The organism is Aliivibrio finisterrensis, assembly GCF_008933155.1.
Lineage (GTDB): Bacteria > Pseudomonadota > Gammaproteobacteria > Enterobacterales > Vibrionaceae > Aliivibrio > Aliivibrio finisterrensis.
In genome coordinates this window covers 173,015-230,685 of the sequence record NZ_WBVP01000004.1, presented here as the reverse complement: position 1 = coordinate 230,685, position 57,671 = coordinate 173,015, and the positions used below count along the sequence as shown (strand labels likewise).

Sequence of the window (57,671 nt, the reverse complement as noted above, 5' to 3'; positions counted from 1 at the left end):
CTGATCTAGCAGTTGGTACAGCTGCAGGTCAAATCAAAACTGGTTCTATGAGCCGTTCTGACCGTGTTGCTAAGTACAACCAACTAATCCGTATCGAAGAAGCTCTAGGTGAACTAGCGCCATTCAACGGTCTTAAAGAAGTTAAAGGTCAATAATCTCAATTTTTGAGAGTATGACTTGATTCTTTAATCGTTCGATTAGAATTTAGATATAAAAACCGTCTCATTTGAGGCGGTTTTTTTTATTTCAGTAAGACAGCTAGTGAAGTTCTAATGATGGATTGATATAGTTAGCTTTCTTTTATCATTTCTTATTTTCGGAGCCATTATGCGTACATTTGCCATTTTCTTATTGATTGCTTTAGGGTGGTTGCAATACACCTTATGGTTTGGAAAAAATGGAATGTCCGATTATTCGCAAGTATCAAGTGATGTCGCTTTACAAGAAGAAGTGAATCAAGGGCTTAGAAATCGTAATCAACAGATGTTTGCTGAGATTGACGATTTGAAAAAAGGCTCAGAAGCGATTGAAGAAAGAGCCCGTCATGAATTGGGAATGATAAAAAAAGGCGAAACTTTTTACCGAATCATAGATGAAAATAGTGAGGGTTAATTGATGACATCAACCAAACCGTCTTCTATTGTTGCAATAGTTCCAGCAGCAGGTGTTGGTAGCCGCATGAAAGCGGAGCGCCCAAAGCAATATTTAGTTTTAAATGGAAAAACCGTCTTAGAGCATACCATCGAACAGCTCCTTTCTTATCCTTTGATTGAAAATGTGGTTGTTGCTATTACCGATGGAGATCCCTACTTTCCTGAGCTTGCTATTGCGCAAGACAGTCGTGTTATTCGAGTCTCTGGTGGTAAAGAAAGAGCCGACTCCGTATTATCCGGCCTATCGTATGTTCAAGAAAATCAATTAACTGAATGGGTTATGGTCCATGATGCCGCTCGTCCTTGCATCCGTCATTCTGATATTGAAAAGTTGATTGATGACGTTATTCCAGAGCACGTAGGCGGTATATTAGCGACGCCAGTTCGGGATACAATGAAACAAGAAAATACAGATACAACAATAGAGAAGACTATCGATCGTAGTGTATTATGGCATGCACTTACGCCACAGTTATTTACCACAGAACTGCTTTATTTAGCTTTAAAAACAGGGCTAGATAAGGGGCTATCAATAACCGATGAATCTTCAGCTATTGAGTTGATGGGGCATCAACCTAAATTGGTTCAAGGCCGTGCCGATAACTTAAAGATCACCCAGCCAGAAGATCTTGATTTAGCAGCGTTCTATCTTCAAAAAATGAAAAAGGAAACCAAATAATGAGAATTGGACACGGATTTGATGTACATAAATTTGGTGGTGAAGGTCCTGTAATTATCGGCGGGGTTAGCGTTCCTTATGAACAAGGGCTTATTGCGCACTCTGATGGTGATGTTGCTCTGCACGCTTTATGTGATGCCTTATTAGGCGCGATTGCAGAAGGTGATATCGGTCGTCATTTCCCAGATACTGATGATAAATGGAAAGGGGCGGATAGCCGAGCTTTGCTAAGAGATGTTTATCGTCGAGTAAAAGAGAAGGGTTTAGTGCTCGGTAACGCTGATGTCACTATCATTGCTCAGGCACCTAAAATGGCTCCTCATATTCAAGCTATGTGTGCTGCTATTGCCGAAGATTTAGAAACCGGCTTAGACAACGTGAATGTAAAAGCAACAACATCTGAACGTCTAGGTTTTACAGGAAGAAAAGAAGGCATTGCTTGTGAAGCAGTAGTGCTATTAGTTAACGCATCTTAAGAGATTCATTCTATGTCAGACATTATGTCTACTTTTTCGTGGTTATACGGAAAGCCAGTGGCGACAGGTAAATTAAAGCAATTACCTGAGCATTTTATCGTTAAAGAAGTATTAGGTTTTACGTTCACAGGAAAGGGTGAACACTTAATGGTTAAGATCCGTAAAACGGGTGAAAACACTAAGTATGTAGCAAACGAGCTAGCAAAGTTTTGTGGTGTAAAATCAAAAGATATTAGTTGGGCTGGCCTTAAAGACCGTCATGCAATAACAGAGCAATGGTTGAGTGTTCATTTACCAAAAAGTGATCATCTTAAATTTGCTTTGTTTGAAGCTACGCACCCAGGTGTTGAAATTTTAGAAATGACGCGCCATAACAAAAAATTGCGTCCTGGTGATCTTCTAGGAAATAGCTTCCAGTTAATTGCAACTGAAGTGACTGACATGGAAGATGTATTAGCTCGTTTAGAAAAAGTGAAGTTAACTGGAGTGCCAAACTATTTTGGTGCTCAACGTTTTGGTCATGAAGGCAATAACGTAACAGAAGCTCGCCGTTGGGGTCGTGAAAATGTACGAACTCGTGATAATACAAAACGTAGCTTCTATTTATCAGCCGCTCGTTCATGGATTTTCAATCATATTGTTTCTCAAAGAATAACAGAGGGTTACTTCACTCAGCCTGTTGATGGTGATATTCTCCTTGATGAAAATGGTCGTACGGTTAATGAGAATGTAACCTCGGAAGAGAATATTCAAAAAGTTCAAAATGGTGACTGGTCAATTAGTGCTGCATTAGCAGGTGATAATCAATTACCAACAAGTGAAACTGCATTAACTCTAGAGCAACCACAACTTGATGCTGAACCAGATTTAATGGCCTTAATCCGTGGTAACCGTATGCGCCATGAGCGTCGTGCTGTTGAGTTACATCCAGAGAATCTTAGTTGGTCAGCTGAAGGCGATACGTTAACGCTTAATTTCTCTTTAACATCGGGCAGTTTTGCAACCGTAATTATGCGTGAACTATTACAAGAAATTGAAGTAGAACGTACATACGAGTAATTCAATTTTAAAGAAAGGAATGGAGATAGAGTGAATAAGTTACGCATATTGTTAAGTAATGATGATGGTGTCTTTGCTGAGGGGATAAATACTCTCGCGGCCGTATTATCAGATATTGCGGATATTACCATTGTTGCTCCTGATCGTAATCGTTCTGGTGCATCAAATTCCTTAACTCTTGAATCTCCACTTCGAGTTCGCCAAATTGAAACAAATATTCATTCAGTGCAAGGCACACCAACCGATAGTGTACACTTTGCATTGAATGAATTAATGAAAGACAACCTACCTGATTTAATTATTGCTGGTATTAATCATGGTGCGAATCTGGGAGACGATACGCTTTATTCCGGAACGGTTGCTGCCGCAACAGAAGGGCACTTTCTTGGATTACCCGCAATTGCCATGTCATTAGTAGGGCGTAATCATTTTGATACCGCCGCTCAAGTTGCCTTAGAGTTAGTGCGCAATCATATAGAAAAACCGCTAACAACGGAGAGGGTATTAAACGTTAACGTCCCCGATTGTGCTTATGCACAAATAACGTCTTGGGAAGTGACTCGTTTAGGTGCAAGACATCATTCAGAAAGTATGATTAAAGCAACAGATCCTCGTGGCGAAACGATTTATTGGTTAGGCCCTCCTGGTAAAAAACAAGATGCAGGCAAAGGGACTGATTTTTATGCGATTAAACATAATCAGGTGTCGATTACTCCGCTGCAAGTCGATTTAACCGCTCATGACTCCTTGGGCATGATGGCGGATTGGTTATCAATAGAGAGTGCTAAATGATGAATAATTCGCGTACTGAATTGCTCGTTCAATTTTTACGTCAACAAGGCATTCAAAATGAGCAGGTACTGGCTGCGATTCGAGCTTTACCGCGCGAGCGCTTTGTATCTGAAGCATTAGCTCATCAAGCTTATCAAAATAATGCGCTTCCTATTGGTGAAGGGCAGACAATCTCTCAACCTTATATTGTCGCTAAAATGACAGAGCTTCTTGCTTTGCAGCGTGATTCTACTGTTCTTGAGATTGGTACCGGGTCGGGCTATCAGACTGCGGTATTAGCGCAATTACTTGATCATGTAAACTCAATAGAGCGTATTAAATCATTACAATGGAATGCAAAACGGCTTTTAAAACAACTAGATATTTATAATGTATCAACAAAGCATGGCGATGGTTGGCAAGGCTGGGCAAGCAAAGGTCCATTTGATGCGATAATTGTAACCGCTGCTGCTGAGTCGATTCCTAGTGACTTATTATGGCAACTTAAAGATGGGGGGCGATTAGTGATCCCTATCGGTGAGGAAACACAGCATTTATTGCTTATTCTTCGACATGGTGATGAGTTCAGCTCTGAAACTATTGAAGAGGTACGCTTTGTTCCATTAGTTGCAGGTGAATTAGCATAGTAGTAATGAATAAGATGATATTTATCCCCTCTCGTTTGTGGCTCATGGCTGCACTTTTTAGTTTATTACTTTCGGGTTGCTCTATGGGGCCGCACCGTCCTGCTCCCGTATCTAGTGTTAATAATACGAGCACTTCCTCTTATGGGGGCGCTGAACGTGGTAGCTATCGAGGCAGTTATTATCGAGTTGAAAAGGGAGATACACTGTATTTTATCTCTTATGTTACCAATAAAGATGTCAAAGAATTGATTGCCTATAATGAACTTCAAGCACCATATGTGATTCATCCTGGCCAAAAAATAAAATTATGGGGCCCCAAGTATGTCGCTCCGGCTTATGGTGATGATGGGCATTTAGTTAGTAAAAAGAACACCTCGCCAACAACCACTGCAACAGCGGTTGCGGTAGTTCCTGTTGCTAATAATAAGCCTATCAGTAGCTCGAAATCGGTAACTTCCAGCAATAAAAAAACATCAACTGATCAAAAAGAAAGCACAAAAAAGGTTGAAAATCCGAAACCTAAGGAGTATGTTGATTCTAACAAATCGATAACATCTTCTAAACCAAAGCCGGTTGCGAAACCTGCACCAAAACCGACTCCTAAACCAAAGCCAGTAGAAAAAAAATCGGAAAAGGTCGACTCTTGGTTATGGCCAACAAAAGGAAGAGTTATTGCTAAGTTTTCAACAGGAGACCAAGGTAATAAAGGGATCGATATTGCAGGTCAACGAGGCCAAGATGTCATCTCAACCGCAAAAGGAACGGTAGTTTATGCGGGTAATGCACTAAGAGGTTATGGCAATTTAATTATAATTAAACATAACGATGATTACTTAAGTGCTTATGCTCATAACGAATCACTTTTTGTAAAAGAAGGTCAACATATCGCTGCGGGACAAAAAATCGCATCAATGGGTAGCTCAAGTACGAGCAGTGTTCGTTTGCATTTTGAGATCCGCTTTAGAGGAAAATCGGTAAATCCACAACGGTATTTACCGTAACAAGGATGACATAGCTGAGTTGTAATGTCTTGCTGGCTCGCCATGGGGAGGCGCTATGAGTAAAAGCAATGCAGTAACTAAAGAAGTTGAAGAGTTCGATTTAGAGACGATTAATGACAATGAGGTTGTTATTGAGGATGAATCGGAACGCCTTGAGGTAAGCAGTTCGCAAAAAGTAATGGATGCAACGCAACTATACTTAGCTGAAATTGGCTTTTCTCCACTACTAACAGCAGAAGAAGAAGTTTATTTTAGTCGCTTAGCCTTAAAAGGAGACGAAGCAGCACGAGCTCGAATGATTGAAAGTAATCTTCGATTAGTGGTTAAAATTGCCCGTCGATACAACCACCGTGGCTTGGCATTATTAGATTTAGTTGAAGAAGGTAATCTTGGGCTAATTCGTGCGGTTGAAAAGTTTGACCCAGAAAGAGGTTTCCGCTTTTCTACTTATGCGACATGGTGGATCCGCCAAACGATTGAGCGAGCCATCATGAATCAAACTCGAACCATACGTTTACCGATCCATGTTGTAAAAGAATTGAATGTATATTTACGTGCGGCTCGTGAGCTATCACAAAAGCTTGATCATGAGCCAACACCAGAAGAGATTGCAGAGAAACTCGACAAACCAGTGAGTGACGTCAGCCGTATGTTACGCCTTAATGAGCGAGTTACGTCTGTTGATTCTGTCGTTGGTGCTGAATCAGATAAAGCGCTTCTGGATATTATTCCTGATACTAAACATTGTGATCCAGAGTCCGAAACCCAAAAAGACAACATAAATGCTTCTCTTGTTGGTTGGCTTGGTCAACTCAATCCAAAGCAGAAAGAAGTTGTCGCTCGACGCTTTGGTCTACTTGGCTATGAAACGGCAACGTTAGAGCAGGTCGGTAAAGAGATAGGATTGACGCGTGAGCGAGTAAGACAGATCCAAGTAGAAGGTTTGCGTCGATTAAGAGAAATTATGACGCAACAAGGTTTAAATATGGAAACGCTATTTGCCGTAGAGGAATATTAACCTTTATTCTAACCTTAATAAGTAAATGATAAATAAAAGCCACAGTGATTTTTTATTACTGTGGCTTTTTCTTTTTAGACTAGGCACTAGGCATTAATATTATCTTGTTCTTCGCTTTCCTTTAGTGTGTGGAATCCTGACCAAATTCGATTAAAGGTAGTTATCCAGCACAGAGAAGAATAAATATAAGCAATGATGGCAAAATGAGCTGGAAAAAGGCAGAAAAATACAAAACAAGCAATGGTTTCAGTTCCCTCCGTTAAACCACTCATATAATAAAGAGATTTGTTTTTATAGATTGGATTTTCAATGTTTCGCTTTCCAGCCATAGAGGCGAATGCTAAAAAGCTGCTTCCTGTGCCAATGAAAGAGAAAATTAAGAAAGCACCCGCAATCGCATTTTGTTCAGGGTTAGCGAGAACAAACCCAAATGGAATTAAAGAATAAAACAAAAAGTCTAAGCTGATATCAAGAAAACCACCAGAGTCAGTAATGCCATTAATCCTCGCGAGTGCACCATCAAGTCCATCACAAACGCGATTTAAGACAATTAAAACTAATGCGAAATGGTATTGTTGAAATATTAATGCAGGGAAGGCTAAACAGCCTAAAGCAAAGCCAAAAAGTGTTGTTTGATTTGCAGTGATCCCCAGTTTATCTAACCCAATGGCAGACATAGCCAGAGGTTTTCGGATTAATTGAATACTGAATTTATCAAGCATGAGGGCTCTCCATTGGCCAAATCAATTGTTGACTGTTTTTTGGTACATCATCAACATCATGAGTCACGAGTAATGTCGGTATATTTGCTTCTGCTAACTGTTCAAACACCCAATCACGAAATTGTACTCGTAGCGCTTTATCCAGTTTACTAAAAGGCTCATCTAGCAAGGCAACAGCCGGCTTAGCAAGTAACATTCTCACAAGACTTATTCGCGCTCGTTGCCCCCCAGATATTTGGTCAGGGAAGGCATTGGCAAGTTTGTTTAAATGTATGTGATTCAGTGCATTAAGAGCCTCTGTTTTCCTTTGCGAACCTTTGATGTTATTGGGTAATGCAAAAGCAAGATTCTCCCAAATACATAAATGGGGGAAAAGCAGATCTTCTTGAAATAAGATCCCAACCTTCCTTTCGTGAGAAGCAAGATGAGTAATTGTATTGCTGTTAACCTGAATATCACCAGTATAAGAAAAATCTTGAGCTAGGTGTCCTGCAATAACACTTAATAATGTTGATTTCCCACAACCGCTAGGGCCCATAACACTGAGCGTTTCTCCTTTTTGAATTGAAAAAGAACAATCAGTTAATAATGGCGAACTGTTACGAGTGAGTATGCTGAGATTTGTTATTGATAGACTCATTACTCGTCACTTTCCTTGTTGTTGAATTAAGATGAGAACGACGTGAATAGTGTCGTCCAATAAAGAGTGCCAAGCTAAAGAACACAAACGGCAACAATGCTTGCCATAGTCCATATAAGGCAGTAATTCGGCGATCAAAGCCGCTGGATAAGGCGACGGCTTCGGTTGTTAATGTCATTATTCTACCTGCACCAAGCATTTGAGTAGGAAGGTACTGAGCAAGGCTTACGCTTATTCCCACAGCCCAAGCATACAAAATAGCAGGAAGCAGTAAAGGGAGCTTTATTTTTATCCAACATTGCAGTGGTGATTTACCAAGACTTAGCCCGGTTTGTGTTAATCGCTGATCAAAACTACGCCAAGGGCCATCTAATGCCAGAAAAACATAAGGAAAAGCAAAAAAAACATGAGCCCAAATAACCCAAAGCCAATAAGAGTCGCTAGAGAAATAAAGCGCACTGACTTGAATACCAAAAAGAAGTGAGAGTTGTGGTATCAGCATAGGAACCGCAATCAAAATCGATGGGATATGCCAACGATATTTCAATTTATATTCATGACCAAGCAAAGCGAAAATAAGTGCCAGAGATGACGAGATTACGGCAATAATAATGCTGTCAGCAATAACGGGAAATAGCGTAGTCCATTCACTGTCCCAAAAGCGTAAGGTAAATTGTGTCGGTAATAAATTAGGAAAACGCCATCGTTGAGAGGCACTCCATAACATCATAATAGGAAGTGAAAGCGCGACAATGCCACTAAGCCCAATAAAAAGAGATAGACCGGGAAGACGAATGCCCGCTCTTCCCGATATTTGCCAATGACGGCAATATTGCGTTATTCCCCACTCTAAAAAACGATGTAATCCAATCAGTAATAAGCAAAGTAAAAGAAGGATCATAGCGCCAGCAGCCGCTCTGGGTTGTAATTGAATATCAGGGTCACTAAACCATTGCCAGACTAATACCGCAAAGGTCGGAGGGTTGGTTGAACCAATAATCAAGCTGACATCAACAACGGATACACTATAGGCAATTACCGCTAATATTGGAAAACGGGCTTTTCTTAACCATTGTGGAAAAATAGATTTCCACCAAATCTGATGTCGTTGATACCCAAGACTGGCTGCAACTCTCTCTGATTTATCCACCTGTAATTGCTGCATTATAGGAATACTCATCAGCAGTAAAAAAGGCACTTCTTTAATAATTAAAACCAGAATTAACCCAATGTTAGCAGCATCATTGATAATGACAGGGAACTCAAATACCCCAAAAGGATTCAGGAGCCTTGCTATCATTCCAGTTGGTGAAAAAAGAAAAGCAAAGCCAATAGCAAAAGCAACATGAGGCATAGCAAGCAGTGGGGATAGTAAAGGTTCTACTTTTTTCCAAACAGGTTGCTGCCAAGTGGCTTGTAGAATAGCAAACGCAACAATACAAGAAACAAAAGTACTAACAAAAGCACTAGTAAGTGTTAGGAATATTGAATGTGAGACGCCACTCCATTCGAGAGCAGATAAATAACCGTCTAGTGAAAATGTAGACAGACCAATAGAGGGCATATAACTCAATGAAGCGCTCAATACGCCGAGCACACCAGGAGCAATAGGAAGAATGCACACAATAACAAGAAAAATATAGAAAATAGGTAATATCATGGTCTTTCTATTAATGCCTTAGTTAAGAGTTAGATTACTTCAAACATCAAGAAGTAACTTATGCCATACAGTGTTCCTGGTGTGAACGGTGTAAAGTTAAAAGTAAACTAATTAGTTCATTTTTGGAAGTGCTAATTTTGATAGAGTTTTGTCACCAATATCAAAATGTAATGGTATCTTCTATTTTTGTAGTGATAGAAAAAGAAAAATGACAGCATTTGCCATTTTGAGGCCTTATAGTAGGGAGGACTCTGTATATTAACTCTAGCATGCTTGGCTTGATGAACTTAGGTGATATTCGTATTTAATGCATTTTTTCGTTATTTTTGTAACCGTTTGTTTTTGTAGTTTGTGTATATTTGCTGTGAATATTTTTCATATAAGTAAATTTTGTGATTTATCTCACATATTTCGTGATTTTAAATCTGCTCTCTGTATACTCCTTCCCCCAATACAAGCCGTCACATGGAACAGTGAATGACCCCAAGGACTTGGACCAGCTACTGTTAAACAGCTTGTAAGGGTAATCAATGAACATACTTATTTCTATCATCACTTCCTCTTGGTGTAGTCACTCCTCACCGATCTCGTCATCTACGATGGCAACCCCTTTTGTTTCTTCTTTTTATTCTAAAATTTCATAGGCGTAATTATGACTATTTTATTTAGCCTATTAGGCATGTGTGCACTGATTTTTTGTGCATGGGTATTTTCTGAGAAACGTTCAGCAATTAATTGGAAAACCGTATCTAGAGCCTTTTTATTACAACTCTCCTTTGCTGCTCTGGTGTTGTATTTTCCATGGGGGCAAGCTGCATTAGCTGGGTTAAGTAATGGTGTCGCTAGTCTGCTCGGTTTTGCTGATGAAGGTATTGTTTTCCTGTTTGGTGATTTGGCTTCAAGTGGTTTTATTTTTGCAATTCGCGTTCTTCCTATCATTATCTTTTTCAGTGCTCTTATCTCTGCGTTATATTATTTAGGCATCATGCAAAAAGTCATCGCAATTCTTGGTGGCGCAATTCAAAAATTCCTCGGTACAACTAAAGTTGAATCTCTCGTTGCAACTGGTAATATCTTCCTTTCTCAAGGTGAATCTCCTCTTCTTATTCGCCCATTCTTAGCTCAAATGACTCGTTCTGAACTGTTTGCTGTAATGGCGGGTGGTATGGCATCGGTTGCAGGTAGTGTACTTGGCGGTTATGCAGGTTTAGGGGTAGAGCTTAAATATCTAATTGCAGCAAGTTTCATGGCAGCGCCTGGTAGCTTATTAATGGCAAAGATTCTAGTACCTGAGCAAGCGACTCCTGTTGATCAGCATGAACTAACCATTGATAAGAGTGAACAAAGTAATGTGGTGGATGCGCTAGCAAGTGGTGCAATGAACGGCATGAAAGTCGCGGTTGCTGTAGGTACTATGCTAATTGCCTTTGTGAGTGTTATCGCAATGGTAAACAGTAGCCTAGAAATGGTGGGTGAATGGTTTGGTTTTGCGGGCATTACACTGCAAACATTATTCGGTTACTTGTTTGCACCAGTTGCGTGGATCATTGGTGTACCTAAGCATGAAATGATCATGGCGGGTTCTTATATCGGTCAAAAAGTAGTACTGAATGAGTTTGTTGCTTTCATCGACTTTGTTCAACATAAAGATCAATTATCTGCTTATACTCAAGTTATCATCACGTTTGCATTATGTGGTTTTGCTAACATTGGCTCTATTGCGATTCAATTAGGCTCTATTGGTGTGATGGCTCCAGAGCGTCGTGCTGAAGTTGCGAACATGGGCTTTAAAGCGGTATTGGCTGGTACGTTAGCTAACTTGATGAGTGCATGTTTAGCGGGTCTATTCTTTAGTTTATCGATGTAATTACTTTAAGCTAAAACAAAGCCCATGCAGTATGAGAATACGCATGGGCTTTGTTATTTTTTAAATGACTATTATCCCCGCTCTAAACTGAGGCATCGTATATTGGAAACCGGATCTTTTAAACGAGCTTGGTATTCTTCATCATCTTCTAACTCTTTACCACGGCGTAAGCTGTAAAGCGCTAACATTAATGTACCGAATAGCGTTGCAGGCACCGTTACCAGTAAGATAGACATTAGAGTAATAGAAGCGTCAATATCCACTAGTTGTGCTAGATAATACACAACCGCAGCAGAAAGAGATGAGGCAGTAATAGCGATTTGAGAAGCGACAGAAGCCGCGACCATTGGGCGCTCAGGACGAATGCCATTCTTTAATGCCACATCACCAATGATAGGCATAATAGAATAAACAGCATGACCAGTACCTAGTAGGAATGTCATTGCATACGTAACAAAAGGGGCAATGATGGTGACGCGTTTAGGGTTCTTTCTTAAGATCCGCTCAGCCACTTGTAACATGTCTTTCAAACCACCTGCCGCTTCTAATATAGAGGCACAAGTAACAATGGCTAAAATGATCAACATGACGGTGACTGGCGGAGAGGTTGGTGGCATTTTGAAGATAAAGACTTCAATCACCAAACCCCAGAGACAACCCTTAAGCTAATTCCACCAAATCGAGAACCGATATAGAGTACGAGTAATAAAAAGAGAAATTCAAAATACAACATAGATCCACCTGCATAAATTTCATTTATAATAAAAATTAACTACAGGCATTAATTTCTTGTATTTTATAGGGTTTATTGAACGAGTTCTCATTTAAATTGTTGTTGATTTTATAAATAGAGGCTTGATTGTTCTGAATTAAATGAAAGAGTTGTTTCTATTTTAAAAGAAAAAAATGGGCTCTAGTTATCAGATAACAAAGACTGTTTTGTGCTTGGGATTAGGCATTAACAATGCGTTAATGCCTGAAGATAAATTAATCTCGTGTAAAATTCTGCTCTGAAAAGTGCTCAAGATCGTAAGGTGTTTGCTGGTAAACACAGTAATTGAGCCAGTTAGAAAACAGCAAGTGTCCGTGACTGCGCCACGTTGCTTTAGGGGAGAGTTCAGGATTGTCATCAGGATAGTAATTTAGTGGGATGGTTGGTTCCATGCCTTCACCAAGATCACGAACGTACTCATTATGCAGAGTAAAAGAATCATATTCTGGGTGACCTGTGACAAACACATTTCGTTTATCTTTGGTTGAGGCTAAGTAGACTCCAGCCTGTTCAGACGTTGCTAGAATATCTAAATCAGTATGCTCGCTTAAATATTTAGCTGAGAAATCAGCGTAACGAGAGTGAGGCGCTAAAAATTGATCATCAAAACCTCGTAAAATAGGATGGTGCTGATCGAGATTATCATGATTATACACGCCGGATAACTTCTCTTTACGTGTTCGTTTTGGTAAATCATAAAGCAGTTTTAAGCCAGCTTGTGCAGCCCAACAAACATAGAGGCTTGAAGTCACATGATCTTTTGCCCATGTCATAATGGTTTGCAAGTGATCCCAATAAATCACATCTTCAAATTGCACTAAACCTAATGGTGCACCAGTGATGATCAGTCCATCAAAGTTACGATTTTTAATGCCTTCAAATTGACGATAAAAAGTATCTAAATGCTCGGTTGGTGTATTTTTACTGGTGCGATTATCAATGCGTAATAGCTCTACATCTACTTGTAGTGGGCTATTAGAGAGTAAGCGTAAAAATTGAGTTTCCGTTTCAATCTTCTTTGGCATCAAATTTAAAATGATCACCTTCAAAGGACGAATGGCTTGCGTGGTGGCACGAGATTCTTGCATGATAAAGATATTCTCTTCACGCAATATTTCAGCAGCAGGGAGTTGATCTGGTATTTTTATCGGCACAACTTATCCTTAAGTTATTTTTTATCTGTAGCATTCTATACGTCTATACTCCTAAGCTACCTTATTCCTTCTTGAGTGTCGAGGCTGTGTTTTGTTCATTTCACTTTTTTATCAATAACAACTTTAGGGATAGTTAATTTAACTTCTGCTAATTAAGGGTTGACTAATATTAATTTGGGCCGTATTCTAAATATATGTGTTTAATAAATAACCGAATGGTGTAGTGATGACGATTCCATGGAGCTCTTTAGTTGGCGGTATGTTGCTAGGTGTATCTGCAACGTTACTGCTTTTACTTAACGGTAAAATTGCGGGTATTAGTGGCGTACTTACAGGGTTAATGACACCGAAAAAACTCGATTATGCATGGCGATGGTTATTTGTTATTGGCATGGTAAGTGGTGGTTTAGTTGGGGTGTATTTTTTAGGCGCGGAAGTGCCAAAAGAATATCAAACTTCAATCAGTATGCTTATTGTTGCAGGTTTACTGGTGGGTATTGGTACTCGTTTAGGTAATGGTTGCACAAGTGGCCATGGTATTTGTGGTATTGGGCGTTTATCCGTTCGCTCAATGGTTGCCACTGTAGTCTTCATGTTTGTTGCTGCGATAACAGTGTTTGTTCGATTGCATGTACTTTACTAAGGGATGGTTATGAATAATGTATTGTTTCGTTTAGTTGCGCTTATCTCTGGCCTTCTATTTGGTTTAGGTATGGCAATATCTGGCATGGCTGATCCTGCAAAGGTGATTGGCTTTTTAGATGTCGCTGGTCACTGGGATCCAAGCTTGATGTTTGTAATGGGAGGCGCGCTATTGGTGTTCATGCCTGCGTACTTTCTATTGATTAAATCAAAAGCAAAACCACTCAATGCTGAAGAATTTTGTTTATCTACCAGCAAAAAAACTGATACGAAATTACTATCAGGTGCAGCCATCTTTGGTCTAGGTTGGGGGATTGCAGGAGTTTGTCCTGGGCCTGCGGTATCGAGTTTAGGCCTTGGAAATGGTGATGTTGTTATATTCATTTTTGCCATGATGTTAGGGTTAGGAAGTACTCACTTTATTCTTAATAGAAATACATAACACCGAACCGTCCTCAAGGAGGAGCTAATCTCAGCATTAGCTCCTTTGCATTTATTTAAGTACGGATAACCTATTATTTACTCATAGAAATAGCGTTCTTCTTCTTTATCACTGCTGTATTCGACTAATTCCCATTCAAAGTGTGCTTTATCATAAAAATATAGGTGTCTGCCATGCTTCTCTTGCATGATTTCTCCATTCTGCTCATACCCTAAAGCCAGTAATTTCTGTTGTATTTTATCTAAATCTTCAACGATTAAGCCAATATGGTTAATCCCTATATTTAGATACGGAGAGCGCGTGTCTTTTGAACTACTCATCTCTTGTGGTTCTTGTAGAGCAAAATAACAATTCGCATTTCCTATGTGAGCCCAACGATGAGCACCATCAGGCGTTTTATCTGCCTTGATACGAAAATCAGGCGCTGCGTTTAAAAGAAAAGCGGTAGCGGCATCAATATTAGGTACAGTGATATTAGCGTGTTCAAATTGTGTCATGGATGACTCCTTGTCATTGGCCTATCTTGTTAATGTCCGTTCACTTTAAAACCTCAACTTAACATTAGGTCAACCGTTTATTTTTTGTTTTCTTCTTAAGGTATGCGGAGATCCATTTCTCTTAGTTGATGGATATATTATACCAATCTACATAAGTATTTGATTATTCTTGCTTGTTAAAATCGATTATATCTGCGTTATACCTTTCTATTGCAAAAATTAGGTGTAATTAGAACCACTAGTTACTGTAATTTATGCCTTGCTCTAATCGATTTTTTCTACGCAATTATCTGAACAACGACTTATCCAGAATGGTATTAATAATTTTTTAGCTTTTATTTATCCTTATTATTTTAAATGTATAAAAAATGATGAGTTGAGATTTCCTAATCTATTTATATCCTATTTATGTTGTATTCATATTGGATGAATTTCATTCATACTAATAACCGAACTGTTAATCGAGTGGATAAAAAACAGTAGTGAATCATACAAAATTTAGCTCTATAGACTGGTGTTTTTTTATTCTGGAAATCATGGTCTTATAATTTATTGGCGTTGTTTTTTACTGTTCTCCTTTGCTTGGATCCTAAGATTTCATTTTTGAAAGGGAAATCTCATATAAAAGAGAGTTATGGTTATCTATAATCAATTTTTCATTTTATATAGACGTAAATATCACGCTAAAGATTATTATTTTTGAGGCGTTTATTTCACTCGTTTTATATTAATATTTAATCAAATATGAGTATCTTATGGTCGGGATCTGTTTTCAAATTAATGACTGGACACTAGTTATTGAAGAAAATAAGTTGTATCGCCAAGATAGGGAAGTCTCAGTCGAACCTCGTTTAGTCAACTTATTACAGTTTTTAGCCCAGCATTCCGGGGAAGTATTTTGTCGTGATGAACTGATTAAGCACGTCTGGGATGGCGCATTTGTCACTGACCAAGTCGTAACACAATCAGTATTTGAGCTACGAAAAATATTACGTGATGGTCGATTAGACAATACTCGCTATTTAGTCACTGTACCTAAACGAGGGTATAAACTGGTTGCTGAAACTCATCAGGTTCGTCTTGACGATACCCCATATTGGAAGCCGTGTGATGGCGCAAAATTACCGTTAGAGAACGTAGTGTCATCAGATGGTGATTCGCAAGACATACATCAACACCAAGAAACAGAATCGCAGAGTGTATTGCCTTTTCCTGCTGCGCCACTGACTCGTTCTGTAACGGCAATTTCAGAACACGTAAATAGTGAAAAGAAAAAACAAGGTGAAAGCTTTAATAGCTTACATCGTTGGAAGCTACTCGCGTTTGATGGTTTTTTAATTCTTGTATTAATAGCCGTTATCTTTTCTGTGACCTATCAACAAACATCAACACATATTACCAAAGCTATTGATACTGATTTAATTGAATTTACCTTTCATTCTAGTCGAAATGATAACAATGAAACGGAGTCTCTCGCTGATGGAATAAGCCAAAAATTAATGGCTGATTTAGCAAGCATTGGTGACTATCGCGTTCAATTAAACAAAACGACTTTTACCACTGGGATATTGCCTGGGAAAGCGGTGAATGTTCATGTTGAGGAGCAGCAAAATAAAACGTATTTGGATGTAGAGTATCGCAGTAATACTTCAAATCGAGTCCTGTTTAGCCGTCAATATTTAATGACCAATGCAAATCTTGAGCATGTATTACGTCAGTCTTCTTTAGATTTAATGAGCGCGCTTAGTGTCACAATAACAGAAGCCGAGATGGATAGATTGATGCTTGGTTTACCAAAAGAGCGCGGTTTACTTGAAATGCTTATTCGAGCGAATCATTTTATTAATCAGTCTGATCCCGCAGAGTTTGAACAAGGGATTGCTTTATTAGAGAAAATTTCGTTAGCTGAGCCAAATAATGATTATGTACTTTCAGAGTTATACATTGCTTATAATGCTTTCTCTGCGTTAAATCCTGAATTGGATCTCGATGATAATACCACTAAGATCGAAAAGTTAAGTCAGGACCTAGCATTACGTTATTCGACGTTAAATGAAGAGGTGTTGCCTTCTCGTATCTATGAAGCGCTAGCAATGATAGCAATTAAGCAAGATAACAAAGAGGTTGCAGCTGAATATTTAACCTTGGCATTTAAGCATAGAGAGTCCGCATTCTCATACATACTAGAAGGGAAGTTAGCAGAGTTGAATGGGAATTTAGATAAAGCAGGAGATGCATACAGCAGAGCTTTCTTTATGGATACGTCTCTTGAAACTTATATGTTAAGTGAAAATCTTGCGTTCTATAGTGACTTAGAGACCGTCGCTTATTTTATGTATCGAGCGGTTAATCCAAGTGAAGTTCGTTTACTGGGATGATTGGTATAAATAAGAAAAAGCCCGTCGAACTTATGCTCGGCGGGCTTTTTGTTTTTATGACAGTAGGTTATCTAAAGTAGATTATGCTTTCTTTTTCTTTGGATGCCATGCACCGTCTAGGTCATCAAGTTCAGGGAACTTAGTTCTATCAAACTCAGGCGTTTTACCTGCTTTAAGTTGAACTTCGTAATCCTTGATAACTTTGATAGCTAGTTTAGACAGTAGAACTAAAGCAACAATGTTGATTAGCGCCATCATACCCATAGAAGCATCAGCTAGGTTCCATACTACAGGCAGAGAAGCTACTGAGCCGAACATAACCATTGCTAGCACACACAGACGGAAGCCAAATAAGCCCTTCTTAGAGTTACCGTTCAAGAACATTACGTTTGTTTCAGCATAGCTGTAGTTTGCAATGATAGAAGTGAAACAGAACAGAAGAATAGCTAGTGCCATAAAGTAGCTTGTCCAGCCGCCTAACTCGTTAGTTAGTGCTTGCTGAAGAAGGCTGATACCCGTAGCTGCGTCTGGCTGATCCATTACGCCAGAAAGCATAATCATCGCAGCAGAAGCAGTACAGATAACTAACGTATCAACAAAAACACCTAGCATTTGCACAAAACCTTGTGATGCAGGGTGGTTAGGGTTTGGTGTTGCACTTGCTGCGATGTTAGCAGCAGAACCCATACCCGCTTCGTTTGAGAATAGACCACGAGCGATACCAGATTGCATTGCTTGAGCGATAGTGTATGCAACACCACCTGCCGCCGCTTCTTGCCAGCCGAATGCACTCTTAACGATAAGCGTTAATACTGCAGGAACTTCAGTAATGTTCATCACTACAATAATTAGTGCAATCGCAAGGTAACCAATTGCCATTACAGGAACGATTTTCGATGATGCGCTAGCAACACGACGTAAACCACCCATGATAAAGAAGCCAGAAACCGCAACAATTACCACACCCATGATAGTTTTATCAAAACCAAATGAGTGATTCAGAGCATCAGTAATTGTGTTTGCTTGAACCGCGTTGAACACTAAACCAAAAGCGATGATTAAGAAGATAGAGAAAAGTGTTCCCATCCAGCGTTGACCAAGGCCTTTTTCCATGTAGTAAGCAGGGCCGCCGCGGTATTGACCGTCAACGTCTTTCACTTTGTATACTTGAGCCAGTGTTGACTCAATGAATGCTGTCGCCATACCAAATAGAGCAATAACCCACATCCAGAAAATAGCACCAGGACCACCAACGGTTAAAGCGACTGCCACACCTGCCATGTTACCCGTTCCCACGCGAGCTGCCATAGATGTGCAAAATACTTGATAAGAGCTGATTCCGCTGTCGATCTCTTGACCGCTGCGTAAGATTTTAACTGAGTGACCAAGCTGGCGTAGTTGAATAAAGCCAAGACGTACCGTGAAGTAGATGCCGACACCAACAAGAAGATAAACGAGGACTTGTCCCCAAAGAAGGCCATTGATAGTGCCAATGACAGACATTAACGCCTCGTTCATTGACTCAATTAGCGTTGAATCTGTGTTTGTCATGAAATTTCCTTATTATTAATCGTTAATTTATTTTTCCTAAACAATGGATAACGAAATGCCAATCTTTAAGAAATATAAGTAACTTTGTTATAAAGTTGTATAAAATATCGTTTGCTAAGGATTTGCGGCGATTAATATAGTTCAGTCGACTTTAGCTAGTCAATCATAATGAAACAATATGTCGTACTTTTTTTACGTGTAGCGATAAATATTTACAATTTTTTTATTGAAATTTTCTCACTCAATTAACCATGAAAAAAATCTGGTCTTTAGTTGGTTAGTATTTTTATGACGAAGAGATAAAGGTCATAAATAAACCCTTATTCTTATCAATATTAGAGGTTTATATTTTTTGTTTTTTTTAATTAAATCTAAAGTTGAAATTTTAAATTATTGAAAGTAATAGTAATTTAATTTTTTCTATCTTCGCTTGTCAGTTTTCTTCTTTATTTTTTTATCATTATTTTATTGATAATTTTATCCTTATTTTTTTTCGATTCATTGGGCGTAATCTTCATCTCAACATTCGAGCGGGATGTTGTGTATTTACCCCAACAGAGTTTGCATGCTCCGTCTAAATAACATCTCGCCCTCTTAAATAAAATTTCGCATCACGGGCTAAATAATAGAGCCCATTCGATAATCCCTGGAGATGTTATGGAATCGAATACAAAAAAAATTGGCTTAATTGCCTGTACGGGTGTTGTTGCCGGCAACATGATGGGGAGTGGTATTGCACTATTACCTTCTTCATTAGCGGCAGTTGGCTCAGTATCCATCTTTAGTTGGATTATCTGTTTAGTGGGTGCATTAAGTTTGGCGTTTGTTTTTGCCCGCTTAGCAACGAAAAACCCTCAAGAAGGTGGCCCAATTGCTTATGCAGGTGAAGTCTCTCCTGTATTTGGTTTCCAAACCGGTGTCCTTTACTACCACGCAAACTGGATTGGTAACTTAGCCATCGCTATTACTGGCGTTTCTTACCTATCTGTTTTCTTCCCAGCTTTGAATGACCCTATCCCTGCGGCTGCCGCGACGATTGCATCAGTATGGTTATTTACCTTAGTTAACTTACTAGGTGGTAGCTGGGTAAGTCGTCTTTGTACTTTAGGTTTAGGTCTTATCCTTATTCCTGTTGTGGGGACTGGTCTTGTGGGTTGGACTCACTTTGATCCTGCTTTATATAACCAAAACTGGAATGTATCTTCAGGCACAAGTAGCCACGCTATTATCAGTGCTGTGCTTATCTGTTTATGGTCTTTTGTTGGTGTTGAATCAGCAGCGGTATCATCTGGTATGGTAAAAAATCCAAAACGCACCGTTCCTCTAGCAACAATGTTAGGTACAGCGATTGCGGGTGTGATTTATATCCTATCAACTCAAGTAATCAGTGGCATGTTCCCAGCAGCAGAAGTTGCAGCATCAGGTGCGCCATTTGCTCTAGCAACCACTGAGATTTTCGGTAGTTGGTCAGCCCCATTTGTGGCGGCATTTACAGCCCTAGCATGTTTCACATCACTGGGTTCTTGGATGATGTTAGTTGGTGAAGCAGGTAAACGTGCCGCTCACGATGGTAACTTCCCTAAAATCTACGGTGAAACTGATAAAAACGGTGTTGCTAAAAAAGGCTTAGTCTTAGCATCACTTAAAATGACAGCACTAATGATTGCGTTAACTGTGTTCAGTTCTCAATCAGCTCACACTGCGGATTTATTTAATCAGTTAACGACTGATGCTGTACTACTAACAATGCTTCCTTACTTCTACTCAAGCATTAACTTAATTCGATTCGAAGGTATGACAACACGCAGCGGCTTTACCATGTTCTTCTCTGGTATTGCTTGTGTATTCTGCATGATTGCACTGGCTGGTGCAGAAGGTGCAACACTAACTGCAACCTTTATCGTGTCACTTGTCATCCTTATGTTCTACGCAAAAAAAATGGGTCTGAAACAATCAGAGCAACACGTAAGCACTGAAGCTGCTGCCCATTAATGTCACTCGATAGCGTAAACACTTAACGCTACCAACTTAATAATTTTACCCTCAGGCGCTCCACTACCTCACCATCAAAAATATGGGGAGCGCCTTGTTTCGTCTTGGAGATATAAAATGAATATTTTTGCTATCCTAAATCACTCAGGTGTTTTCTTTAAAGAAGAGCCAGTTCGCGAATTGCATGCTTCTTTAGAAAAAGCAGGCTATAAAGTGGTTTACCCAGTAGATGCACAAGATCTATATAAAATGATTGAAATGAACCCACGTATTTGTGGTGTGTTATTTGATTGGGATAAGTACTCACTAGACCTATGTACTGAAATTAATACGTTGAATGAAAAATTGCCGCTATATGCATTTGCAAACCAACATTCAACATTAGATATTTCATTAACTGATTTACGTCTAAATCTACATTTCTTCGAATATGCCCTAGATATGGCTGACGACATCGCACTGAAAATCAATCAAGCGACAGAAGAATACAAAGACCAAATCATGCCTCCTTTTACTAAGGCATTATTCAAATACGTAGAAGAAGGCAAATATACCTTCTGTACTCCGGGTCACATGGGCGGCACGGCTTTCCAAAAAAGCCCTGCAGGTAGCATCTTCTATGATTTCTACGGTCCAAACGCATTTAAAGCAGATGTATCAATCTCAATGCCTGAGCTGGGTTCATTACTTGATCACTCAGGTCCTCATAAAGAAGCTGAAGAGTACATCGCTCGTACCTTTAATGCAGATAGCTCTTACATCGTAACTAACGGTACTTCTACATCAAACAAAATTGTAGGTATGTACTCAGCACCTGCAGGAAGCACAGTACTTGTTGACCGTAACTGTCACAAATCTCTAACTCACATGATGATGATGAGTGATGTAACGCCTATCTATTTCCGCCCAACGCGTAACGCTTACGGTATTTTAGGTGGCATTCCACAAAGTGAATTCACTCGTGAAGTGATTGAACAAAAAGTAGCAGCAACACCAAACGCAACCATGCCAGGTTATGCAGTTATTACTAACTCAACTTACGATGGTCTGTTGTACAACACTCAATACATCAAAGAAACACTAGATACTAAATACATTCACTTCGACAGTGCTTGGGTTCCTTACACTAACTTCAACAAAATTTATGAAGGTAAGTGTGGTATGAGTGGCGAAGCAATGCCGGGTAAAGTGTTCTATGAAACACAATCAACTCATAAATTATTGGCTGCGTTCTCTCAAGCATCAATGATCCACGTAAAAGGTGAGTTTGATAAAGAGTCATTCAATGAAGCGTTCATGATGCACACATCAACATCACCTCAATACGGTATTGTTGCATCAACTGAAACCGCTGCGGCAATGATGCGTGGTAATACAGGTAAGAAACTAATCCAAGATTCAATTGACCGTGCGATTCGTTTCCGTAAAGAGATCAAACGTCTACAAAGTGAAAGTGACAGCTGGTTCTTTGATGTATGGCAACCAGAAAACATCGATACAACAGAATGTTGGAAACTGGATCCAAAAGATACATGGCACGGTTTCAAAGACATCGATGATGATCACATGTACCTTGATCCAATCAAAGTAACGCTATTAACTCCAGGAATGAACGAAAATAGCGAAATGAGCGAGACAGGTATTCCTGCATCAATCGTTGCTAAATACTTAGATGAACACGGTATCGTAGTAGAGAAAACAGGTCCATATAACCTATTGTTCCTATTCTCTATCGGTATTGATAAATCAAAAGCAATGCAACTACTACGTGCATTAACTGACTTTAAACGTGGCTTTGATCTAAACTTAACAGTGAAAAACTTCCTTCCTTCACTGTACAACGAAGATCCAAGTTTCTACGAAGGCATGCGAGTTCAAGAGTTGGCACAAGGTATTCATGACTTAACTCGTCAATACCGTTTACCAGAGCTAATGTTCAAAGCGTTTGACGTATTACCTGAGCTTAAAGTAACCCCACACGCTGCATGGCAAGAAGAGCTACGCGGTAATGTGGAGGAAGTGAAACTGGAAGAAATGGTTAATCGTGTAAGTGCGAATATGATCCTTCCTTACCCACCAGGGGTTCCACTAGTACTTCCAGGTGAAATGGTAACGGCTGAGTCTCGTCCAGTACTTGATTTCTTAGAAATGCTATGTGCTATCGGAGCACATTACCCTGGCTTTGAAACGGATATTCACGGTGTATATGCTCAAAAAGATGGCAGTTACACAGTGAAAGTTCTAAAAGAAGATTAAGCCCTAGGGTTTTGAAGGAATATCGTTTATTTTAGGGCACGGAAGCCCTTACTCTATTTAAAATTATGGTGATGTTATGAAACGTATTCTTTCCATTCAGTCTCATGTGGTATTTGGTTGCGCAGGCAACAGTGCTGCGGTTTTTCCAATGCGAAGAATGGGAATGGAAGTATGGCCTATTAATACGGTACAGTTTTCAAATCACACACAATATCAACAAGGTTGGAAAGGCATCGCCATGCCTGCTGGCCACATTTCAGAATTGGTTGATGGTCTATCAGCGATTGAAGCAACTCATGTTTGTGATGGGGTGTTAAGTGGTTACTTAGGATCAGCAGCGCAAGGTCAAGAGATCATCACAGCGGTTCAGAAAATAAAACAAGACAATCCAAACGTAATTTACTTCTGTGATCCAGTAATGGGGCATCCTGAGAAAGGCTGCATTGTTGCACCAGAAGTGACCACTTTCTTTAAAGAGTCCGCACTTGCATCAGCAGATATTATTGCGCCTAACTTATTAGAGTTAGAAAGTTTAACCGGTATGACGATCAACACCTTAGAGCAAGTGATTGAAGCGAATAATCAACTGCTTGAGCAGGGCGTTAAGATGGTGGTGGTAAAACACTTGAGTCGTGCGGGTATTAAAAAAGATCGCTTTGAAATGCTATTAACCACGAAAGAAGGTAGCTACCACGTTTCTCGTCCTTTATATGACTTTGATGCAAAGCGTCAGCCTGTAGGGGCAGGGGATTTAATCAGTGGTGTAATGCTTGCTAACTTAATGGCGGGTTACTCTCCAGTTGATGCGTTTGAACGTACTAATGCTGCGGTTGATTCGGTAATGCAAGAAACCTTCAATCGTGGAGCGTATGAACTGCAACTTATCGCATCACAAGAACATTTCAATACACCAGAGATCACAGTGAAAGCAGAAAAAGTCGCTTAGTGCAGTTCTAGTGACTACAGAGCTAGAACTGAACAAAAGAGATTATCTAATATAATAGATAGACAGTGCGCAGCCCGTTCGTAGTTAATATGAGCGGGCTTTTTTATGTTGATCACCCGAAATTAAGATTTATAAAATGGGTCTAAAATAAGAAACTAGTGACTAGTAACTTAACAAAAAACACACAAATACAAGTCGGATATAATTTATAATTAGTAAAAGTAAGGTTATTTAATTTTGTCAGGTTGGGGTATCGATTAAATCGATGACTCTTCTTCCTTGGAAAGCGTCTTTTTCACTCTATCGTGTGCGCATATTCAGATTGCAGGAGAGAATGATGAAAATTTTAATGACTGCGTTCCTGAGTCAGTTGATTGTCATGAAGAGGAAGTTTTCAATGACGAGCATCTAAAATGTAATGAGCAAGTCTATCTGGAAATCAAGCAAGCGATACTGGCAAAAGAAGTAAAACCAAGCCAACGAGGGATTGGTGAGAGATTAAAAGGGGAAGGCCGTGATACCATTAATTTTGTGTTAATGGATCTGAAACACGCAGGTTTTTTGCGGTCATACAGAAAAGGCTATGCCTTTGCTTAATGGTTTTAAAAAGCAGAGTATCACGGTTCTTGCCGATACTCCTACCAACTTCGGTGTTGCATTGACACTTAACTGATTATGTACACGAAGTTGGATTATTTTTTCATGCATACCTAGATCTGGTCTTCGGCCGCATGTCTAACATCATATTATTGATGGCTTTGAACATGGCTGATGTAAAACCATCATTATGATGCTTCATTAGTACTGTGTGGCTGGTTGGCAAATCTAAGCTGATCACTTTTAATTTTTTTTTTTGATTAATGCTTTGAGTGTTTTCCAATCGTCATCATTAAGGCGAGAAATGCGATCAACTTGCTCAATAAGGATAGCATCGCCTTTTTCTGCATTTTGAAGTCATCGTATCAACTCAGGTCTTTGTAGTGATGCGTTTGAAACGTTCTCAATATACCAACCAGCAATACGAGCACCTTTATCTTCAGCAAAAGACTTTAAGCTATCTTGTGCTCTTTTTGCATCTTGCCCTTTGGTTGATACTCTTAGATAGCCAGATATGTACATGAATTGAGCCTAAGTGTCATTAAAGTAATGGTCTAATACTAAATGACAAAAGGATTTTAGGACTAAAATTAACCCTATGACATCAGAGTAAACCCTAATGTTACGAGTTTGAGTTAATAATATTTTTGCTTAAAAACGCTAAAAAATACAAAAACAGGTCGTTGATTTTTAGACTATACTAATGACATTAACAGTGTGTTGATGTCATTAATGATGAGGGTGAATTATGAAATCTATTGCTAAATTAACTATTGCTGCTGTTACCATTGCTACACTTGCCGGTTGTTCTGGCTTAAATCAAAATAAAGAGATGTTTGCCAGTCATGCAGAGAGTGTAAATATATTATTTTTACAGGTTCCAGGAGACACAATGGAGCGTGCGAATATGTTAGTACCGGAAAATGCTGAAATAAAAACGATAAATTCCACGCCATCTGATACATCGTCAGTTTTGGGTGTGCTAAATCGTATTTTTGGTATTGAGATTGTTTCCATTTCAGGTGAAATGAAAAAATAAATAACATATTTATGAACAGGAATTTAAACATAAATTACTTGAAGTAATAATTGCAAAGGCCGCTAAAAGTTAACGGCTTTTTTCTTAGAACATGATCACTCTTTCACACAAATATCGCTAAAATGAGTCATAACTTTATTGTCATGTGACATTAAGGCAAGCCCTAATGTCACCTAGCCAAATTACTGTATATAACCTGAGAATTATTGTTCGATTGAATTACTCTGAAATCTTTAACTTTTGTTCATTTCTAGTTTATACGCCACTGCCTTCTGAGATATTAATCGCCTGAGATCTTTCCTGCGACATCTTCGTGAGAAGGCCAGTCGATACGCTCATCGGCTTTAGTTAACCAAAAATCTTGCCAATAGGTTTTTCCATCAGCAATAACCGTATCATGATTGGGTCTGGTTTGAAGTTGACCTGCTTGAAAGCCGTGGTTCAAGATTATTGGGTGTTCACCTAATGCAGCCAAACTAAAAAAAGAATTCATAGCAGTAATTCATAAGAGTTGGCTCTTTTTTAGTAATTATTTTTTCTGTATTTATTGCTGAATGTTAATGAAGGAGGTTATTGCAATACCTGCTTACACACCATAATGGCATCTCTTACTATTATTGGGTAAAGTCCGCCCGTCTTTGAATGCAGTTTTGCTGCTATCCATTAACCCATCTTGTTTATACAAGGAAGCACATCATGAACACAAATAAACAGGAACCCCCAAGTTGGTGGTTTAACTCTTTTTCTACATGATGATCTGAGGGTGATATGTCTTCAGATCTGGAGACGTATTATGGAATTCGTACAACAAAAAACAGACACCGAACATATTAAAACAGCAGACAACATGCATAAAGGTTCTGGTGTTGAAGATAGTAATATCAGCATAAAAAATGCATCAATTGGCGTGCTTTATAAGAAACGCGTATTTTGGTTAGTACTGCTTGTTTTTGGTAATGTATTCTCAGGGGCAGGTATCGCTTACTTTGAAGAGATCATTACCTCTTATGTCGCGTTGGTTTTTTTCTTACCTTTATTAATTGATAGCGGTGGTAACGCCGGGTCTCAATCTGCAACCTTAATGGTTCGAGCGTTAGCTACCGGTGATGTAAAACCAAATGACTGGGGTAAAATGCTTGGCAGAGAAGTCTTTGTCGCTCTAGGGCTTGGTTTGAGTATGGCTGCTGCCGTTTACCTTTTAGGTTTATATCGCGGTGGCTATGAAATAGCGATGGTCGTTGGCTTAAGCATGATAGCGATTGTGCTTATCGGTAGCTTAATTGGCACGATACTTCCTTTTGGTTTACATAAGCTCAATTTAGATCCCGCTTCTGCTAGTGCCCCAATGATAACCTCTATCGCCGATATTTCAGGGGTATTGATTTACTTTGCGATAGCTTCTGCGGTATTAGAGATAGGCTAACCACTCTATTATTTAAAAATATTCGCTCATTGATGAATGGATTAAGACATTAAAAAGCTCAATATCATTTTTGATGTTGGGCTTTTTTCCTATATAAAGCGTTATCGATTACAATGAGCTATCGGTAAATATTTTATTTTGTATCAGTTCTAAAATATGATTTTTCCTTTAGTGGATAAACATATTCACTTATTTGAGGTTCCGTTTTTATGCTGTCAGAATGGCAAAATCACAAGGCGCAATTGCGTAGCTATGTGTATAAACGAGTGGATGATGCAAGTGCGGTAGATGACATACTTCAAGATGTGTATATAAAAGCCAGCAGCAATTTGCAGCAATTAAAATCTCAAGGTAGCTTGAAAGGATGGTTATATAAAATAGCCTACAACACCATCATGGATTTCTATCGTGATAAGTTGCCGTATGATGAGTTACCGGAAGATTTAATCGCCGAAGATGAAGATACGGTAGAGGAAGCTCGAAAAGAGATGGCCGAATGTATCCGTCCACTAATTGATGAACTTCCTGATAAATACCGCATTCCTTTGTGTTTAGCTGAGCTAGAAGGCGTTCCTCAACAAGAGATTGCTGATAAGTTAGGGTTATCTCTGTCAGGAGCAAAAAGTCGAATTCAACGCGGTCGTGTTAAATTCCGTGAAAACTTAATGGCTTGTTGTGATTTTGAAATCAATGACGGTGGGCTTGTAACAGGCTATTCCCCTAAAAAGACAAATTGTTCCTCAGATCAAAAGTAACGTCACCTTCTTTTAAAAATAGACGGTAAGTAGAGTCATTATTTTCCGTTTATCTACTTTTCTTTCTTTTTCATTTTATTTAAATTTTTTGCGTCTTTTTCTCTATTTGTGCGTCTTCAAGTTGTTAAAAATATTTTTATGAAGAACAAAAATGAAAAATACAGATGTGAAATACCTAGAATCTAATGTGCTTTCTTTTTTAAATAACGACAATGCCATAAGTACATTGCATGACATTCGACGTGGAATTGAAAGAGAGTTGATCCGCACTACGTCAGAAAGCCGTATTTCAAACTTATCTCATCCAGAAGTGTTGGGTTCTGCGTTAACGCACCCTTACATAACGACTGATTTTGCAGAAGCACAATTAGAGTTAGTTACCCCAGCAATGACAGAAAGAAAAGCGACGTTTGATTCGTTGGCTTCTTTGCATCATTTTGTTGCGACTCATTTGCCACAGAAGAGCATAAACAAGGCATTAAACGTGAACATACTAAGTTTGTAGATAGTAATTTAACGCCATCAGCACAAATGCTAGCAATGATGAAAGGTGAGAAACTCTCATATAAACGAGCAACACAGAGACTCTCAATAGTGCATTTTAAACAGCATCAAAACACTAAGATTAATGAAGAGGGAATGGCTAGTTTAACTCGTTTAGTGACGGAGTCTTTAGTTAAACAACAAATGGAGACACAACAAGACATGAGTTTTGATGAGTTTATTCAAGAAAAAAATCATTTACAGTGCGACTGTGAGATAGAAGAGGCGGTAGTGTAATTTAATGAATATTTTGTGAAAATTGCGCGGTTACATCAAGATGTTTTCTCGCCAATACATTATTGCCATTATCGCATTGCAAGTGGTGGCCTTATTAAGCTTGGTGCCTTCTTGGTTAATTGGGCGCATTATCGATAGCATCAGTGCCAACGAATTAACCATGTCATATTTGTTGATTCATATTGGTGGTATTGCTCTCTCTGCAATTGCAATGTATGGCTTACGCTATGTGTGGCAAAGTCAATTGTATGGGGCTTCTATTGCTATTGCGAAAGTGCTGCGTCGAGACTTATTTAAAAAGTTTTCAAGGTTGTCACCGTCATTTTATTCTCGTCGAAGTACGGGTGATTTAATGGCTCATGCCACGAATGATTTGAATGCGGTTGAAGAGGCAACAGGAATGGGGGTTATGACCTTAGTCGATTCCTTTATCGCCGGTTTGACGGTTATTTTTGGCATGATATTCATTGTAAGCGGTGAGCTTACTGCTGTTGCACTATTACCGTTTCCGTTATTGGTTTATATCACTAAACGTTATGGTACTAATCTGCATAAAACATTTGGTCGTGCGCAAGCAAGTTTTGCTCATTTAAATGAAGAAGCGCGTGAAACTGTTTCTGGTATTCGTGCCGTTCGCTCTCATGGTATTGGGCAAAGACAAGAACAACGCTTTGGTAAAACTCTTGATGAAACATTGGAAGCTAACTTAGCGGTTGCGAAAGTGGATGCCGCTTTTGCACCAACTATCCAGTTAATTTACGGCTTATCATTTGTAATTTCATTGGCTTATGGGGCGTGGTTAATTAGCCATGGACAGATCTCGGTGGGTTTGTTTACTACGTTTACGTTATACCTTGGGCAATTATTAGGACCATTTCTACAATTTGGTTGGCAGTTTAATGTTTTCCAACGTGGCAATACGTCGTGGAAACGCTTAGAGGCACTTTTTTCAGAAAAAGAAGAAGTGGCAGAAGGTGCCGTTACATTGCCAACTGATGCGAAAGCAACGCTGAATATTAATATCGCTTTATTTTCTTACCAGAACTCGAATCGCCGAGCATTAGAGCACATTAATATGAGGGTAGCTGAAGGTGGCTTTGTTGGTATAACCGGACCAACCGGCAGTGGAAAGAGTACCTTATTACAATTGATCCTAAGACAATTCGAATTACAAAGCTCATCAAATATAAGTATTGATGGTCATTCTGTTGAATCATTAACGTTTCATTCATTACGCAGCAAAATGGCGTGGGTTCCACAAAAGCCATTTCTTTTTTCAGGCTCTATTGCTGAAAATATCGCACTGGCTAAACCGGATGCAACAGAAGAGCAAATCAAACACGTTGCAGAAATGGCGGGAATTAAAAGTGAAATTGATGCCATGCCTGATGGGTTTAATACTGAATTGCGAGAAGGAGGAAGTAATCTTTCTGGTGGGCAACGTCAGCGATTAACACTGGCGAGAGCTTTACTATCTGATGCGGATATTCTGTTGTTGGATGATCCATTCAGTGCGTTAGACATTAAAACTGAAGTGATTGTTCGTCGAAATCTAAAGGCAAATTACAGTCATAAAACCATGTTATTAGTAACTCAACGTTTACCTAATTTAATCGAAGCAGATCGGATCTTTGTATTAAATGAAGGGCAAATTGAAGAGCAAGGGTCACATCATGATCTATTGGCCAATCAAGGTTGGTATTCAATGGTTTACCAACGACAAAGTCAGCTAAATACCGTTATTGAAGATATCCCAAGTGAGAATATTCAAGGGTCAAAATCAGAAGGGGGATCTCATGCGTGAAGACAATGCACAACAGCCTAGTGATGTTTTTTTATTTAAGCGGTTATTAGCCTATTCTTTACCTCATAAAACACGTTTTATTGTCGCCTTTATGATGCTAACGGTAGCGATAAGTGCTGAAATGGCGATTACATGGCTAGCAAAGATTATCCTTGATGAGGTAATCGTACCGCAACAGTTTGAGTGGCCATACTTGATTGGTCTTGTTAGTTTGGTGATGTTGTTTTATGTGATCTCGGCGTTATTTACGTATTTGCAAGCCGTATCATTTCGTCATAGTGCTTTGTTGGTGATTAATGACGTGAGAAAACAGCTGTTTAATCATGTGTTGAATTTCTCGATCAGTACCTTTGATAAATTATCTGCCGGTAAATTGGTTTCTTATATTACCAATGATACTGAATCGATGCGTGATATGTTTGTTTCAACGATACCGACGATCATTCAAGGCAGCTTACGCATCATTGCGATATTTATTGCGATAGCGATCTTGGATTGGCGCTTGATGCTATTGAGCTTGGTATTGATCCCGATATTACTGACAACAATGCATTTGTATCGAAAAATCTCAATGCCAGTGTTTAATGGGATTCGAGAGCAGATCAGCAATATCAATGGACGGATTAATGAATCGCTATCCACAAGAACATGTTGAAATCTCAGCGCCGCATGACATTGAGTTTCGTCATGTTGATTTAAGTTATGACGAAGGTAATTTGGTCTTATCTGATGTGAGTTTTGTCGCTAAAGGTGGGCAGTTTACAGCGATAGTTGGTCATACAGGCAGCGGCAAAAGCTCGGTGATTAATTTATTGATGCGATTCCATCAACAGCAACAAGGCTCTATTTTTATTGGAGGTCAGCCGATTGAATCTTTACCTGAAGTCCAATTACGTAAATTATTTGGTCTGGTTTCTCAAGACCCAACGATTTTTAGTGGTTCAATAAAAGACAATATCAACTTATCTCATGATAGGCCAAACGACGAAAAAGTGATGTTAGCGGCGCAACAAGTTAACTCTGATCACTTTATTAAACGTCTTACTGATGGCTATGATCACCACCCAGGTCACGGTGGTGGTTCGTTTTCTGTAGGAGAGCGACAACTGTTAGCTCTGGCTCGTGCCTTATCACATAACCCAAGCATTTTTCTTTTAGATGAGGCAACGGCTAACATTGATAGTGAGACGGAAGAGACAGTAAAAGCGGCATTAGAAAATATTCGAGATGGGAAAACAGTCATTATGGTCGCACATCGATTATCAACCATTAAAAATGCCGACCAAATATTAGTAATGAACAAAGGAAAAGTGGTTCAAAGTGGCACTCATGATGAACTTATAGTGCAAGCGGGTGATTATAGAGAGTTATATTTAACGCAAAAAGCACAAGAAGAAGATGAACATCAGAACAGCACGCTGGGTTTAGCTAGCATTACCGTTGCTTGAATTATTGAATTATTGAATTTAAGAGTAATTAAAATGAATACAGAAAAAAAACCGTTTGTTTCTCAACAAATTATTGAAGACGCTTGTGAGTGGGCGATTATGCACGGTGTGGCTTTTCGACAAGCAGATAATACAGCACGACACTGTCCATTTAGTATCGCCCCAATGAGTATTGAGCGCGAAGTGTATAATCATTTATTAGCAGTGACCCCATTGATAACTAAGCTTATTCATAATGTCTCTGAAGATCATTATTTCCTACAAACGTCATTAAGTAATATGGCAAAAGCCGATCCTTTCTTTGGTTTATTAATGTCACGACATCAACAATTGCATGGTGATGCCGGTAATAAACTAGTTGCCGAGCGTAAGCCATTATTATTGATGCGAACTGATTTTATGGATGACCGTCAGCACGGCGCAAAAGTCATTGAATTTAATGGCATCGCAGCAGGGATGGGGCCGTTTGGGCAGCGAGCAGCTGAGTTCCACTCTTTTATGAAACATCAATGGCCTGATACTTATAATCAATGGATTGAAGACAGCTCAGCGGTATCAGCGGATAATCATGGCTTAGAGCAATTGGCCTATGGTATTGCAACTACTGCGAGAGCGATTAAAACGGATTTTTCTGACCAAGGTAAACCTACGTTTTTAATGGTGGTTCAAAAGAATGAAGATAACGTTTATGACCAACATTTACTTGAAGTTGAACTGCAGAAACAAGGAATACGCACAGTAAGACGCACCTTTGAGCAGTTAAGTACTCAACTTTCTAGTGGTGAAAATAAGCGCTTACTATTAGAAAATGTCGGTGCCATTGATGTTGTGTATTTAAGAGCTGGTTATCAATATGAAGATTATTTCGCACCGGAACTCAATGAGCCTGTGTGCTGCCATACATTAAGTCAAATTAGACTGTTTATCGAGCTGCACCATGTCGCCGTGAATGCCACCATCAGTCAGCAATTAGCGACCAGTAAAACAATGCAAATGCTATTAACCATGATGCCAGAAAGCGAATATGCACGGTGGGGTCTAAGCCTTGAAGAGGCAAAATTGGTGAAGAGTGTTTTGGCAGAGATGAAACCCATTAATGTTGAAACGATTAAATGGTTTGAAACAGAAGCGATTCAAAATGAGTGGGTATTAAAAAACCAAGGAGAAGGTGGTGGGCATTGTATTTTTGGTCAGGATATAGCGGAAAAATTAAATCACTTAGCACCAGAAGAATATGATGCTTGGGCGTTAATGCAACGCTTATATCCACATGAGCGTGATACGCCAACCATTGCCGTTCGTGATGGTGAACAAACTATGGTGGATGATTTAGTGAGTGAAATTGGCTTATTTACAGCGTATTACAAGGGTCAGCCAGTGACCGAATTTGAAGGTTATGCAGGGTATTTAATTCGCAGTAAACCTGCCAGTGAAAACGAAGGTGGGATCCACAGCGGCAAAGGTATTTTAGATTCATTGGTATTAATTGATTAAAAAAAGCAATTTAATTAGATTTTCATAATAAAACCACCGATGTAAAAAAGCCCAATATTATTTGATATTGGGCTTTTCAATTTATTAGAGAGTCTCACTAGTTCGCCTATGGTAGGCCAATGGCTTATATAAACTCGCTTTGGCTACGCCTTTAGGCGGTGATACTAGATACACATTGATATCTTCTATGCTCTGAATTTTTACGCGGCGTTATTTAATTGAAAATCACCAATAAGGGCGCTGTAAAACTCATTATTATCAAGAATACCGACTAACTGATTGTCTTCGACAAGTAAGATAGGGTGATTACTTAATTGTTTCAATTTAATGGCATCTCGCATGCCGATCTCAGGACTTGCGATAACTAATGTTGTTTGATTTATTGCAGAAAAATCATTATTTATCTGCTCCCACTTAACTAAAGTAAGCTCAGGTTGCCCTTCAATACTCAACGTCGATGGGTGTTGGTTAACCCATAAATTTTTAGCATCACAAATTTTCCAACGTTGATCTTCCTGTTTAAGTGAATCGAGAGGCTGCATTAATGAACGGCCTTTTAATACATTCAATGGATTTGTGTGGGCAACAAAATCTTTCACGTATTCTGTTTTTGGGTTAAGTACGATGTCTTCTGGTTTACCGTGTTGAATTAATTTACCCGATTCCATGATCGCAATGTTATTGCCAATTTTTAACGCTTCATCTAAATCATGGCTAACAAATAAAATGGTCTTATTTAGCTTTGTTTGTAATAGAAGAAGTTCATCTTGAAGTTGAGAACGAATAAGAGGATCAAGAGCCGAAAATGGTTCATCCATTAATAGAATGTCGGTATCCATCGTAAACGCACGGGCTAAACCAACACGTTGTTGCATCCCTCCTGACAGTTCATGAGGGTATTTTTCCTCCCACTCAGCAAGGCCAACCATTTCAATTTGTTTACGTGCTTTTGCTCGGCGTTCATTTTTTGCGATACCTTGCATTTCTAAACCAAAAGCGACGTTATCAAGCACAGTAAGCCATGGCATTAATGCAAAGTTTTGGAAAACCATCGAAACACGTTGAGTGCGTAAATGGCGTAAGGTTTCTTCATTACACTGAGCGATATCAACAAGCTTGTCGCCATTCTTAATCATTAACTCACCACGGCTTACTTCATTTAATCCGTTAACGGCGCGAAGCAGGCTTGATTTCCCTGAACCTGATAATCCCATTAGAACGCAAATCTCACCTTCTTTAACCGAAAGAGAGACATTATCAACACCGACAATTTGACCTATTTCGTCGATAATCTCTTGGCGAGTTCTCCCTTGGTCTAATAATTCCAACGCTTGCTCAGTTTTTTTTCCAAACACCACATCGAGGTTTTTTATAGTAATGGCATCCATGATTATGCTTCCTTTTGGTTTGGTGCTTTACATAAGCGATCAAGAATAATAGCCACAAGAACAATGGCTAATCCTGCTTCAAACCCTTGTGAGATATTCACGGTATTAAGCGCTCGAACAACGGGTTTACCTAAGCCATCAGCACCAACAAGTGCGGCTATAACCACCATTGATAACGACAACATAATGCATTGGGTTATGCCGGCCATAATGCTTGGTAGTGCTGCTGGTAATTCTACTTTGAGTAATAACTTCATGCGGTTTGCACCAAACGCTTTGCCTGCTTCAATTAACTCTCCCGGCACTTTTGTGACACCAAGGTACGTAAGACGAATAGGAGCAGCAATGGCAAAAATAATGGTTGAGATTAATCCTGGAACAATGCCTAAACCGAATAAAACGAGAGTTGGGATCAGGTAAACAAAAGTAGGTACGGTTTGCATTAAATCAAGGATTGGTCTTAGTACGGTATAAAGCCAAGGTCGGTGTGCGGCCATTATTCCAATCGGTACGCCAATTAATACGGAAATCGTTGTCGCTGCAAAAACAAGGACAAAGGTTTCCAGCATTTCTTGCCAATAGCCAAGGTTTAGAATAGTGAGTAATGCAGCGACGACAAAAATCACTAATGACGGTTTTCTGTGTAAATACCACGCAATAGCAGCGGTCATAAGAATAGGAAGCGCAGGAGGCATCCATTTAAATACATCGACTAAAAAGAGAATGATAGTTTCTAGAAAAAATGAAATGGCATCAAAAAAACCATCGGCATTGATAGTTAACCAGTCAACGCCTGTTTCCATCCATTGCCCAACAGGGATTTTGTGCTCTGTAATAAAATTCACAATATTTCCTTAAATGACAGGTGGGCCGAAACCCACCATTATTGATTAAGCTTTAACTTGTTTTAGGTATTCGGTTACTGATTTATTTGCGGCGTCACCTTGCAGTGATCTCACATTCTCAAGCCATGCTTTTACTTGTTGTGGATTTTTGTTTAACCACTGTTGAGCCGCTTTCTCTGGCGTCATTTTTTGATTTAGAATGTTTTCCATCAATTCATTCTCCATCTCAAGACTGAACTCTAGATTTTGTAATAACTGTCCAACATTTTTACATTCTGAAAGGTAGTTAGAGCGAACATTGGTATACACGCTTGCGCCGCCATAGTTAGCACCAAAGTAGTCATCACCGCCCGATAAGTATTCCATTTCTACATTGCTGTTCATTGGGTGTGGAGCCCAGCCTAAATACACTATCCATTGACTGCGACGAACGGCACGTGATACTTGAGAAACCATACCGGCTTCACTTGATTCGACAACACTAAACTCTTTAAGACCAAACGCGTCAGAGTCAATCATTGATTGAATGATACGGTTACCATCGTTCCCCGGTTCGATTCCGTAGATACGGTCTTTGAACTTGTCGGCATTTTTCGCTAAATCTGCAAAGCTTGTAACACCTGCATCGTACACATATTTTGGTACGGCAAGTGTGTATTTAGCGCCTTCTAAATTGGCACGAACGGTTTCTACTGTGCCAGCTTCACGGTATTTAGCGATATCCCCTTCCATGGTCGGCATCCAGTTACCTAAGAAGACATCAATGTCGCCATTTGCCATTGAAGAGTAAGTGACGGGAACAGAAAGAAGATCGGTTTTGGTTTTATAGCCCATGCCTTTAAGTAGTTCAGAGGTTACTGCGGTTGTTGCGGTGATGTCTGTCCAACCGACATCTGCAAAACGTACGGTTTCACATTGATTGGCATAAACGTTAAAAGCGAATGAGCTGATCGCTAATGTGGCAAGTGTCTTTTTTGTAAGTGACATAATAATTCCTTGTAATGATTCCTTTCGCCATTGGGTATAACGGCGCTGCTGACTGTATTTTTTGTGTTTCTTATTATTTAAGAAAGCGTGTTTGCTTCTCTTATTGGTGTGTTTATTCGTTGTTTCTCTTCCCATTCTGGTGCTATCCAAACGGGGGCGCGCTCCCCTGTGAGCATAGGATTGCCAAGAATGAAATCGGCGGCACGTTCTGCAACCATTATGGTGGGAGCATTTAAGTTTCCGTTTGGAATCGTTGGGAACACAGAAGAATCGACCACGCGTAAATTTTCAATCCCACGCACACGGCACTCTTCGTCAAGTACGGCCATTGGGTCCTCTTCTTTACCCATTTTGCAACTACAAGAAGGGTGGTAAGCACTTTCTACATTTTGTTTAACCCATTCATCAATCGCCTCATCAGACGTGATTTCGATACCCGGTTGTATTTCACCACCTCGGAATGAATCCATTGATGGTTGGGATAAAATTTCACGAGTAAGGCGGATACAATCGCGCCAATCTTGGCGATCTCGTTCAGTCGAAATGTAGTTAAAAACGATCTTTGGTTTTGCGTGAGGATCCGCTGAGGTTATTGATACTGTTCCGCGGCTTTCTGGTTTATTTGGACCAACATGAACTTGAAATCCATGACCATCAAACGCGGCTTGTCCGTCATAACGCATCGCTGCAGGTAAGAAATGATATTGAAGGTTTGGCCATTTCAAACCTTTACGAGAGCGAATAAAAGCACACGATTCAAAGTGGTTTGTTGCGCCTAACCCTTTGCGAGTTAGTATCCATTCTGTGCCTATTAAGCCTTTACTTACCAAGCCCAGTTTACTGTTAAGAGTAATGGGTTCTTTACAGTGGTATTGGAAGTAAATTTCAAGGTGATCTTGCAGGTTTTCACCAACACCAGAGAGTTGATGTTTTACCTCTACGCCTGCGTTTTCTAAGACGGCTTTTGGACCTATGCCTGACAGTTGAAGTAATTGAACTGAGCCAATTGAACCTGCACTTGAAATGACTTCTTTATTCGCATGCACATTGATGATTTTTCCTGATTTTTCAAACTCAATACCAACGGCTTTCTTGTCTTCAAGTCGGATTTTTCTTGCGATAATTCCTTTCATTAGCGTTAAGTTAGGACGCTTTAAAGCACGACGAAGATATGCGTTTGAGGTAGATGCTCTAACGCCTTTATCTACCGTCATGTGCATTGGACCAAAACCTTCTTGTTGATAGCCGTTGTAGTCTGATGTTTCTGGATATCCCGCGTCTTTACCAGCATTGATGAAGGCTTGATATAGAGGATTAAGTGTCATGTCATTGCCATTACACGTACCTAAAGGGCCTTCGCCTCCGCGATATTGATCTGCGCCTTTACTCCATGTTTCTGCTTTACGGAAGTAAGGTAAGCAGGTTTGATAGTTCCAACCTGTCGCGCCATTTTCTTCCCATTCGTCATAATCACACGCGTGACCACGAACATAAACCATGCCGTTGATCGATGAGCTTCCACCAAGAACTTTGCCGCGAGGGCAGTGTAGTTGGCGTCCATCGAGTCCTGATTCTTGTTGAGTCTCGAACTGCCATGCGTACTTTTCAGAATTCATAGGATAAGAAAGAGCTGTAGGCATTTGGATAAAAATACTTTTATCCGTCCCGCCTGCTTCTAATAATAAAACGCTGTGTTGACCGCTTTCGGTTAGTCTATCTGCTAACACACAGCCGGCCGAACCCGCGCCGACGATAATATAATCGTAGCGTTGTTCCATGTTGGTATTCTCCGTGACGTCTAGCGCATAGGGTTAGACGTTTTTATTGGAAGGGTAAATTAAGCGTAAGGGCTAGCGAAATCACCAAGCTCTATTAATATACTTTTGGTTTGCGTGTAATGCAGTAGCGTTTCAGGGCCGTTTTCACGTCCAACCCCCGAGTGTTTATAACCGCCTACTGGCATCTCTGCAGGAGAGTCTCCCCATGTATTTACCCAACAAATACCTGCTTGCATTTGATGAATAACTCGGTGAGCTTTAGATAAGTTTTGAGTGAAAATACCGGCAGCGAGCCCATACTTAGTGTCGTTTGCGCGGCGAATAACCTCGTCTTCGTCAGTGAATTTCAGGACTGACATAACAGGGCCAAAGATTTCTTGTTGAACGTGTGGCATATCATCTTCGCAATTTACAAAGACAGTAGGAACCACAAAGTTACCGTTTTCTAACCCTTTATCAATCACTTGATAGCCACCAGTAAGCAGGGTTGCGCCTGACTGTTTGGCTTGTTCAATCGCTTCTAGCACTTTCGCTAAATGTGCTTTTGAAATTAGAGCTCCGACTTGGGTTTCGAGGTTCATTGGGTCACCGACAATCAGTTTTTCAGTGCGAACTTTAAGTTGGTTAATGAACTCGTCATAAAGGTTTTCATGAACAAAAACACGAGTACCATTAGTACAAACTTCACCTTGAGTATAGAAGTTGGCCACCATCGCTGCGGATACGGCATCATCCAATTTTGCGTCATCAAAAACGATCATTGGGGACTTCCCTCCGAGCTCCATCGTGACAGATTTTAGCGTCTTTGCACTGTCAGCCATGACTGCTTTGCCTGTTCCTGTTTCACCGGTGAAAGACACTTTTGCGATATTAGGGTGTGCAGTCAGCATTTGACCGACACGATAATCACCTTGAACGACGTTGAACACGCCATCTGGTAATCCCGCTTCGGTAAATATTTCGGCCAGTTTCAATGCTGTTAATGGCGTTTCTTCTGATGGTTTGAAGATCATTGCATTACCCGCTGCCAATGCAGGTGCTGATTTCCACATAGCGATCTGGATAGGGTAGTTCCAGGCACCGATACCTGCACAAATACCAAGTGGTTCACGACGAGTGTAAAAAAATTGGCTTTCACCCAGTGGTTGTTGGTCACCTTGCATTGCAGGAACTAATCCTGCGAAGTATTCAATGACATCGGCACCAGAGGCAACATCAACTTCTAATGCCTCTTGAAGCGGTTTTCCGGTATCCATAACCTCAAGCTCGGCAAGGTCATTGTTTCGTTCTCTAAGTATTTTTACTGCATTGAGAAGAATACGGCTGCGTTCAATGGCGGTCATGGCAGACCATACCGTGAAACCACGTTTTGCTGATTCAATAGCAAGCTCAAAATCGGCTTGAGAGGCTTGACCTACCTGTGCAATTGGTTCGCCATTAGCAGGATTAATGCTAGTGAAGGTTTCTCCAGACGTAGCTGGAATCGACTTTCCATCGACATATAATGAGTTAATTTCCATTTGAATATCTGACTTAATAATTATTATGAGTGATTTATTGGCTGACTTGAATAAAAGTAAAGTTGCTTTTCAAGGTAGTCATTGATGATGGCACGTGCTTTGTCAGCGTTAATGCCTTCTGGGTTTAATGTACCTCTTAACCAAACACCATCAATTAATGATGCGATCCCGTGAGCAACGAGTTCTGCTTGTTGGTTATTCAACATGGCTTTTAGTTCAATTCGTAGGTGGGACAGTAAACGCCTTTCATTTACACGCTGTAGACGCTTTAGTTGTTCGTCATGCATCGAGTAAGACCAGAATGCTAACCAAGTTTTAGCGACTTCGTTTTCTGCTTGGTAGCCTTCAAAATTACCATTGATAATGGCATTGATGCGTAGTTGATGAGCGTCAACAGGTAAGGATTTTAATTGAGATGTAACGGTACTGGAGAGTTGGCGAAGGATCTCACGCATGGTTTCTTCAAGTAGACCGTGCTTACCACCAAAATAGTGATTTATGATCCCTGTTGATACCCCTGCTTCTTTACTAATTAAAGCAATACTGGCGGCGTGTAAACCAACACGATCAATGACTTTCATTGTCGCTTTTACAAGCTGTGGTTTTCTAATGTCAGGCATCCCAACCTTGGGCATCTTTCGGTCCTTTTATTTTTTATTGAACGTTCAATTAATTATAAAATGACAGAAAAATAGTTAGAGTTCAAATTATTATTTTGATTCTAACTTATCTTTTTTGTTATGGGCAGTTTTAATTTTATTTAAAACAAATAGTTACTGTTAAGTTGTGGCTAAATGTTAGACCTGTAAATATTTGTGTTGTTATGGTTTTTTGATGGGAATTTAACCTAAATATTAGAGGTGAGCGATTAAAAGTGATTAATATGGCAAGGTAATTACGGTACTTACAGACACAAAAAAGCCCAACCTCTTTCGAAGTTGGGCTTTTCCAAACGTTTGGTGGAGCTGGGGGGATTTGAACCCCCGTCCGAAAACCGTTCACCGTTGGCGCTACATGTTTAGTCGATCTTTAATTTCACCGTAAAACTGCGAACCGACACGCTATCTTATGGCTAACCTGAATTATAATTCGAACTTCATCTCTCAGATGGGAGAATCCATTCTAGTTCGTTTGGGTTTGATCCCCTGTTATTCCCCGTCTTACAAACGGAAGCTAGGGCAGGAGAGCTCTAAGCAGGTTATTAAGCTGCTAGTGCGTAGTTTTCGTCGTTTGCGACTATTTTTTTGCGGCTTTTTACGTGGCCAACCGCCCCACGACATGCTCCTCGGGTTTCAAAATTCCCGTCGAATCCTGAATCAGCCCCAAAGTTGTTACCAGATGATACTAACAGAAAAACAGCGTCTGTCTAGCTAGTATCAGTCTAACTGGTTGAAATTAACGCAAACTACTCTTCATAATTCGTGCTTTATCTCTATTCCAGTCTTTTTCTTTTGAATCTGTACGTTTATCGTGCAGTTTTTTACCTTTAGCTACGCCAACTTTGATTTTCGCCCAAGAGCGAACCCAGTACATTGTTGTTGCTACTAATGTCATACCTTCACGGTTTACACGGCCAATAAGGTTGTCGATTTCTTTGCGGCTCATTAGCAATTTACGAATACGAGTTGGATTCGCTACAACATGAGTTGATGCCGCTTGTAGTGGGGTAATGTTCATACCACTAATAAAAATCTCACCATCACGAACATAAACGTAACTTTCCGCGATATTTACTTTACCAGAACGAAGAGATTTAACTTCCCAGCCTTGGAGTTCGATTCCAGCTTCGATTTCATCATCAATGAAATATTCGTGGCGAGCTTGCTTGTTCATAGCAATGGTATTACTGCCCGCTTTATCTTTAGATTTTTTCTTTGCCATAATGCCCACATTATACGTTATTAGTTGAGAGTTCGGGAAGTAGTTTGGCTCTTAACATGAAGATGGTATGATGCTTACATCTATAATGTAAAGGATAATTTATGCCACAGGTTAGCCGATCTGCATTAGTGCCGTTTAGCGCAAAGCAGATGTACGATTTAGTCAACGATGTTGCGTCATACCCTCAATTTTTACCAGGATGCTCAGGATCTAAAATCATAGAACAATCAGAGCATGCGATGGTGGCTTCTGTTGATGTAGCTAAAGCAGGGATAAAGAAAACATTTACGACAAAGAATTCCTTGATTGTCTCAGAAGTGATCGGCATGAACTTAGTTGATGGTCCTTTTAAGTCATTGGCTGGCGGTTGGCACTTTATGGAGTTAGATGAAACGGCATGTAAAGTTGAATTGAAATTAGATTTTGAGTTCTCAAATGCGTTAGTTGCAATGGCGTTTGGTAAGGTATTTCAAGAGCTAACGAATAATATGGTGAATTCATTTACTCAAAGAGCGAAGCAGGTTTATGTCAGTAATTAATGAGATGATTCACGCTGAAGTGGTTTACGCACTGCCAACGGAGCAAGTGGTATTTAAGCTTGCTGTAAAAGCAGAACAAACCGTAGAAGAGATTATTTTGCAATCTGGTGTATTAGAGCGCTATCCGGAGATCGATTTAAAAGTGAATAAAGTCGGTGTCTTTAGTCGTAACGTAAAATTAGACGCAACGATTAGAGATAAAGATCGCATTGAAATTTACCGTCCATTATTGGCTGATCCAAAAGAAATTCGTCGAAAAAGAGCGGAACAAGCAAAGAAAGTAGCGACAAAAAAATAGTTTATTTATACCAATCTACACAAGTATTTGATCATTCTTGCCTGTTAAAATCGATTTTTACTACGCAATTATCTGAACAACTACTTATCCAGAATGGTATTATTTAATTGTAGATAATAAAAAACCGGAGGTCGTTAAACGATGTCCGGTTTTTGTGTTTTTAACGTCTTATAGAAAATTAGATTTTCTCGAAGAAGCTATCGCTCATAGGAAATACACCGTCGATACTGGTTAAATTTCCATTATCATCAAAGTGAACAATAAGATTTTTTTGTACCGATTTTTCATGACCATGGGTAAATAGGTAAATGTAGTACCAAGTATTTGGATAACCTGACTCAACAAGCATTGGTGTACCCATAACAAACTGCACTTGTTGCTTAGTCATTCCAAATCGCAGTTTGTCGACGGCTTCCTGCTCGACGTAATTACCTTGGGCAATATCGATTCGATACACCAATTTTTCTAATAGCGAGCAACCGCTTAGAAGCCCAACAACAAGGGGTAGAGCAATGATCCATTTTTTAAATTGCATAGTTCGTACAGCTTAGCCTTTAAAATAATTAAATAGATGATAAACAAGCTAGACTAATAAGTAAAAAGATTAAGCCTGTTCTGGGGGTGTTTGACTCTAATTTTTGAATCAAGTTGCATTCTATTGAGGGTATTGAAAAGAAACACGCCAATATTAACGACTAGTATTGGCGTGCTTAGCAAATGAGGCTGTTTATACAAAGTACACTAAGCGGCGCTTAATAGCTCCTTTGCATTCGCAAGAGTATGGTCTGTAATTTGTGTACCACCTAGTAAGCGAGCTAATTCTTCAATACGCTCTTCTGTGCTTAATGCTCGCATTTGAGTTTCCGTTTTACCTGAGTTGGTGTGCTTAGCAACAAACAGTTGATTGTGACCACAACCTGCAACTTGAGGTAAATGGGTAACACATAATACTTGTGTTGATTCGCCTAGAGTGCGTAACATTTTGCCTACAACTGCCGCGGTTGGCCCACTAATCCCCACATCAACTTCATCGAAAATAAGACTTGGAGTATCCACTTTTTGAGCTGTGATCACTTGAATAGCTAATGAAATACGTGATAACTCACCACCAGAGGCTACTTTGGCAATAGGGTGTAATGGCTGTCCTGGGTTGGTTGAAACTTTAAAGCATAAGGTATCAATCCCAAGTGGTGAGATTTTACTTACTGCATCACTTTCAAGTTGAATATCAAATACTGCTTTTTCCATGCTTAATGTTTGCATACTTTCTGTAATTTTATTATTCAATTCTTTAGCATAACGCTGACGGCTTTTTGTTAGTTTATGCGCGGCTTCTAAGAAGTGTTGCTTTAGTTCTGCTACTTCTTGTTCGCGTTGCTCACGTTTCTCATCAGAGCAATCAAGGCGATCATATTCAGCCAAAAGCTGTTGATGGTGCTCATATAATTCTTCAGCAAGTACGTGGTGTTTTTTAGCCATAGACATTACTCGGCTAAAACGCTCTTCTACAAAAGCGATTTGCTCGGGATCAACATCAATATTATCTAAATAGTTTTTGATCTCATGGTTGGCTTCTTCAACTTGGATCATTGCCTCATTAAGCATATCTGATAATGGGGCAAGTTTAGGATCAAGTTGCCCTAATTGTTGGATATGATTATTTGCATATTGCAGTAACTGAAGCGCATTAACTTCATCGCTTTCGTATAGAACTGAAACTGCTTGCTGACAGCAGTCAACCAATTCGCCAGAGTTAGAGAGTCTTGTATGATCTTCTTCTAGCTGGACGAATTCTTCTTCGCCTAATGCCAGTTCGTTTAGCTCTTTGATTTGGTATTCGATCAGTTGTTTTTGCGCTTCGTTTTGCTGACTGTGCTTGATCATTTGCTTTAATGCGTTGTCAGCTTGACGCCATGCTTGATAACGGCTGCGCGTTTTGTTTAATAGAGAGACGTGACCTGCATACTGATCCAGCATATTTAATTGGTATTCAGGTTTCATCAGTTCGTGATGGGCGTGTTGACCATGAATGTTGATCAATAAATGGCCCAATGTTTTTAACTGTGCAGCAGGAACAGGGCTACCATTGATAAAGCCACGAGAGCGGCCTTCTTTGGTGATGACTCGGCGTAAAATACATTCATTACCGTCATAGAGTTCATTATCTTCTAACCATCGCTTAGCGTTAAGATTGTTCTCTAATGTGAAAAGGACGGTGATCTCTGCCTTTTCTTCTCCTTGACGAACCATTGACGCTTCAGCGCGATCGCCTAAACATAATCCAAGGGCGTCAATAGCAATAGATTTACCTGCACCAGTCTCACCTGTAATAGTGGTCATGCCCTTGGTTAAATCCAATTCTAACGATTTTACGATTGCGAAATGAGTAATTTTAATATGTGCCAACATAAGCCATTCTCTGCGAAATTCAAACACTAAAAACACTGTATAAAGAAACAGTATATACTGTTTCTTTATACAGTAAAGTGAATTTAAATTTTTTGTGAGTGGCTTATCTGTTATTAATCGATAACACTAGAAGAGTTTACTAGACCAACCTAGTTTATTTCTAAGTACATGATAGTAGCTATAATCTTTCGGATGAATGAGTTTTAGCTTATTTGGACTTTGATAAATATGGACCTCGTCTCCCGGGCTTACTGGTAGAGATATCTGTCCATCACAGCTGACTTCAAGTGCACTGCGATTATCAGGGGAGATGAAAAGTTTAATATGACGTCTTCCTTCAACCACCAGTGGGCGGCTTGAAAGCGTATGTGGAAACATAGGGACTATAGAGATAGCGTTTAGGTTTGGTGACAGAATTGGACCGCCACCAGAGAGTGAATAAGCGGTTGACCCTGTTGGTGTCGAAATAATGAGACCATCTGAACGCTGAGAGAAAGCAAAGCTATCATCAATATAGACTTCAAATTCGATCATATGTGCGACTTGACCTGGGTGGAGTACCACCTCATTAAAGGCGGAGTTGTGACTCTTTACCTGGCCGTGACGATGTACTTCCGCTTCGAGTAAGAAACGTTCTTCTTTAACGAATTCACCATTGAGAACTGCGGTTAATGGCTCTTCAAAATTATCAGGGTCTAGATCGGTTAAGAAACCAAGGTTCCCACGATTCACACCAATGACAGATATGTCGAAACGAGATAACACTCGAGCAGCCCCAAGCATATTACCGTCACCACCAACAACAATAGCGAGATCTGCTTTTTCTCCTAAAACCAATAAATGTTTGAAGCATTCATCAGCAATATCGGGCAAAGCTTCACGTAGGCGATCATCTAATAATACTGAGTAATTTAGCTTAGTTAGCCAAGTATAGAGAGCTAAATGGGTTTTTATTGCACTTGGATCTCTTGGCTTACCAATAATGGCGATAACGTTAAAATGTGTTTTCATATCTATCATCCATCATGAAATGGGGAACAAATGTTACAATTCGTACTATTATGCTTGAATCGCTTTATTTAGTCCCCATAATAATGACAAAGTTTTAATTTGCGTATAGAGCGACGCCTTGGTTTGTATTAAGATCGCTTTACATAGCTAGTCATCAGCATTCTGGAGAAGCAGTAATGAGTAACGAAGAAAATAAAGTAAATGAAGAAGCAGTAGTGGAAGAGCATGTTGAAGCAGTAGGCTCAGAAGCAGATGTTGAGTGGAATGAAACGGCTGAAGAAAGCCAAGAAGCAAAAATTGCTGAATTAGAAGCGGCATTACTTGCTAGCCAAGCGCAGCTTAAAGAGCATCAAGATGCAGTATTACGAGCTAAAGCAGAAGAGCAAAATGTACGCCGTCGTGCAGAAGGCGATATTGATAAGGCGCGTAAATTTGCTTTGAAAAAATTTGCCGGTGAATTGCTTCCTGTTATTGATAACTTAGAGCGTGCATTAGAAAGCGGTGATAAAGAAAGTGAAGCGGCTAAAGCACTGCTTGAGGGTGTAGAACTAACACTACAAACATTTATCTCTACCATTGAAAAATTTGGTTTAACGGTAATTAATCCTGTGGGTGAAGCGTTTAACCCAGAGCTTCATCAAGCAATTGGTATGCAAGCAAGCCCAGATCACGAATCAAATACTGTTATGATCGTGATGCAAAAAGGCTACACATTAAATGAACAAGTATTACGTCCAGCGATGGTAATGGTTGCTCAATAATTGCGGTTGTATTAAACAATCTAGCGATTAAATTATAAGCGGTCTCAGTGATGATGCCGCTTTTTTATTGTTTTGAAAAAAAAATACAGTTTTTTTTATTGTTTCCCTTGAATTGTGATTTAGAGCCCTTATTTATTACTCATAGAATGAATTATGGGATTCAGTCCCAACCTTTACTCAAGTTGTTTTGAGTAAGTTTAAATAGATAAATTGGAGATAACCTGATGGGTAAGATCATTGGTATTGACTTAGGTACAACTAACTCTTGTGTTGCTGTTTTAGATGGCGATACGCCACGTATTTTAGAGAATGCAGAGGGTGAACGTACAACGGCATCGGTAATTGCATACACAGATGGCGAAACTCTTGTAGGTCAGCCAGCTAAACGTCAAGCGATTACTAACCCACAAAATACATTATTTGCTATTAAGCGTCTGATCGGTCGTCGTTTTGAAGACGAAGAAGTTCAACGTGATATCCAAATCATGCCATATAAAATCGTTAAAGCTGATAACGGTGATGCTTGGGTAGAAGCGCAAGGTCAAAAAATGGCTGCTCCTCAAGTTTCTGCTGAAATTCTTAAGAAAATGAAGAAAACAGCGGAAGATTTCCTAGGCGAAGAAGTGACTGGCGCAGTAGTTACTGTACCAGCTTACTTTAACGATGCTCAACGTCAAGCAACGAAAGATGCTGGTCGTATCGCAGGTCTTGATGTTAAACGTATCATCAACGAGCCAACAGCAGCAGCATTAGCTTACGGTCTAGACAAAAAAGGCGGCGATCGCACTATCGCAGTATACGACCTTGGTGGTGGTACATTCGATATTTCTATCATTGAAATCGACAACGTTGATGGCGAGCAAACTTTCGAAGTTCTTGCGACAAACGGCGACACTCACCTAGGTGGTGAAGATTTCGATAACCGTATGATCAACTACTTAGTAGATGAGTTCAAAAAAGAGCAAGGTATCGATCTTAAGACTGATCCTCTTGCTATGCAACGTGTTAAAGAAGCAGCAGAAAAAGCGAAGATTGAACTGTCTTCAGCTCAACAAACTGACGTAAACCTTCCTTACGTTACTGCTGATGCGACTGGTCCTAAGCACATGAACGTTAAAGTGACGCGTGCAAAACTAGAATCTCTAGTTGAAGACCTAGTAGTCCGTACGCTTGAGCCACTAAAAGTTGCTCTAGCTGATGCTGATTTATCAGTAGGCGAAATCACTGACGTAATCCTAGTTGGTGGTCAAACACGTATGCCTATGGTTCAAGCTAAAGTAGCTGAATTCTTCGGTAAAGAAGCACGTCGTGACGTGAACCCTGATGAAGCAGTAGCAATGGGTGCTGCAGTTCAAGGTGGTGTATTAGCTGGTGACGTTAAAGACGTTCTACTACTAGATGTTACTCCTCTGTCTTTCGGTATCGAAACGATGGGTGGCGTAATGACTAAGCTAATCGAGAAGAACACAACAATCCCAACAAAAGCGGATCAAACGTTCTCTACTGCTGAAGACAACCAAAGTGCGGTAACTATCCACGTACTTCAAGGTGAGCGTAAGCAAGCGACATACAACAAATCGCTAGGTCAATTTAACCTAGAAGGTATCCAAGCAGCACCACGTGGCATGCCACAAATCGAAGTAACATTCGACCTAGATGCTGATGGTATCCTAAACGTATCTGCAAAAGATAAATCGACTGGTAAAGAGCAGAAGATCACAATCCAAGCTTCAGGTGGTCTAACAGACGAAGAAATCGAAGCAATGGTACAAGAAGCTGAAGCAAACAAAGACGCGGACAAAAAGTTCGAAGAGTTAGTAACAGCACGTAACCAAGCGGATCAAATGATCCACGGTACGAAAAAACAAATCGAAGAAGCAGGCGATGCACTTCCAGCTGACGAGAAAGAAAAAATCGAAGCCGCAATTACAGCACTAGAAGGCGTTAAGTCAGGTGATGATAAAGAAGCAATCGATGCGAAAACTCAAGAGCTAATGCAAGCAGCACAAAAGCTAATGGAAATCGCTCAACAGAAAGCTCAAGCACAACAAGGTGCTGAAGCGGGTGAGCAACCTAAGCAAGAAGATGATGTTGTTGACGCTGAATTTGAAGAAGTTAAAGACAAATAATTGAGATTTAGTCGCTAGAAAGCTCGATTCCTGTGTCGGAAGTGCTCATTTGCGTTCGCAAACTCCGCGCTTCCTCCTTGGACTCAAACTTTCTAGCTTATAAATCAACAATTATTTCTAATTAGAAACTGATGTTTTTTATTAGAATTCTTCGTTGAAAATATATTGCGGGCGTTGGAGTTTTCTCTACCGCCCGCAAATTTGTAATTAGGTCAATCTAGATAATCACTTTCGGTTTGTGCTGATCCTAATTATCTAGATTGAACTCATACTAATGGTGTCACTGCCGGCAGTATCAAAAGAATTGGTGACCAAAGCATGTCTAAACGTGATTTATATGAAGTATTAGGTGTAAGCCGCGATGCTTCAGAGCGTGATATTAAGAAAGCCTATAAACGTCTAGCAATGAAATTCCATCCTGACCGTAATCAGGGTGATGAAACAGCGCCAGAAAAGTTTAAAGAAGTAAAAGTAGCGTATGAGATCTTAACGGATGCTCAAAAACGTTCAGCTTATGATCAATACGGTCATGCAGCCTTTGAACAAGGTGGTATGGGCGGTGGCGGCTTCGGCGGCGGTCAAGGTGACTTTGGTGATATCTTTGGTGATGTGTTTGGTGACATCTTTGGTGGCGGTCGTCGTGGCGGTGGTCAACAACGTGCACAACGCGGTTCAGATTTACGTTACAACATGGAACTTACGCTAGAAGAAGCGGTTCGTGGTTGTGATAAAGAGATTGAAGTACCAACATTAGTTTCTTGTGACCCATGTGAAGGTACTGGTGCTAAGAAAGGCACTTCTTCATCAACGTGTAGCACTTGTCATGGCCACGGCCAAGTACAAATGCGTCAAGGTTTCTTTGCGGTACAGCAAGCTTGTCCTACTTGTCACGGTAAAGGCAAAATCATTAAAGACCCATGTAACTCTTGTCATGGTGAAGGTCGCGTTCAAAAGACGAAAACGCTTAATGTTAAGATCCCATCAGGGGTTGATACTGGTGATCGCATTCGTTTATCTGGCGAAGGTGAAGCTGGAGAACACGGCGCTCCAGCAGGCGATCTATACGTACAAGTACACGTGAAAGAACATAATATCTTTGAGCGTGACGGCAACAACTTATACTGTGAAGTGCCAGTAAGCTTTACGATGGCGGCATTAGGTGGTGAAGTTGAAGTTCCTACTCTTGATGGTCGCGTAAGCCTAAAAGTGCCACTAGAAACACAGACGGGCCGTATGTTCCGTATGCGTGGTAAGGGTGTTAAAGGCGTTCGTACGCACAGTGCTGGTGACTTAATCGTTAAACTGATTGTTGAAACTCCAGTTAAACTGACTAAGCGTCAAAAAGAGCTTCTTCAAGAATTCCAAGAATCTTTTGATGGGAAAGATGCGAAAAAGCACAATCCGAAATCTGAAGGTTTCTTATCTGGTGTAAAAAACTTCTTTGATGATTTAACTAAATAAGTTTATTGCTCAACGAATAAATTGAAACCTAATGATATTACTTTTATATCATTAGGTTTTTTTTATGCCAAAAACAAATGATAAAGCACGGTTTATTTACACCTTTTTGACCGTTACTTATACTTCTCGTTTATTATGTAACCAATTATGTTTTTAGCTTCTTAATAGATGAGAGAGTTGACATGGTGTTAGTTAAACGGACATTATTACTGTTTATTGTTTTATTATTTGGTTTATCTTCTGCTAATGCAGAAATCATGCAAGGTGGAAAAACAGTACCAAGCTTCAAGCAGGATGCGGCGTCTATTCGTCATACTTATGAAACCCAACTCTATACTTTATCGGCATTTAAAGCTGGCCACTATGGTTTACGAATGTATCGTCAAACCATGGACTCTAAATATTCAGCGGCGGTTTGGTCTGATATGGCGCGAGTGGCAAGTCGACTTAATCAATTCTCTTCGGAAATTCATACGCCCGAACAAATAGATATCTATGCTCAAAAGCGATTAAGTAGCTATGTTGATGACACAGACATTCGTAGTACTTTACGTTACCAAGCGACAAAAAATATGCCTGAGTATTTCTATCTTGGTGTGGATTTACTTGGCTCAATGGCTCGTGCTAATGAATATGGTTTAAAGCATCGTAACGATAAACAGTTGCGAGAAATTATCCGTCGTTATGATTTTAAAAAATACGCGACTGATGAAGCGATGATTAAAGCATGGGCAGCTCAGCTAGCGAACCAAGTTTATTGGTTACGTCAATTAGGTGAGCAGGACGTGGTTGATGAGTTTGTTGAAGCATTCAAATTAGCCTACCCAGATAATAAAGATGCAGCGCTTTCTAAGCAGCAGTATGGCAATAAAATCTATGGCTTAACGCATATTTTATTAGCCGACTCTCAATATTATCAATACCCCCTAAAAGAGTCTGATCATCAATGGATATATGATTATCTGCGTAATAACATAGATACGATCTTAAAGAGATCAAAAGAAGACATTATTTCAGAAGTCGGAATTACCTTCTTATTGGCAGGGTTAGAAGATGATCCTGTGGTGTATAAAACGCAAAAACACATTCAAGATGCGATTAACCGTGAGAAGAATATGGTGCCATCAACATCAAACAGTACTGATTTAACTGATGGTGAGCACCGTAATGTATTAGCGATAATGTTACTCGATTGGCAAACGCCACATGCCGCACCGACGATTCAAAATGAACCAAAGGTATTTAAAAGTAAACCGTATGGTCTTGTGAAAAAGTAAACAACTACTTGATGTTACAAGTTACTGAAATAAAAAACGCCCAGAGATAGTGATATCGCTGGGCGTTTTTATTTAGATCAGATCAGGTGATTAGAGATTATTACGCTAGGCCTTGAAGCTTAACGAATTTTTCTAATAACTCTTCATCTGTTTCTACGTTGTTTGGATCTGAAATAACGCAGTTACTGATAGGGCAAACTGACTGACACGTTGGCGCATCATAGTGGCCTTTACATTCAGTACAAAGGTCTGGATTAATTTCGTAAATCTCATCACCCATACTGATTGCTTCGTTTGGACACTCAGGTTCACACATGTCGCAGTTAATGCATTTTTTATTGATCAATAACGCCATTACTTACTTGCCGTGTGGGTTACGAGTATCTTCACCCGTGTGTAAGTTACGCATTAGCAGGCCGTATTCTAGATCAACGTTTGCAGGAACAGGAATGAAGACAAAGTGACCATTGCCTTTTGCTTCATCAACAGCTTCACTCTTACGGTTTTCCATTACATCTAGAGTCAGTGTCAGGTTACCTTGTGGTGTCATGATCTCTACAGAGTCACCGACTAAGAATTTATTCTTAACATCAACTTCCGCTAAATCACCGCGGCGTTTACCTGTGAACTCACCAACGAATTGTTGAGAATCAGAGATAGAGTAACCGTAATCGTAGTTTTGGTATGCATCGTGTGTATGACGACGTAGGAAACCTTCTGTGTAACCACGGTGAGCTAGGCTCTCTAGCGTACCCATTAGGCTTTCATCAAATGGTTTACCTGCAACCGCATCATCAATCGCTTTACGATAAACTTGCGCAGTACGTGCACAGTAGTAGAAAGACTTAGTACGACCTTCAATTTTAAGAGAGTGAACCCCCATCTTAGTTAGACGTTCTACGTGTTGGATAGCACGAAGATCTTTAGAGTTCATGATGTAAGTACCATGCTCGTCTTCAAATGCTGCCATCTTCTCTTCTGGACGGTGTGCTTCAGAAAGAAGAACTACCTCATCCGTCGGTTTACCTAAGCCTAGTGTGTTGTCTGGGCGCTCATTTTGAACTTCCACGTCTTGGATCTCAACACCCGTTGGATTAGCTTCAACGATTTGACCATTTTCATCTTCTTTCGCTTCTTCAGCTTTGTATTCCCAACGACATGCATTAGTACATGTACCTTGGTTCGGATCACGCTTGTTCATGTAACCAGAAAGCAAGCAGCGACCAGAGTACGCCATGCATAATGCACCGTGTACAAAAATTTCTAGTTCTGTATCAGGACAGTGTTCACGGATCTCTTCAATTTCTTCTAGTGATAATTCACGAGATAAGATCACACGCTCAACACCTTGAGTAGACCAGAATTTAACTGTCGCCCAGTTAACGGCGTTAGCTTGAACTGACAGGTGAATAACTACTTCTGGGAAAGCTTCACGAACCATCATGATTAAACCAGGATCTGACATGATTAATGCGTCAGGGCCCATAGCAACGATTGGCTCTAAATCACGAATGAAGGTTTTTAACTTTGAGTTATGTGGTTGGATATTACATACCACATACAGTTTTTTACCTTGCGCGTGCGCTTCGTTAATGCCGATTTCTAGGTTTTCATGGTTGAATTCGTTGTTACGAACACGAAGGCTGTAACGTGGCTGGCCTGCATAAACGGCATCTGCACCGTAGGCAAACGCATAACGCATATTTTTAAGGCTGCCCGCAGGCGAAAGTAGTTCTGGCTTAAACATGATTGCTTCCCAATGTTGTATTCTGATCTCAGGTCAGGTCATATCACGTGGATATGAAGGAGGCCGGATTTTACATGGAAAGTGAGGGAAGTGCTAGGGTATAAAGAGAGGTTTCAGGTCGCTTCGCTTTCAGGTTGAAGAAAACAACAAAGAAAATAGGGGATTAAGAGTTCAGATCGCTGCGCTAGCAGATTTCAGAGGTGTTTGCTGACAGTACAATATTAAAGAAAATTATTTTTTATTGGTGATCTTGCCGCAAGCACCTCTGAACCTTTCAAGGGAGCTTGCGACCGATCTGAATCCTGTTTTACTCTTTCTCTTCAATGCCACCAAGTGCTTTGAATAGATCAGGAAGCAGAGCATCAAGCTCAGAGCTCATTAGAGAAAAATCAGCATCAAAACGTGCGGCTTTATCTTCAAAACCAATGTCTTCGTTTTGGTCTTTAATCTCATCGCTAAACTTTAGGCGTTTTAGCGATAGGTCATCAGCAAGGATAAACTCTAAACGCTCTTGCCAAGTTAGCGCTAACTTAGTAACCATTTTGTTTGCATCAATATGAGCGTGGATTTCATCACACACTAATTCTTGCTGCTTACAACGGATCACGCCGCCATCTTCTAAAATTGCTTTTAGTTCGGCTTCTTCACCCATCTCAAAACCTTGAGGCGTAGTACCTGTTTTAACCCACTCAGTTAAGGCATTTTCAATAGGTTGCGTTGAAGTAAGAGGAACAACAGGTAGACTACCGATAGATTTACGAAGCAACGCTAATACGTCTTCCGCTTTTTTGTAACTGCCAGCATCAACAATAATAAACCCAGCCTCTGGAAGAATTAATGCGTAGGTTTGTTGGTGCTTGCTAAATGCTCGTGGAAGAAGATCAATAACGATGTCATCTTTGATAGAGTCTTTCTCTTTTTTCTTAAGAGGGCGACCTTGTTCAAGTTCCATGGCATCAATTTTTGCGTTCATTGATTCTTTAATCACTGACGCGGGTAACATTTTTTCTTCTTTTTTAGCACAGATCAGAATATTTTTGCTTGCGACGTGAGTCAGCATATCACCATGACGGCCCATTGCAGTTACCCAGCCAAACTTTTGCATATCTTGGCTACCACAAGGTGTGAAACGGAAATCGTTCAGTTGTTTTTCAAGTTGCTCAGGGTTGAGATCAACTTCTTTAGTAAAACGATAAATTAAACAATTTTTAAACCACATCATGCTGCTGAATTCCTGTCTTTTTTAAGTGCGCTTATGATAGGAGATTTTGTTGAATATTGCTTGTATAGATTTCAGGATCTTGGATAAATGACACTGAGATAGAATTTCATTGATGAGAATATGAACTTTTCTTTTCAATAGTCACAAAAGTGTCATAATTAGCTTTAATAATAGCGTTATAAATTTTGTTGGCTAATTTAGGTAAAAAGAATGTCTAGAAGGATACTTGTAGTAGAAGATGAAGCGCCAATCCGTGAGATGCTGTGTTTTGTATTAGAGCAGAAAGGATATGAACCGATAGAAGCAGAAGATTATGACACTGCACTTGGTTTACTCTGCGAACCTTACCCTGATTTAATTTTGTTGGATTGGATGTTGCCAGGTGGCTCAGGCATCAATTTAATCAAACACCTTAAGCGCGATGAATTTACCAAAAAAATCCCAGTAGTTATGCTAACAGCTCGCGGCGAAGAAGAAGATAAAGTTCGCGGCCTTGAAGTGGGCGCAGATGATTACATCACCAAACCATTTTCACCAAAAGAGTTAATGGCGCGCTTAAAGGCCGTTATTCGTCGAGTATCCCCAACCTCTGTTGAAGAGTTGATTGATGTTCAAGGGTTAAAATTAGACCCAGTATCACACCGTGTTACAGCCAATGATAAAGCATTAGATATGGGTCCGACAGAATTTAAAATGCTGCACTTCTTTATGACTCATCAAGAGCGTGTATACAGCCGTGAACAACTATTGAATAATGTTTGGGGTACTAATGTATACGTAGAAGATCGTACGGTTGATGTTCATATTCGTCGTTTACGCAAGGCATTAGAAATGGAAGGACATGATCGCTTAGTGCAAACCGTTCGTGGAGCGGGTTATCGTTTCTCTATTCAAACGTCTTAATTCTTAAATATAAATAGAAGCAAAAGGTAAAATACATGGTTGAACGTCTCTCATGGAAAAAGCTCGTTGGAGAACTGGCGTTTTTTTACGTACCTTGGGTGATTGTTGGGTATTTATTTGATGCGCTATGGCCACTATTATTTCTTGCTTCATTTATTTTATTAATTTGGCATTTACATAATCAAATTAAAATGTCGCGCTGGCTGCATGAGGGAAGAAAAGCAACACCACCGTCAGCCTCAGGGAGTTGGGAGCCGATTTTTGATGAGACTTATCGTTTACAAAAACGCCATAAAAAACGTCGTAAAGAGCTGTCTGCGTTAATTCGTCGCTTTCGACAAGGGGCAGAAGTACTGCCTGATGCTGTAGTGGTATTTCGTCACGAAGGAAATATCGTATGGTGTAATAGCCTTGCTCAATCACTGCTGGGATTTCGTTGGCCTGACGATTCAGGGCATCCTATTACTAACTTAATTAGAACCCCTGATTTTGTTCAATATTTAATGGCTCAACAGTTTGATATTCCATTAGATATGCCATCACCAATTAACACGGATAAGACACTTGAGATACGTATTGTGCCGTATAGTGATGGTGAATTTTTAATGGTGGTTCGTGATGTGACACAAGTTAAGCAACTAGAAGGTATGCGCCGCAACTTTTTTGCTAACGTTTCTCATGAACTACGTACACCAATGACGGTGCTTCGTGGCTATTTAGAAATGTCGGAAGACCCAGATATGCTGGTTGGTCCAATGTGGAAGCGAGCACATGGGGTGATGACTGAGCAATTATCACGCATGGAAAGCTTGGTTGAACAATTACTGACGCTTTCAAAAATTGAAGCCGCAGCGACCTCTCAATTAGAAGAGCATGTTGATGTGCCTTCTATGTTAGATATTTTAGAGAAAGAAGCCATCGCATTAAGTGGTGAGCGTAATCACAGCATTCGTTTTGATGTCGATCCTCGCCTTAAAGTATTAGGGGATGAAGATCAGCTACGCAGTGCGATTTCAAACTTGGTTTATAACGCGGTAAAACATACTACTGATGGTGCAGATATTAGTGTTGAGTGGCAGGCAACGAACCTAGGGGCTAAATTAAGCGTAAAGGATGGTGGGCAAGGAATTGAACCACAGCACATTCCTCGATTAACAGAGCGTTTTTATCGCGTAGATAAGGCGCGTTCAAGAGATACTGGTGGTAGTGGACTTGGACTGGCAATTGTAAAACATGCACTCAGTCATCATGACTCACAGTTAGAAATACAGAGCCAATTGGGTAAAGGAACTACTTTCTCGTTTGTTCTCCCTAAAAAATTGATTTTAAAGTAATGGAATAATGAAGAAGACGCAGTATAAACAGCAGCGATGGTTTAGGGTATTAATTCCCGTGGGATTGCTTTGGCTGGGGTTTATATCAAATGCGTTTTCTTATGATGGAAAACTCGCTCCTTATGAAAGAGTTGCCGGAATTTCTGGTAACTTATCCTCAATAGGCTCAGATACGTTAGCGAATATGATGACCTTATGGGCTGAAGATTTTCAACGTATTTATCCTAATGTAAATATTCAAATTCAAGCATCAGGATCGTCAACGGCACCGCCAGCATTAATTGAAAGTACGGCTCAGTTTGGCCCTATGAGCCGGCGGATGCGGCAAAGTGAAAAAGCCGCATTTGAACGACAATTTGGTTACCCGCCAACTGAAATCCGAGTTGCTATTGATGCGCTCGGAATTTTTGTGCATCAAGATAACCCAATAAAAGGACTTAACTTTAGTCAGCTCGATGCTATCTTTTCGGCAACATTACGATGTGGTTCTGTAAAACCCATTAATCGTTGGCAAGATTTAGGTGTAAACAGTAGTGGGTCTAAACACCGAATTCAATTATTTGGTCGAAATTCAGTCTCTGGTACTTATGGTTACTTTAAAAAGAACGCCTTATGTAACGGTGACTTCAAAGTGAATGTCAACGAACAACCAGGATCGGCATCCGTAGTTCAAGGTGTTTCTGCATCATTAAATGGCATTGGTTACTCTGGTGTTGGTTATCACATGTCGGGTGTAAAGCTGTTGCCAATTACAAGGGAAGGGACGAACTATATTGAACCAAGTACTGATAATATTATTAGTGGTCAATACCCTTTAGCTCGTTTTTTATATATTTACATCAATAAGCCACCAACAGCCAAACTGCAGCCTTTAGAAACCGAATTTATTCGTTATATGTTGTCATTAGAAGGGCAGAAAAGAGTTGAGCAGGATGGCTATATCGCATTATCGGAACGTTTTGTCTTACAAGAGCTTTCTAAATTAGATCTCCATTAAGTTGTCATTATAGTGTCATTC

At 39.9% G+C, this 57,671-nt stretch carries 55 protein-coding genes, 1 other RNA gene and 2 pseudogenes (1 of these 58 cut by a window edge); 35 read left to right on the top strand and 23 right to left on the bottom strand.

Features of this window, described 5'->3' with window-relative positions; all coding sequences use genetic code 11:
- The 9 genes from eno to rpoS all read left to right on the top strand — a co-directional run.
- Positions 1-155, top strand: partial view of a phosphopyruvate hydratase gene (gene eno / locus F8B77_RS05640; RefSeq protein WP_130047765.1) — the final stretch only. The gene continues 1,144 nt to the left of window position 1, outside the view; only the last 155 of its 1,299 coding nucleotides appear in the window; the start codon falls outside the window, past its left edge; the stop codon is at positions 153-155.
- A 172-nt stretch (positions 156-327) separates the two neighbouring features.
- A complete protein-coding gene (ftsB, locus tag F8B77_RS05635; RefSeq protein WP_130047766.1) occupies positions 328-612 on the top strand; it encodes a cell division protein FtsB in 285 nt (94 codons plus the stop codon).
- Between the two features lie 3 nt (positions 613-615).
- Complete coding sequence (gene ispD, locus F8B77_RS05630; RefSeq protein WP_151654453.1) at positions 616-1,332, top strand: 2-C-methyl-D-erythritol 4-phosphate cytidylyltransferase; 717 nt, start codon at positions 616-618, stop codon at positions 1,330-1,332.
- Entirely contained in the window at positions 1,332-1,808 is a 477-nt protein-coding gene (gene ispF, locus F8B77_RS05625; protein WP_130044969.1) for a 2-C-methyl-D-erythritol 2,4-cyclodiphosphate synthase, read from the top strand. The genes ispD and ispF overlap by 1 nt, the downstream gene beginning before the upstream one ends.
- Positions 1,809-1,820: 12 nt before the next feature.
- On the top strand, positions 1,821-2,867 hold the full coding sequence (gene truD, locus F8B77_RS05620; protein WP_130087834.1) for a tRNA pseudouridine(13) synthase TruD: 1,047 nt from the start codon (positions 1,821-1,823) through the stop codon (positions 2,865-2,867).
- Positions 2,868-2,897: 30 nt separating this feature from the next.
- Positions 2,898-3,659 carry a 5'/3'-nucleotidase SurE gene (surE, locus tag F8B77_RS05615; RefSeq protein ID WP_151654451.1) on the top strand — a complete coding sequence of 254 codons (762 nt, stop codon included), beginning with the start codon at positions 2,898-2,900 and terminating at the stop codon, positions 3,657-3,659.
- Positions 3,659-4,285: a protein-L-isoaspartate(D-aspartate) O-methyltransferase gene (locus tag F8B77_RS05610; RefSeq protein WP_151654527.1), complete on the top strand. Its 627-nt coding sequence runs from the start codon at positions 3,659-3,661 to the stop codon at positions 4,283-4,285. Before surE ends, F8B77_RS05610 begins: the two co-directional genes overlap by 1 nt.
- A 5-nt stretch (positions 4,286-4,290) precedes the next feature.
- A complete protein-coding gene (locus F8B77_RS05605; protein ID WP_151654449.1) occupies positions 4,291-5,286 on the top strand; it encodes a peptidoglycan DD-metalloendopeptidase family protein in 996 nt (331 codons plus the stop codon).
- Positions 5,287-5,341: 55 nt separating this feature from the next.
- Positions 5,342-6,304 carry an RNA polymerase sigma factor RpoS gene (gene rpoS / locus F8B77_RS05600; RefSeq protein ID WP_151654447.1) on the top strand — a complete coding sequence of 321 codons (963 nt, stop codon included), beginning with the start codon at positions 5,342-5,344 and terminating at the stop codon, positions 6,302-6,304.
- Positions 6,305-6,390: 86 nt separating this feature from the next.
- Here rpoS and F8B77_RS05595 read toward each other — a convergent pair whose 3' ends face one another.
- The 3 genes from F8B77_RS05595 to F8B77_RS05585 are packed head-to-tail and all read right to left on the bottom strand — an operon-like array spanning position 6,391 to position 9,323.
- Positions 6,391-7,026 carry a CDP-alcohol phosphatidyltransferase family protein gene (locus F8B77_RS05595; protein WP_151654445.1) on the bottom strand — a complete coding sequence of 212 codons (636 nt, stop codon included), beginning with the start codon at positions 7,024-7,026 and terminating at the stop codon, positions 6,391-6,393.
- Entirely contained in the window at positions 7,019-7,666 is a 648-nt protein-coding gene (locus F8B77_RS05590) for an ATP-binding cassette domain-containing protein (protein ID WP_151654443.1), read from the bottom strand. Before F8B77_RS05590 ends, F8B77_RS05595 begins: the two co-directional genes overlap by 8 nt.
- Entirely contained in the window at positions 7,626-9,323 is a 1,698-nt protein-coding gene (locus tag F8B77_RS05585) for an ABC transporter permease (RefSeq protein WP_208846094.1), read from the bottom strand. Before F8B77_RS05585 ends, F8B77_RS05590 begins: the two co-directional genes overlap by 41 nt.
- Positions 9,324-9,978: 655 nt before the next feature.
- On the opposite strand from F8B77_RS05585, the gene F8B77_RS05580 reads away from it, so the two are divergent.
- Positions 9,979-11,193 (top strand): NupC/NupG family nucleoside CNT transporter, encoded by a 1,215-nt coding sequence (locus F8B77_RS05580; RefSeq protein ID WP_151654439.1) that lies wholly within the window; start codon positions 9,979-9,981, stop codon positions 11,191-11,193.
- Positions 11,194-11,300: 107 nt separating this feature from the next.
- Here F8B77_RS05580 and F8B77_RS05575 read toward each other — a convergent pair.
- Both F8B77_RS05575 and metA read right to left on the bottom strand, forming a co-directional pair.
- Positions 11,301-11,926 (bottom strand): annotated as a pseudogene (locus F8B77_RS05575) (anaerobic C4-dicarboxylate transporter family protein); the annotation flags it as partial.
- A 254-nt stretch (positions 11,927-12,180) separates the two neighbouring features.
- Positions 12,181-13,119, bottom strand: coding sequence for a homoserine O-acetyltransferase MetA (gene metA, locus F8B77_RS05570; RefSeq protein ID WP_151654437.1), 939 nt, complete (start codon positions 13,117-13,119; stop codon positions 12,181-12,183).
- A gap of 226 nt (positions 13,120-13,345) precedes the next feature.
- Between metA and F8B77_RS05565 the strand changes: the two genes are divergently transcribed.
- Both F8B77_RS05565 and F8B77_RS05560 read left to right on the top strand, forming a co-directional pair.
- Positions 13,346-13,762: a YeeE/YedE family protein gene (locus F8B77_RS05565; RefSeq protein ID WP_151654435.1), complete on the top strand. Its 417-nt coding sequence runs from the start codon at positions 13,346-13,348 to the stop codon at positions 13,760-13,762.
- A gap of 9 nt (positions 13,763-13,771) precedes the next feature.
- Positions 13,772-14,203, top strand: a complete 432-nt coding sequence (locus F8B77_RS05560; protein WP_151654433.1) for a YeeE/YedE family protein — start codon at positions 13,772-13,774, stop codon at positions 14,201-14,203.
- Positions 14,204-14,280: 77 nt separating this feature from the next.
- On the opposite strand, the gene F8B77_RS05555 is transcribed toward F8B77_RS05560, so the two are convergent.
- Positions 14,281-14,700, bottom strand: a complete 420-nt coding sequence (locus F8B77_RS05555; protein WP_151654431.1) for a VOC family protein — start codon at positions 14,698-14,700, stop codon at positions 14,281-14,283.
- Positions 14,701-15,455: 755 nt separating this feature from the next.
- On the opposite strand from F8B77_RS05555, the gene cadC reads away from it, so the two are divergent.
- A complete protein-coding gene (cadC, locus tag F8B77_RS05550; RefSeq protein WP_151654429.1) occupies positions 15,456-17,078 on the top strand; it encodes a lysine decarboxylation/transport transcriptional activator CadC in 1,623 nt (540 codons plus the stop codon).
- A gap of 81 nt (positions 17,079-17,159) precedes the next feature.
- On the opposite strand, the gene F8B77_RS05545 is transcribed toward cadC, so the two are convergent.
- Positions 17,160-18,629 (bottom strand): alanine/glycine:cation symporter family protein, encoded by a 1,470-nt coding sequence (locus F8B77_RS05545; protein ID WP_130044985.1) that lies wholly within the window; start codon positions 18,627-18,629, stop codon positions 17,160-17,162.
- Between the two features lie 657 nt (positions 18,630-19,286).
- On the opposite strand from F8B77_RS05545, the gene cadB reads away from it, so the two are divergent.
- From cadB to F8B77_RS05525, 4 genes are all read left to right on the top strand, one after another.
- Entirely contained in the window at positions 19,287-20,621 is a 1,335-nt protein-coding gene (cadB, locus tag F8B77_RS05540; RefSeq protein ID WP_130047782.1) for a cadaverine/lysine antiporter, read from the top strand.
- Positions 20,622-20,738: 117 nt separating this feature from the next.
- Positions 20,739-22,877 (top strand): lysine decarboxylase CadA, encoded by a 2,139-nt coding sequence (locus F8B77_RS05535; RefSeq protein ID WP_130047783.1) that lies wholly within the window; start codon positions 20,739-20,741, stop codon positions 22,875-22,877.
- 76 nt (positions 22,878-22,953) lie between these two features.
- On the top strand, positions 22,954-23,823 hold the full coding sequence (pdxY, locus tag F8B77_RS05530) for a pyridoxal kinase PdxY (RefSeq protein WP_151654427.1): 870 nt from the start codon (positions 22,954-22,956) through the stop codon (positions 23,821-23,823).
- Positions 23,824-24,102: 279 nt separating this feature from the next.
- A complete protein-coding gene (locus tag F8B77_RS05525) occupies positions 24,103-24,420 on the top strand; it encodes a hypothetical protein (RefSeq protein ID WP_244298217.1) in 318 nt (105 codons plus the stop codon).
- Here the strand turns inward: F8B77_RS05525 and F8B77_RS05520 are convergent.
- Positions 24,391-24,942 (bottom strand): annotated as a pseudogene (locus F8B77_RS05520) (recombinase family protein). The gene F8B77_RS05525 and the pseudogene F8B77_RS05520 overlap by 30 nt on opposite strands.
- A 226-nt stretch (positions 24,943-25,168) precedes the next feature.
- Between F8B77_RS05520 and F8B77_RS05515 the strand changes: the two are divergent.
- On the top strand, positions 25,169-25,459 hold the full coding sequence (locus F8B77_RS05515; RefSeq protein WP_208846082.1) for a hypothetical protein: 291 nt from the start codon (positions 25,169-25,171) through the stop codon (positions 25,457-25,459).
- Positions 25,460-25,739: 280 nt separating this feature from the next.
- Here the strand turns inward: F8B77_RS05515 and F8B77_RS05510 are convergent, their stop codons facing one another.
- Positions 25,740-25,952, bottom strand: coding sequence for a hypothetical protein (locus F8B77_RS05510; protein WP_244298215.1), 213 nt, complete (start codon positions 25,950-25,952; stop codon positions 25,740-25,742).
- 300 nt (positions 25,953-26,252) lie between these two features.
- Here F8B77_RS05510 and F8B77_RS05505 point away from each other — a divergent pair, with 300 nt between their 5' ends.
- The 8 genes from F8B77_RS05505 (at position 26,253) to F8B77_RS05480 (ending at position 33,163) form a co-directional block, all read left to right on the top strand.
- On the top strand, positions 26,253-26,882 hold the full coding sequence (locus tag F8B77_RS05505; protein ID WP_122036378.1) for a magnesium transporter: 630 nt from the start codon (positions 26,253-26,255) through the stop codon (positions 26,880-26,882).
- Positions 26,883-27,091: 209 nt separating this feature from the next.
- Positions 27,092-27,637: an RNA polymerase sigma factor SigZ gene (sigZ, locus tag F8B77_RS05500; RefSeq protein WP_151654425.1), complete on the top strand. Its 546-nt coding sequence runs from the start codon at positions 27,092-27,094 to the stop codon at positions 27,635-27,637.
- A gap of 151 nt (positions 27,638-27,788) precedes the next feature.
- The gene (locus F8B77_RS17505; RefSeq protein ID WP_167512767.1) at positions 27,789-28,142 is read left to right on the top strand and encodes a glutamate--cysteine ligase; all 354 of its coding nucleotides are present in this window, start codon (positions 27,789-27,791) and stop codon (positions 28,140-28,142) included.
- 134 nt (positions 28,143-28,276) lie between these two features.
- Positions 28,277-28,417 carry a hypothetical protein gene (locus F8B77_RS17500; RefSeq protein WP_167512766.1) on the top strand — a complete coding sequence of 47 codons (141 nt, stop codon included), beginning with the start codon at positions 28,277-28,279 and terminating at the stop codon, positions 28,415-28,417.
- Positions 28,418-28,457: 40 nt separating this feature from the next.
- Positions 28,458-30,221: an ABC transporter ATP-binding protein gene (locus F8B77_RS05490; RefSeq protein WP_151654423.1), complete on the top strand. Its 1,764-nt coding sequence runs from the start codon at positions 28,458-28,460 to the stop codon at positions 30,219-30,221.
- On the top strand, positions 30,214-30,876 hold the full coding sequence (locus F8B77_RS17935) for an ABC transporter transmembrane domain-containing protein (RefSeq protein ID WP_244298213.1): 663 nt from the start codon (positions 30,214-30,216) through the stop codon (positions 30,874-30,876). Before F8B77_RS05490 ends, F8B77_RS17935 begins: the two co-directional genes overlap by 8 nt.
- On the top strand, positions 30,848-31,669 hold the full coding sequence (locus F8B77_RS17930; protein ID WP_244298211.1) for an ATP-binding cassette domain-containing protein: 822 nt from the start codon (positions 30,848-30,850) through the stop codon (positions 31,667-31,669). The genes F8B77_RS17935 and F8B77_RS17930 overlap by 29 nt, the downstream gene beginning before the upstream one ends.
- Positions 31,670-31,702: 33 nt before the next feature.
- The gene (locus F8B77_RS05480) at positions 31,703-33,163 is read left to right on the top strand and encodes a glutathione synthase (protein WP_151654421.1); all 1,461 of its coding nucleotides are present in this window, start codon (positions 31,703-31,705) and stop codon (positions 33,161-33,163) included.
- A 200-nt stretch (positions 33,164-33,363) separates the two neighbouring features.
- Here F8B77_RS05480 and choV read toward each other — a convergent pair whose 3' ends face one another.
- The 8 genes from choV to smpB all read right to left on the bottom strand — a co-directional run bounded on the left by choV (position 33,364) and on the right by smpB (position 41,562).
- Entirely contained in the window at positions 33,364-34,551 is a 1,188-nt protein-coding gene (gene choV / locus F8B77_RS05475) for a choline ABC transporter ATP-binding protein (RefSeq protein WP_151654419.1), read from the bottom strand.
- Between the two features lie 2 nt (positions 34,552-34,553).
- Positions 34,554-35,396 carry a choline ABC transporter permease subunit gene (choW, locus tag F8B77_RS05470; protein ID WP_151654417.1) on the bottom strand — a complete coding sequence of 281 codons (843 nt, stop codon included), beginning with the start codon at positions 35,394-35,396 and terminating at the stop codon, positions 34,554-34,556.
- A 45-nt stretch (positions 35,397-35,441) separates the two neighbouring features.
- A complete protein-coding gene (locus F8B77_RS05465) occupies positions 35,442-36,383 on the bottom strand; it encodes a choline ABC transporter substrate-binding protein (RefSeq protein ID WP_151654415.1) in 942 nt (313 codons plus the stop codon).
- A 77-nt stretch (positions 36,384-36,460) separates the two neighbouring features.
- Complete coding sequence (betA, locus tag F8B77_RS05460; protein WP_151654413.1) at positions 36,461-38,161, bottom strand: choline dehydrogenase; 1,701 nt, start codon at positions 38,159-38,161, stop codon at positions 36,461-36,463.
- Between the two features lie 59 nt (positions 38,162-38,220).
- Complete coding sequence (gene betB / locus F8B77_RS05455; RefSeq protein WP_151654411.1) at positions 38,221-39,681, bottom strand: betaine-aldehyde dehydrogenase; 1,461 nt, start codon at positions 39,679-39,681, stop codon at positions 38,221-38,223.
- Positions 39,682-39,704: 23 nt separating this feature from the next.
- The gene (betI, locus tag F8B77_RS05450; protein WP_151654409.1) at positions 39,705-40,316 is read right to left on the bottom strand and encodes a transcriptional regulator BetI; all 612 of its coding nucleotides are present in this window, start codon (positions 40,314-40,316) and stop codon (positions 39,705-39,707) included.
- A 322-nt stretch (positions 40,317-40,638) separates the two neighbouring features.
- Positions 40,639-41,005, bottom strand: a transfer-messenger RNA (tmRNA) gene (gene ssrA / locus F8B77_RS05445).
- A gap of 71 nt (positions 41,006-41,076) precedes the next feature.
- The gene (smpB, locus tag F8B77_RS05440) at positions 41,077-41,562 is read right to left on the bottom strand and encodes an SsrA-binding protein SmpB (protein WP_130047804.1); all 486 of its coding nucleotides are present in this window, start codon (positions 41,560-41,562) and stop codon (positions 41,077-41,079) included.
- Positions 41,563-41,663: 101 nt separating this feature from the next.
- Here smpB and F8B77_RS05435 point away from each other — a divergent pair, with 101 nt between their 5' ends.
- Positions 41,664-42,101, top strand: coding sequence for an SRPBCC family protein (locus tag F8B77_RS05435; protein WP_151654407.1), 438 nt, complete (start codon positions 41,664-41,666; stop codon positions 42,099-42,101).
- A complete protein-coding gene (locus tag F8B77_RS05430; RefSeq protein ID WP_151654405.1) occupies positions 42,088-42,399 on the top strand; it encodes an RnfH family protein in 312 nt (103 codons plus the stop codon). Before F8B77_RS05435 ends, F8B77_RS05430 begins: the two co-directional genes overlap by 14 nt.
- A gap of 178 nt (positions 42,400-42,577) precedes the next feature.
- On the opposite strand, the gene bamE is transcribed toward F8B77_RS05430, so the two are convergent.
- The 3 genes from bamE to nadK all read right to left on the bottom strand — a co-directional run bounded on the left by bamE (position 42,578) and on the right by nadK (position 45,819).
- Complete coding sequence (bamE, locus tag F8B77_RS05425; RefSeq protein WP_151654403.1) at positions 42,578-42,934, bottom strand: outer membrane protein assembly factor BamE; 357 nt, start codon at positions 42,932-42,934, stop codon at positions 42,578-42,580.
- A gap of 206 nt (positions 42,935-43,140) precedes the next feature.
- Positions 43,141-44,808: a DNA repair protein RecN gene (gene recN / locus F8B77_RS05420; protein WP_151654401.1), complete on the bottom strand. Its 1,668-nt coding sequence runs from the start codon at positions 44,806-44,808 to the stop codon at positions 43,141-43,143.
- Between the two features lie 126 nt (positions 44,809-44,934).
- Positions 44,935-45,819 carry an NAD(+) kinase gene (nadK, locus tag F8B77_RS05415; RefSeq protein ID WP_151654399.1) on the bottom strand — a complete coding sequence of 295 codons (885 nt, stop codon included), beginning with the start codon at positions 45,817-45,819 and terminating at the stop codon, positions 44,935-44,937.
- 176 nt (positions 45,820-45,995) lie between these two features.
- Between nadK and grpE the strand changes: the two genes are divergently transcribed.
- The 4 genes from grpE (at position 45,996) to F8B77_RS05395 (ending at position 51,447) form a co-directional block, all read left to right on the top strand.
- Complete coding sequence (gene grpE, locus F8B77_RS05410) at positions 45,996-46,580, top strand: nucleotide exchange factor GrpE (RefSeq protein WP_151654397.1); 585 nt, start codon at positions 45,996-45,998, stop codon at positions 46,578-46,580.
- Between the two features lie 224 nt (positions 46,581-46,804).
- The gene (gene dnaK, locus F8B77_RS05405) at positions 46,805-48,709 is read left to right on the top strand and encodes a molecular chaperone DnaK (protein ID WP_151654395.1); all 1,905 of its coding nucleotides are present in this window, start codon (positions 46,805-46,807) and stop codon (positions 48,707-48,709) included.
- 318 nt (positions 48,710-49,027) lie between these two features.
- Entirely contained in the window at positions 49,028-50,170 is a 1,143-nt protein-coding gene (dnaJ, locus tag F8B77_RS05400; RefSeq protein WP_151654393.1) for a molecular chaperone DnaJ, read from the top strand.
- A gap of 182 nt (positions 50,171-50,352) precedes the next feature.
- Entirely contained in the window at positions 50,353-51,447 is a 1,095-nt protein-coding gene (locus tag F8B77_RS05395) for a DUF3541 domain-containing protein (RefSeq protein ID WP_151654391.1), read from the top strand.
- A 100-nt stretch (positions 51,448-51,547) separates the two neighbouring features.
- On the opposite strand, the gene F8B77_RS05390 is transcribed toward F8B77_RS05395, so the two are convergent.
- The 3 genes from F8B77_RS05390 to rdgC all read right to left on the bottom strand — a co-directional run bounded on the left by F8B77_RS05390 (position 51,548) and on the right by rdgC (position 54,413).
- A complete protein-coding gene (locus tag F8B77_RS05390; protein WP_063659444.1) occupies positions 51,548-51,802 on the bottom strand; it encodes a YfhL family 4Fe-4S dicluster ferredoxin in 255 nt (84 codons plus the stop codon).
- A gap of 3 nt (positions 51,803-51,805) precedes the next feature.
- Complete coding sequence (gene trhP / locus F8B77_RS05385; protein ID WP_151654389.1) at positions 51,806-53,194, bottom strand: prephenate-dependent tRNA uridine(34) hydroxylase TrhP; 1,389 nt, start codon at positions 53,192-53,194, stop codon at positions 51,806-51,808.
- A 307-nt stretch (positions 53,195-53,501) separates the two neighbouring features.
- Positions 53,502-54,413 carry a recombination-associated protein RdgC gene (gene rdgC, locus F8B77_RS05380; protein ID WP_207215638.1) on the bottom strand — a complete coding sequence of 304 codons (912 nt, stop codon included), beginning with the start codon at positions 54,411-54,413 and terminating at the stop codon, positions 53,502-53,504.
- Positions 54,414-54,626: 213 nt separating this feature from the next.
- Between rdgC and phoB the strand changes: the two genes are divergently transcribed.
- The 3 genes from phoB to F8B77_RS05365 are packed head-to-tail and all read left to right on the top strand — an operon-like array spanning position 54,627 to position 57,650.
- Positions 54,627-55,319: a phosphate regulon transcriptional regulator PhoB gene (gene phoB / locus F8B77_RS05375; protein WP_151654387.1), complete on the top strand. Its 693-nt coding sequence runs from the start codon at positions 54,627-54,629 to the stop codon at positions 55,317-55,319.
- Positions 55,320-55,354: 35 nt separating this feature from the next.
- Positions 55,355-56,653: a phosphate regulon sensor histidine kinase PhoR gene (gene phoR / locus F8B77_RS05370; protein WP_151654385.1), complete on the top strand. Its 1,299-nt coding sequence runs from the start codon at positions 55,355-55,357 to the stop codon at positions 56,651-56,653.
- A 7-nt stretch (positions 56,654-56,660) separates the two neighbouring features.
- On the top strand, positions 56,661-57,650 hold the full coding sequence (locus F8B77_RS05365; RefSeq protein ID WP_151654383.1) for a PstS family phosphate ABC transporter substrate-binding protein: 990 nt from the start codon (positions 56,661-56,663) through the stop codon (positions 57,648-57,650).
- Positions 57,651-57,671 lie beyond the last annotated feature (21 nt).

What these genes read in the sequence shown, in the direction of transcription:
- ftsB (WP_130047766.1), top strand. Translation starts at nt 328, where the DNA reads ATGCGTACATTTGCCATTTTCTTATTGATTGCTTTAGGGTGGTTGCAA.
- ispD (WP_151654453.1), top strand. Translation starts at nt 616, where the DNA reads ATGACATCAACCAAACCGTCTTCTATTGTTGCAATAGTTCCAGCAGCA.
- ispF (WP_130044969.1), top strand. Translation starts at nt 1,332, where the DNA reads ATGAGAATTGGACACGGATTTGATGTACATAAATTTGGTGGTGAAGGT.
- truD (WP_130087834.1), top strand. Translation starts at nt 1,821, where the DNA reads ATGTCAGACATTATGTCTACTTTTTCGTGGTTATACGGAAAGCCAGTG.
- F8B77_RS05610 (WP_151654527.1), top strand. Translation starts at nt 3,659, where the DNA reads ATGAATAATTCGCGTACTGAATTGCTCGTTCAATTTTTACGTCAACAA.
- F8B77_RS05605 (WP_151654449.1), top strand. Translation starts at nt 4,291, where the DNA reads ATGAATAAGATGATATTTATCCCCTCTCGTTTGTGGCTCATGGCTGCA.
- rpoS (WP_151654447.1), top strand. Translation starts at nt 5,342, where the DNA reads ATGAGTAAAAGCAATGCAGTAACTAAAGAAGTTGAAGAGTTCGATTTA.
- F8B77_RS05595 (WP_151654445.1), bottom strand. Translation starts at nt 7,026, where the DNA reads ATGCTTGATAAATTCAGTATTCAATTAATCCGAAAACCTCTGGCTATG.
- F8B77_RS05590 (WP_151654443.1), bottom strand. Translation starts at nt 7,666, where the DNA reads ATGAGTCTATCAATAACAAATCTCAGCATACTCACTCGTAACAGTTCG.
- F8B77_RS05580 (WP_151654439.1), top strand. Translation starts at nt 9,979, where the DNA reads ATGACTATTTTATTTAGCCTATTAGGCATGTGTGCACTGATTTTTTGT.
- F8B77_RS05565 (WP_151654435.1), top strand. Translation starts at nt 13,346, where the DNA reads ATGACGATTCCATGGAGCTCTTTAGTTGGCGGTATGTTGCTAGGTGTA.
- F8B77_RS05560 (WP_151654433.1), top strand. Translation starts at nt 13,772, where the DNA reads ATGAATAATGTATTGTTTCGTTTAGTTGCGCTTATCTCTGGCCTTCTA.
- F8B77_RS05555 (WP_151654431.1), bottom strand. Translation starts at nt 14,700, where the DNA reads ATGACACAATTTGAACACGCTAATATCACTGTACCTAATATTGATGCC.
- cadC (WP_151654429.1), top strand. Translation starts at nt 15,456, where the DNA reads ATGGTCGGGATCTGTTTTCAAATTAATGACTGGACACTAGTTATTGAA.
- F8B77_RS05545 (WP_130044985.1), bottom strand. Translation starts at nt 18,629, where the DNA reads ATGACAAACACAGATTCAACGCTAATTGAGTCAATGAACGAGGCGTTA.
- cadB (WP_130047782.1), top strand. Translation starts at nt 19,287, where the DNA reads ATGGAATCGAATACAAAAAAAATTGGCTTAATTGCCTGTACGGGTGTT.
- F8B77_RS05535 (WP_130047783.1), top strand. Translation starts at nt 20,739, where the DNA reads ATGAATATTTTTGCTATCCTAAATCACTCAGGTGTTTTCTTTAAAGAA.
- pdxY (WP_151654427.1), top strand. Translation starts at nt 22,954, where the DNA reads ATGAAACGTATTCTTTCCATTCAGTCTCATGTGGTATTTGGTTGCGCA.
- F8B77_RS05515 (WP_208846082.1), top strand. Translation starts at nt 25,169, where the DNA reads ATGAAATCTATTGCTAAATTAACTATTGCTGCTGTTACCATTGCTACA.
- F8B77_RS05510 (WP_244298215.1), bottom strand. Translation starts at nt 25,952, where the DNA reads ATGAATTCTTTTTTTAGTTTGGCTGCATTAGGTGAACACCCAATAATC.
- F8B77_RS05505 (WP_122036378.1), top strand. Translation starts at nt 26,253, where the DNA reads ATGGAATTCGTACAACAAAAAACAGACACCGAACATATTAAAACAGCA.
- sigZ (WP_151654425.1), top strand. Translation starts at nt 27,092, where the DNA reads ATGCTGTCAGAATGGCAAAATCACAAGGCGCAATTGCGTAGCTATGTG.
- F8B77_RS17505 (WP_167512767.1), top strand. Translation starts at nt 27,789, where the DNA reads ATGAAAAATACAGATGTGAAATACCTAGAATCTAATGTGCTTTCTTTT.
- F8B77_RS17500 (WP_167512766.1), top strand. Translation starts at nt 28,277, where the DNA reads ATGGCTAGTTTAACTCGTTTAGTGACGGAGTCTTTAGTTAAACAACAA.
- F8B77_RS05490 (WP_151654423.1), top strand. Translation starts at nt 28,458, where the DNA reads ATGTTTTCTCGCCAATACATTATTGCCATTATCGCATTGCAAGTGGTG.
- F8B77_RS17935 (WP_244298213.1), top strand. Translation starts at nt 30,214, where the DNA reads ATGCGTGAAGACAATGCACAACAGCCTAGTGATGTTTTTTTATTTAAG.
- F8B77_RS17930 (WP_244298211.1), top strand. Translation starts at nt 30,848, where the DNA reads ATGAATCGCTATCCACAAGAACATGTTGAAATCTCAGCGCCGCATGAC.
- F8B77_RS05480 (WP_151654421.1), top strand. Translation starts at nt 31,703, where the DNA reads ATGAATACAGAAAAAAAACCGTTTGTTTCTCAACAAATTATTGAAGAC.
- choV (WP_151654419.1), bottom strand. Translation starts at nt 34,551, where the DNA reads ATGGATGCCATTACTATAAAAAACCTCGATGTGGTGTTTGGAAAAAAA.
- F8B77_RS05465 (WP_151654415.1), bottom strand. Translation starts at nt 36,383, where the DNA reads ATGTCACTTACAAAAAAGACACTTGCCACATTAGCGATCAGCTCATTC.
- betA (WP_151654413.1), bottom strand. Translation starts at nt 38,161, where the DNA reads ATGGAACAACGCTACGATTATATTATCGTCGGCGCGGGTTCGGCCGGC.
- betB (WP_151654411.1), bottom strand. Translation starts at nt 39,681, where the DNA reads ATGGAAATTAACTCATTATATGTCGATGGAAAGTCGATTCCAGCTACG.
- betI (WP_151654409.1), bottom strand. Translation starts at nt 40,316, where the DNA reads ATGCCCAAGGTTGGGATGCCTGACATTAGAAAACCACAGCTTGTAAAA.
- smpB (WP_130047804.1), bottom strand. Translation starts at nt 41,562, where the DNA reads ATGGCAAAGAAAAAATCTAAAGATAAAGCGGGCAGTAATACCATTGCT.
- F8B77_RS05435 (WP_151654407.1), top strand. Translation starts at nt 41,664, where the DNA reads ATGCCACAGGTTAGCCGATCTGCATTAGTGCCGTTTAGCGCAAAGCAG.
- F8B77_RS05430 (WP_151654405.1), top strand. Translation starts at nt 42,088, where the DNA reads ATGTCAGTAATTAATGAGATGATTCACGCTGAAGTGGTTTACGCACTG.
- bamE (WP_151654403.1), bottom strand. Translation starts at nt 42,934, where the DNA reads ATGCAATTTAAAAAATGGATCATTGCTCTACCCCTTGTTGTTGGGCTT.
- recN (WP_151654401.1), bottom strand. Translation starts at nt 44,808, where the DNA reads ATGTTGGCACATATTAAAATTACTCATTTCGCAATCGTAAAATCGTTA.
- nadK (WP_151654399.1), bottom strand. Translation starts at nt 45,819, where the DNA reads ATGAAAACACATTTTAACGTTATCGCCATTATTGGTAAGCCAAGAGAT.
- grpE (WP_151654397.1), top strand. Translation starts at nt 45,996, where the DNA reads ATGAGTAACGAAGAAAATAAAGTAAATGAAGAAGCAGTAGTGGAAGAG.
- dnaK (WP_151654395.1), top strand. Translation starts at nt 46,805, where the DNA reads ATGGGTAAGATCATTGGTATTGACTTAGGTACAACTAACTCTTGTGTT.
- dnaJ (WP_151654393.1), top strand. Translation starts at nt 49,028, where the DNA reads ATGTCTAAACGTGATTTATATGAAGTATTAGGTGTAAGCCGCGATGCT.
- F8B77_RS05395 (WP_151654391.1), top strand. Translation starts at nt 50,353, where the DNA reads ATGGTGTTAGTTAAACGGACATTATTACTGTTTATTGTTTTATTATTT.
- F8B77_RS05390 (WP_063659444.1), bottom strand. Translation starts at nt 51,802, where the DNA reads ATGGCGTTATTGATCAATAAAAAATGCATTAACTGCGACATGTGTGAA.
- trhP (WP_151654389.1), bottom strand. Translation starts at nt 53,194, where the DNA reads ATGTTTAAGCCAGAACTACTTTCGCCTGCGGGCAGCCTTAAAAATATG.
- rdgC (WP_207215638.1), bottom strand. Translation starts at nt 54,413, where the DNA reads ATGTGGTTTAAAAATTGTTTAATTTATCGTTTTACTAAAGAAGTTGAT.
- phoB (WP_151654387.1), top strand. Translation starts at nt 54,627, where the DNA reads ATGTCTAGAAGGATACTTGTAGTAGAAGATGAAGCGCCAATCCGTGAG.
- phoR (WP_151654385.1), top strand. Translation starts at nt 55,355, where the DNA reads ATGGTTGAACGTCTCTCATGGAAAAAGCTCGTTGGAGAACTGGCGTTT.
- F8B77_RS05365 (WP_151654383.1), top strand. Translation starts at nt 56,661, where the DNA reads ATGAAGAAGACGCAGTATAAACAGCAGCGATGGTTTAGGGTATTAATT.